This window comes from Streptomyces sp. enrichment culture (assembly GCF_964273145.1).
Classification (GTDB): domain Bacteria; phylum Actinomycetota; class Actinomycetes; order Streptomycetales; family Streptomycetaceae; genus Streptomyces.
The window spans coordinates 2891450-2946797 of record NZ_OZ186873.1; the positions used below are offsets into that span (position 1 = coordinate 2891450).

Below are 55348 nucleotides of genomic sequence, written 5' to 3' on the forward strand. Positions count from 1 at the left end.
CCCGCCGGGGGCGGTGCCGCCGGCACCGCCCCCGGCGTCACGGGAGCCGCCCCGCCGCGGCGGCGTCAGTCGAACCAGCGGTCCCGGGCCAGCTCCCGCGTCCTGGACGGGTCCTCCAGCAGGGCCGCCACCTCGAAGCGGCGCGGCCACTGGCCGGCCGCCCAGGCCAGTCCGGCGGCGACGCCCTCCAGGGTGGCGGCGTGCAGGACGCCGTCGTCGGTGAGCCGCCAGTCGATCTCCACGCCGTCGACGACGAGTTCCTCGTGTTCGACGTAGGAGGCCGGGGTGCGCGGCCCGAGCAGGACGCGCACCGCGTCCGGTACGTCGTGCTCGGTGCCCTCGGAGTCGACCCGGCCGGTGACGGACTCGCTCAGCCGTCGCACCTGGAACAGCTCCGCCAGGTCGGCGGCCCGGGACGGCCGCACCGGCAGCAGGGGCACGCCCCCGGTGAACGGCAGCAGGTCCGGTGAGTCGCACACCACGGCATCGGCCGCGTCCACGACCTCGACCCGCCCGTCGACCACGGCCCGCAGTTCGTCCGGCAGGGTCACCCGCTCGGGGTCCAGCTCGGCCAGCGCCCCGTACAGGGCGTGCAATTGGGCCGGGGTGACCTCGCGGTCGGGATCGGCGAGGCGGTCCAGCAGCTCGGCGGCGCCGCCCGGTTCGTCGAGCAGGGCGGCCACCGAGGTGCGCACGCCCAGCGCGCGCAGCACCTGCTCGTCGTCGAAGCCGGTCGCGTCGGCCTCGTCGTACAGGCCGCGCAGCAGCGGGTCGCCGCCGGCCGCGCGCAGGCCGGCGGGGCGGCGCCCGCCGAGCACCGGGTGCCCGCGCAGCCACCACGCCGTGTACGGCCGCACGGTCTCGTGGGTGCCGTCCGGCAGCAGGATCCGCACCGGCTGGACCAGCGCGTCCCGCAAGGGGGGCCGCGAGAGGAGCGCGAGGGCCTGCGGCCACTTGTCGTCGTCGACGAGGTCCAGGTCCCGTACGGCGACGATCTCGGTGGCGACCGGCGGGACGGGGCTGTCCGGGAAGCGGTCGAGGATGTCCTCGCACCACACGTCGACGGCGTCCAGCAGCCCGGCGTCGTCCGGCTCGGGGTAGTCCCCCTCGCGCGGCTCCAGTTCGTCGGGGTCGAGGACGACGTCGGTGGCGCGCACGAGCGCGAAGTCCACCAGCACGCCGCAGGCGGCCAGCGGCTCCGGCCCCCACTTCTCGGCCACTTCGGCGTCCACGGCGGCCAGCTCGTCCTCGCGCATGACCTGGGCGAAGGGACCGCCGGGGAAGACGAGTTCCCCGGCCGGGGACAGCTCGCCGTCCTCGTCGGGCAGCGCGAGCGCGCCGAGCCACGGCTCCTCGCCGGGGTCGAGCCCGGCGTCGCGGACGAGTCCGAGGACGGTGTCGGCGAGTTCCTCCGCGTCGAGGGCGTCCTCCTCCCAGGACGCGCCGCCCCCGTCGTCCAGGGAGGCGGCGACGGCCGCCCGCACCTGCGGGGTGGTGAGCACGGCGCGCGGGGTGGCCGGGAGGGCGCCGAGCTTCTCCAGCAGGGGGTGGGCGGCGTCCGGGTGGGCGACCTTCAGGCCGAGGCGGGCGAGGGTCCGCGGGTCGGTGCCGGCCGCGTCCGCGGTGGGCAGCAGGACCTGCCGGGGCCCGATCGTCGTCCGTCCGTCGGCCAGGGGCACCGGCAGCCCGGACAGCCGGTCCGGGTCGACGCCCGCGAGGCTGTCGTACAGCCGCCGCCACCAGCCGGGCTCCTTCTCCAGCCCCGCCAGCCGGTCGATCGCGTCGGTCAGCGGCACCCGGGCCACGCCCAGCGTGCGCAGCTCCGCGCGCCGCTCAAGCCCGGCGGGCAGCAGCGTCGGCAGGACGTCGGCCAGGACCCACACGGTGTCCGCGCCCGCGCCCTCCACCACCTCCGCGTCGCGGGGCCGCAGGGAGACGGGCAGCTCGGAATCCTCCTCCCGCGGCGGAAGGGCGGGCGGCAGGAAGGAGGTGCGGGGCAGCCGCTCCAGGACCGCCTGCCGCAGCGCCCCGTCCAGTTCGCCCTTGCCGAGCGGGCCGGGGACGAGGTCGATGATCCCGGCGGTGACCGGGTGCCAGTCGGCGAGGAGTCCGGCGTAGGCGTCCGCCGCCCGCTGCACCAGGAAGTCGGTCAGCGGGCCGGGCGCGGTGTGCCGGCGGGTGGAGTCCAGCGGGAACGAGGCGATGAGCAGGGCGGGGACGCCGAGCGGCTCGTCGCTGGGGGTGGGGGCGTGCAGGACGGGGGCGGTGCGGGGCCGGGCGGGGGCGCCGTCGGCGTCCACCGGAACCGCCCAGGTGACGGACCAGTGGGGGCGCAGCCGCTCCTCCACCGGCCGGTCGGCGAGCAGGTCGGGGGTGAGGGGGCCGTGCGCGGACGCCGTGCGCCAGCGGGTGGTGCCGGTGTCCGAGTCCTCCACGAGGACCAGGGGGCCCTCGCCGCGGCGGCGCAGGGTGCGGACGTGGTCCGTCTCGACGACGACCTCCTCCAGGCCGGGAAGGGCCAGGAGGAGGGCGTCGTCGACGGCGTTCAGGAGCCGTTCGGCGAGGCCGGCGGCGGCGGTGTCGCGCAGCGGCAGGATGACGACCGTGTCGTACGGGTCGGGGGCGCTGCCCTCGGCGGCGAACGGCAGCCGCAGCAGCGGCACGTGACCGTCGCGGCGCCGGATCTCGTCCCCGAGGCCGGGGCTGTGCCGGGCGGTGTCGGCGGCCAGGTCGCGGGCCTCGGCCAGGGACCAGCGCACCCCGCCGTGCCGCCCGAGGATCGCGGGCTCGTCGGTGACCGCGAGGACGGCGGCGAAACCGACGCCGAACCGGCCGACCGCGCCCTCGTGGGTGTCCCGCTTGGCGGAGGCCCGCAGCGTCGACAGCGACTCGACGCCGGCCGCGTCGAGGCGGGCGCCGGTGTTCGCGGCGAACAGCACGCCGTCGCGCAGGGTGAGGCGCAGCCGCCCCGGCACGCCCGCGCGGGCGGCGGCGTCGGCGGCGTTCTGGGCGAGCTCGACGACGAGTCTGTCCCGGTAACCGCCGAGGACCAGGTCCTCCTCGGCGTTGGCGTCCTCCCGGAACCGGGCGGGGCTGGTGGCCCAGGCGTCCAGCACTCCGCGGCGCAGACGTGCCGTGCCGAACGGGTCGGCACCCTCGGCGGCGGGCCGCACGAACTTGCTCACGTTCACTCTCCTCCTCGGCGAGACCACTGAAGGTACCGCTCCGCGGGGGGCGGCCACGCCGAGGAGGAGGGGCGGGGGGTCAGCCGCGGACGGGCCGACACCGAGATCCGCAACGTCACGGCCCGGCGTCGGCGACGGCCGAGGCCGTGCGGGGGCCAAGGCCCTCCCCGGTGGTGAGCCGTTCCGCTGCGGCCACGGCACCGGTGGATCGTCCGAGTCCGGTGCGGCGCGGGAACCCGGCGTTCACGAAGCGGCTCCAGGAGATCGTCCGAAACGGCCGCGCGGGAATACGGAGATGCCGGCCGACGCGAGGGCGGAACCCGCCAGCAGGCACACGCCCACGTTGACCGACATCGGGACGTACTCCACGGTGGATCCGTCGGAGTACACGCAGGCACTGCGAAGAGGCCAGTACTGCTGCCTGATGGCCGCCGGTTCGGCCCCGGCGCCGTCCCCGCTGCCGCACAGTTCGGGAAAGGGGCCTCCCAAGACCACCGAGAACCAGCCGTGGCAGTAGAGCGCCACCGCCAGGGAAAACAGGATCAGGGCGACGAGCGCGCAGGCTTTCGGCAGGGGCAGCGGCGGATGACTCAGCAGTATGAGGACCACTACGACGCCCACGGCCGCGGTGACCGCACTCACCACGAGCAACGCACCCATCAAGATCATGTGAAACCGCCCCTTCTTCCGCCTTCTGCGCGGCAGGGAGCCCGCCCGGCGGGCCGCCCGCTGATCCACGGGGTTCCGTCAGGCGGCCTTCCTGCCGAAGGTCGAGGAGGAGGAGCGCGCCGAAGGCGAGAACCGGCGAGCCGTCAAGGACGTCCTCGGTGTCCTCGCCGAACGGGGCACCGACGCGCCGGGAGAGGCACGCGAGCGGCGTCTGCGACCGCGCCGCCCCGAGGTCCTGCACGCCCGGCTGCCGCAAGGCGCGATCGCGACGGCCATCGACGAGGTCCTCGGCGCCGAGGAGTGGTCCCGGCCGCCTCCGGCCGTCACGTCACGAGTGCCCCAGCTCCGCCGTCGCCTCGTCCTCCGTCACCGGGACCGAGCCGGAGTCGGGGGCGGGGCGCAGCGGGAACGGGTCGACGCGGGTCTCGTCGATCACCGGCGGGGCCGGCTGCGGCGGCTTCGGCATGACCGCGGCCTCGGAGTGGCCGCCGCAGCCGTAGGCCAGGGACACCACGCGGCCGTCGGCCGGGGAGAACTCGTTGGCGCACACGCCGAAGGCCTGGCCGAGGGAGCCGCCGATGCGGAGCAGGAAGCCGCAGCTCACGCAGGGGGCGGGGGCCGCCTGCGCCATGGGGGTCTTGGGGCCGAACGCCTCCTCCCAGCGGTCGGCGGCGGTGTGCAGGCCGTAGCGGGACAGCACGCGGGCGCGGTGCACGCCCACTTCCTCGGCGACCGCGGCGATGGAGCCGCGCCGCGGGACGGCCGGGGGCCGGGCGGTGACCTCCGCGTCCTCGGCCTCCACCAGGTCGGCCATCTCGTCGGAGACGGCGGAGTTCGGCGGCGGCTCGTCCTCGCCGGTCCAGCCCGGCTCCAGCCGCAGGTCCTCGGCGTCGGTGGGCAGCAGGTCGCCGGGGCCCAGGTCGCCGGGGCGCAGCCGCTCGCTCCACGGCACCCACTCGGGGGCGAGGAGGGCGTCCGGGCCGGGCAGCAGCACCGCCTCGTCGACGGTGACGATCCTGGCGCGGGAGGCGCGGGCGACGGTGACGGCCCAGCGCCAGCCGCGGTACCCGAGCTCCTTGCACTCGAAGAAGTGCGTGACAACGCGGTCACCCTCCGACACGAGCCCCACGTGCTCGCCCACGACACCGGGCGCGGCGGCCTCCTCGGCCGCGGTCCGGGCGAGGTCGAGGGCCTCGGCGCACAGGCGGTCAGGGGTGCGGCTTCGCGTTGTCGCTGCGCTCACAGGTATCGCTTCTCTCCATACGCCGTCTCACAAGTGCGCCACTGCCGACGGGAGGGGGGCGGACGGAGCGGACCCGGGGACCGCGTCGACGTCCGCACCCGATCGCGCTCGGGCACGCCTACGTCATCCATTCTGCGGGATGCGCGTACGGCGCGCGGCCGAGAACGTTCGCCACGGCGCGCTACGCACGCTACCTTCTCGCGTCCGCTGGGCCTACACCGACGGCGGATTCCCCTCCGTCCCGGCCGTGTCCCGGCCGTGTCCCGGCCGTGTCCCGCCCGGCCCGGTGCGGCCCCGAGGGGCCCGCTACAGCTCCGATCAGCTCCATCCGCGCCGCAACGGAGCTATATCGCCGCCCCTCGGGGCACTATGACGAGGTGGCAGCCGCACGGACGGGGTTCAAGGACGGGGACCGGGGACGCGGTCCCGGGCGCCTGCGTGCCGTCGGCCGTGCCCTGCGCCTGCCGGTGACCGGCACGGTCCGCGGTATCCGCCGGGCCACGCACGCGCACGGCGCCGGCGAGTCCGGGCTCGGCAAGCTGATCGAACTGCACGGGGTGAACGGCGCCGGCGACGTCATGATCACCGTGGCGCTCGCCTCCACCGTCTTCTTCTCCGTGCCGACGGATGAGGCCAGGGGCCGCGTCGCCCTCTACCTCGCCGTCACCATGGCGCCCTTCACCCTGCTCGCGCCGGTGATCGGCCCGCTGCTGGACCGCGTCCCGCACGGCCGCCGCGCCGCGATGGCGGGCGCCATGCTCACCCGGGCGCTGCTCGCCCTGGTGCTGTCCGGGGCGGTCGCGACCGGCAGCATCGAGCTGTACCCGGCCGCGCTCGGGGTGCTGGTGGCGTCCAAGGCGTACGGGGTGGTCAGGAGCGCGGTCGTGCCGCGGCTGCTGCCACCGGGCTTCTCGCTGGTGAAGGCGAACTCCCGGGTCACGCTGTGCGGGCTGCTCGCCACCGGTGTGGCCGCACCCGTCGGAGCGGGGCTCCAGCAGCTCGGGCCGCGCTGGCCGCTGTACGGCGCCTTCGTGATCTTCGTCGCGGGAATGTTCCTGTCCTTCTCCCTGCCGTCGAAGGTGGACTCCGCGCGCGGCGAGGACACCGCGCTGCTCGCCGCCGACGAGCGGCACCTGCACGGACCGCACCTGAAACCGGTCAAGCGGCCGGGGCTGCGCACGGTCGGCCCCGCGGTGACGCACGCGCTCGGCGCCAACGCCGCCGTCCGGGGCCTGTCCGGATTCCTGATCTTCTTCCTCGCCTTCCTGCTGCGCGAGCACCCCATGACCGGGCAGAGCGCGGCCGTCTCGCTGGGCATCGTGGGCGTGGCGGCCGGGACGGGCAACGCGCTCGGCACGGCGGCCGGGGCATGGCTCAGGTCGCGGGCGCCGGAGATCATCATCGTCACCGTCGTCGCCTGCGTGCTCGGGGCGGCGGTCACGACCGCGGTGTTCTTCGGCGCGGTGCTGGTGGCGTGCCTGGCGGCGGTCGCCGGGTGCGCGCAGGCGCTGGCCAAGCTGTCCCTGGACGCGCTGATCCAGCGGGACGTGCCCGAGCTGGTGCGCACCTCGGCGTTCGCCCGGTCGGAGACGCTGCTGCAGATGGCCTGGGTGGTCGGCGGCGGCATCGGCATCGCGCTGCCGCTCAACGGCACCCTGGGGCTGTCGGTGGGCGCCGCGATCGTGGCCACCGGATGGCTGGCCACCGTGCGGGGGCTGATCGGTTCGGCGCGGCACGGCGGGACCCGGCCGAGGGTGGTCTGAGGCACGGCGGGCCCCGGTCGCGGGCGGCCTGCGGCACGGCACGCCGCACCCAGGTGGGAAGGGGGCTGGACACGCCCGATAGCCTTCGCCCATGACCAGGTTGCAATCCGCTGTGCGACGCCGCCGCGCCGTCGCCGCCGCCGGCGCCGTTTCCGCCGGACTGCTCGTCCTCTCGGCGTGCGACAAGCCGACGCCCATGTCGACGATCACGGTCGGCGACTCCTCGGTCAGCGCCGAGGCCACCTGCGGCGGTGAGGACAAGGTCCTCGAGACGAAGGACCTCACGAACTGCCTGAAGGACACGGACATCGAGTCCATCTCGGTCGACCCCGACAAGTCCGTGGGCTTCGGTGTGGACCCGAAGGTCGCCGACAAGCGCTGGACGATCCTGCTGAACGGCCGGCCGCTGGTCGAGGACACCAAGAAGACCTACCAGGCCATCCCGGGCAGCGTCTTCTTCAACACCCAGTACGGCGCGCAGGGCGACTCGACCCTGGTCTCCGTCAAGGCCGGTGACGGCAAGGAGGACAGCGACGCGGCCACCGGGCTGTGGAACTTCCGGCTGAAGAAGGACGACTGACCACGTCCCCGCCGAACGTCCTCGTGGCCACCGCGGTCCCCGTCGAACGGGACGCGGTGGCCCGCGCGCTGTCCGGCCCGGCCCGGGAGGTGTCCCGGCCCGGCGCGACCCTGCGCCGGACCCCCGGCGGCTGGGACCTGCTGGCCGCCGGGGTGGGCCCCGCCCTCGCCGCCGCCTCCACCGCCGCCGCGCTGACCGCGGCCGCCCTCGACGGCGCCCCCTACGGGCTGGTCGTCTCCGCCGGCATCGGCGGCGGTTTCCCGCCGCACGCCCCCGTCGGCTCCCTCGTCGTCGCCGACGAGATCACCGCCGCCGACCTGGGCGCCGAGACCGCCGACGGCTTCCTGCCGGTCACCGAGCTCGGCTTCGGCACCGTCACCCACCGCCCGCCCGGGGCCCTCGTCCGCGCGGCCGCCGCCGCGACCGGCGCGCGCCCCGGCACCGTCCTGACCGTGTCCACCGTGACCGGCACCGCCGAGCGGGCCGCCGCCCTGCGCGCCCGCCACCCCCGCGCCCTGGCCGAGGCCATGGAGGGCTTCGGCGTCGCCGAGGCCGCCGCCGCGCACGGCGTGCCCGTCCTGGAGCTGCGCGCGGTGTCCAACCCGGTCGGCCCCCGCGACCGGGCCGCCTGGCGCATCCCGGACGCGCTCGCCGCCCTCACGGATGCCCTCGGGAAGCTGGCGCCCGTCCTGGAGAGTTGGAATCCCCATGAGCAGTGAGTCCCTGAAGCCCTCGCGGTCCCCGGAACCCCCGCGTTCCCTGCGGATCGCGTACTCCCCCTGCCCGAACGACACCTTCGTCTTCGACGCACTCGCCCACGGCCGCGTCCCCGGCGCCCCCGCGCTGGACGTGACCTTCGCCGACATCGACGTCACCAACGGCATGGCCGAGCGCGGCGAGTTCGACGTGCTGAAGGTGTCGTACGCGGTGCTGCCCTATGTCCTCGGCGAGTACGCCCTGCTGCCCTGCGGGGGCGCGCTGGGCCGGGGCTGCGGCCCGCTGGTGCTCACCCGGGAGGCGGGGGCGGACCTGAGCGGCCGCACGGTGGCCGTGCCGAGCGAGAAGTCGACGGCGTACCTGCTGTTCCGGCTGTGGGCGGCGGACACCGTGCCCGGCGGGGTCGGCGAGGTCGTCGTGATGCCGTTCCACGAGATCATGCCGGCCGTGCGGGACGGGAAGGTCGACGCGGGCCTCGTCATCCACGAGGCGCGCTTCACGTACCGGAACTACGGGCTGCACAAGCTCGCCGACATGGGCGAGCACTGGGAGGCCACCACCGGGCTGCCGATCCCGCTGGGCGCGATCATCGCCAAGCGGTCGCTGGGCGAGGAGACGCTGACGCTGCTCGCCGACTCGATCCGCGCCTCCGTGCGCGCGGCCTGGGACGACCCGGAGGCCTCCCGCCCGTACGTGATGGAGCACGCCCAGGAGATGGACCCGGCCGTCGCCGACCAGCACATCGGGCTGTACGTCAACGAGTTCACCGCCGGTCTCGGCGAGGACGGCTACGCGGCCGTCCGGGGGCTGCTGACGCGCGCGGCGGCCGAGGGCCTGGTACCGGCCCTCGGCCCGAACGCGCTCGACTTCCCCTGAGGGCCCTACACGTCCAGTTGGTCGGCGACCGCGCGGAGCAGGCCGGCGATCTTCTTGCCGGAGGCCTTGTCGGGGTAGCGGCCCTTCTCCAGCATCGGCGTGATGTTCTCCAGGAGGGTCGTCAGGTCCTGGACGATGGAGGCCAGCTCGTCCGGCTTCCTGCGCTGGGCGGCGGCGACCGACGGGGCCGGCTCCAGCACGGTGAGGGACAGGGCCTGGTCGCCGCGCTGCCCGGCGACCACGCCGAACTCCACGCGCTGGCCCGGCTTCAGGGTCTCGACTCCGGCGGGGAGGACCGAGGAATGGACGAAGACGTCACCGCCGTCGTCCCGGGAGAGAAAGCCGAAGCCCTTCTCGCTGTTGAACCACTTGACCTTGCCGGTGGGCACGTCTGTCCTCGTCCTCGTACTCGTCGGAAAACTACTGGCTGCTGGCTGCTGAAGGCCGCCGGAAACGGCCCTTGATAGCACTCGGGCGGGCCGTCGGGACCCGCCGGTTCCAAGGCTAATGCTCTTCAGGCCGGTGACAAGACGTCACCGGGTTGTTCCCTCGCGCTGGGAACTACCCTGGTGGAGTGCGTGACAAAACCCAACCCCATTCCGCCGCGCCCGGTGACGGGCTGATCCGCGCCGGTGCCGTCGTCTTCTTCGTCGGGGCGGTGGCCACCCTGGTCACCGTGGCCCCGCTGTTCCTCGGGACGACGCCGTTTCCCACCTACATGTTCGGACTGAGCATGCTCATGGGGGTCGGGTTCCTGATCGCCGGGGCGGGCGTGCTCCGGTCGATCGCGGCGGGCCGCCGTCAGGCGCGCGCCGCGTCCGCCGTGCCCGCCGGTCCCCCGGGCGCCTGACGGTAGGCCGCGAACCACGCCGGGAACTCCGTCAGGTCCGCGAGGACCGTGTCGGCGCCCGCCGCGCGCAGCTCCCGCACGCCGTAGGGGCCGGTGGCCACGGCGACGGAGTGGGCGCCCGCCGCGCGCGCCCCGCGTATGTCGCCCAGGTGGTCGCCGACGTACACGCTCGCGCCGTGCTCGCGCAGCGCCACCGCCTTCTGCTCGGCCCACAGGTCGCCGACGACCGCGTCCGGCTCGATGCCGAGGTGCTCCAGGTGCAGCTTGGCGTTGGGTTCGTACTTGGCGGTGACGACGAGCGCCCGCCCGCCGGCCGCCCGGACCGCCGCGACCGCCTCGCGGGCGCCGGGCAGCGCGAGGGTGGGGGCGATGGCGGTCGCCGGGTACAGCGACCGGTACAGGTCGGCCGTGGCCGCGACCCGCTCCGGCGGGAACCAGTGGGCGAGCTCCTGCTCCAGCGGCGGCCCGAGCCGCGTGACCGCCAGGTCGGCGTCGACGTGCGTACCGGTCCGCGCCGACAGCTCCGTGTAGCAGGCGTGGATGCCCGGGCGCGAGTCGATCAGCGTCATGTCGAGATCGAAGCCGACGGTCGGGGCGGTGCGGGTCGTGGAGGCCATGCCGACCATTGTGCCGGTGCCCGCCGGGATCCGGGGCCGGTGAGGGCCGCGCGGAGCCGGGAATCCGCGGGCGCCGCGCGGAGCCCGCGGGTGCGCGCCGTCGTTCAGCCCCGCGGGCGGCGGGCCCGCCACACCAGGTACAGCGCCGAGGCGACGGCCGCGCCGCGCAGCACCCACGGCCACGTCCCGGCGACGGCGTCGCCCAGGTGCCCCTGGGCGATGGGCTCCCCCCAGCGGCCGTCCGTACGGCCCCACAGCCACACGGCCCCGGCCGCGGCGACCACCCCGGGCAGCCCCAGCACCGCCCACTTGGCCTCGGCCGGGGTCAGGCGCCGGGACAGGTAGGCGAGCAGCCAGCCGAGGGCCAGCGGGACGAGGTGGCCCAGCGCGGCGCCGGCGACCAGCAGCGCCGCGGCCAGCAGCAGCAAGGGGCTGCCGACGCCGCCCTCGGGCCACGGGCGGGGCAGGCGAAGGCGCCGGGCGGCCGGGGGGGCCTCCGCCGCGGGCGCGGCCTTCTCCGTGCCCGGCGCGGCCGTCTCCGCCCCGGCCCGCGCCGCCTGCTCCTCCCCCTTCGGCGACGGGGGCTTGAGCAGCTCCGGGACCTCGACCCCGCCGACGAACCCCGGCACGCCGTCCCCCGCCCCGAACGGGCCGCCGTCGCCCCGGTCCGCCACCCGCCACCAGTCCCGGCCGCGCCCGCCCGGGGGCGCCCCCGTCCGGTCCGGCCGCTCGGCGGCGTCCCCGAGTTCGTGGGCGCCCGCCAGGTGCGGCGGGGACGGCGCGTCGGGAGGCGTGTCGGGCGGCGCGGCCGGGCGGGGGCGCGGTACGACCCGGCGCAGGCCCTTGCGCTGCCGCTCGCCGCCGGCCGGGCCGCCGTCCGGGGCGCTCCCCCCCTCCTCTCCCTCCCGTCCCTCCCGCTGCGCCGGCACCGCGGCGACCGGCTCCTGCGGCGCACCGCCGGTGCCGGCGGTGCCGCCCGCGGCCTCGACGATCTCGTCCGGGCTGCCCAGCCGGTCCAGGATGCGGCGCACGGCGGCGGGACTGTCGACGACGGTCTTCGACCGGTGCCGGTCGATCTCGTTGCGCAGCTCGGCGACCAGGCGCATGCGGGTGGCCGACGGGAGCTGCCGCTGCTGCGCCACGTCACCGACGCGGCTCAGGTACTCGTAGACGACCTGGTCGCTCTCGATTCCCACGGATCCCTCCGGGGCGTACGGTTCTTGATGCCTCGTCGGACGACGGTACCGCGTGTCCCCCGGTGTGCCCCCCGCTTGCGGCAGGCTCACCCGCCCGTGGCCGGTCCACCCGGCGAGGGGGACCCGCTACCGTTGGCCGGATGAGCACCGAGGAGAAGCCGGCAGCCCCGCGTTCCCTGGCGGAGTCCCTGCGTGCGCGCGACGACGCCTCCCTGGCCGCCCTCCTGCGCAGCCGCCCCGATCTCATCACGCCCGTCCCCACGGACCTCACCCAGCTCGCCACCCGGGCCGGCACCCGCGCCTCGGTCGTGCGCGCCCTGGAGCGGCTGGACCGGTTCGCGCTCCAGACGGCCCAGGCCCTGGCCGTGGCGGCGGACCCGGCCGGCTACGAGGAGCTGCTCGGGCTCATGGCCGGCGACGAGCGGGACCCGGTGGTCGCCGGCGCCCTGCCCCGCGCCGTCGCCACCCTGCGCGAGCAGGCCCTGGTGTGGGGCGGCGACGACCGGCTGCGGCTGGTGCGCACCGCCCGCGAGCTGCTCGCCCCCTCCCCGCAGCACCCGTCCCCGACGGGGCTCGGGCTCACCGTGCGGGAGGCCGCCGCCGGGATGTCGCCCGGCCGGATCCAGGAGATCCTCACCGCCGCCGGTCTGGCCTCCACACCCGACTCGGTCACCGCCGTCGCCGCGCTCACCGCCCTGTTCACCGACCGGGCCCGGATGGCGGAGCTGCTCGCCGGGGCCCCGGCCGACTCCCTCGACGTACTGGACCGCCTGGCCTGGGGGCCGCCGTACGGGCAGGTCACCGCCGATCCGGCGGCTCACCTGCGCTGGCTGCTGGACCGCGGGCTGCTGCTGCCGACCGCGCCCGGCACCGTCGTGCTGCCCCGCGAGGTCGCCCTGCACCTGCGCGGCGGGCGGGCGCACCGCGCGCCCGAGCCGGTGGCGCCGCCCGTGACGGCCGCCGCCACCCACCGTCCGCAGGTGGTGGACGCCACGGCGGCCGGGCAGGCGCTGGCGGCGCTGGCGACCGTCGAGGAGCTGCTGAAGGACTGGGACGAGGGCGGCCCGGCGGTGCTGCGGGCGGGCGGGCTCAGCGTCCGCGACCTGAAGCGGACCGCCGTCGCCCTGGACGTGTCCGAGCCGGTCGCCGCGTTCTGGGTCGAGCTCGCCTACGCCGCCGGTCTGCTGGCCTCCGACGGGGAGGCCGACGAGCGGTACGCGGCGACCCCCGCGTACGACGAGTGGCGCGAGCTGCCCGCCGCCGAGCGCTGGGCGCGGCTCGCCGAGGCGTGGCTGACGGCGACGCGGACGGCCGGACTGGTCGGCGGGCGGGACGCCAAGGACCGCGCGCTGTCCGCGCTGGGCCCGGGGCTGGACCGCTCGGCGGCGCCGGAGGTGCGGCTGCGGGTGCTGACGCTGCTGGCGCGGCTGCCCGAGGGCGCCGCGCCGGACACGGAGTCGGTGCTGGCCCGGCTGCACTGGGAGCGCCCCCAGCGCCGGGAGGAGGACCTGCGCACCCGGCTCGCGCGCTGGACCCTGTCGGAGGCGGAGCTGCTGGGCGTCACCGGGCGCGGCGCGCTGTCGGCACCCGGACGGGCCCTGATCGGGGCGCCGCCGGGTACCACCGGGGCGGGGCACGGGGCGGCCGGGGGACCGTCCGGGGAGACGGCCGGGGAGCCGTCCGGTCCCGGGGACAAGCTGCCCGTGCACCACCGCGCGCAGCCCGCCCCCGCCCCCGAGCCCCTGCCCCAGCCCGTGTCGCCCGCCGAGCAGGCCGCGCGCACGGCCGCCGCCGCCCGGGTCCTCGCGCCCCTGCTGCCCGAGCCGCTGGACCACGTACTGCTCCAGGCCGACCTGACGGCGGTGGCGCCGGGGCCGCTGGAGCGGCCGCTGGCGGACATGCTGGACCTGTGCGCGGACGTCGAGTCCAAGGGCGGCGCCACCGTGTACCGGTTCACGCCGGGCTCGGTGCGCCGCGCGCTGGACTCCGGGCGGACCGCCGCCGACCTGCACGCCTTCCTCGCCGAGCACTCCCGCACGCCGGTGCCGCAGCCACTGGCGTACCTGATCGACGACGTGGCCCGCCGGCACGGGCACCTCCGGGTGGGCGCGGCCTCGGCGTACGTGCGCTGTGACGACGACGCGATGCTCAGCGAGATCCTCGCCGACCGGCGGGCCGCCGGGCTGGGCCTGCGGCGCCTCGCGCCGACCGTGCTGGCCGCGCAGGCCGGCCCGGCGGCGCTGCTGGAGGGACTGCGCGCGATGGGCTTCGCGCCGTCCGCCGAGTCCGCCGAGGGCGATGTGCTGATCACCCGCGCCGACGCCCACCGCACCCTGCCCCGCACGCCCCCGCAGCCGGTCCCGGACGGCCCGCCCGTCCCCGACGACACACTGCTGAGCGCCGCGGTCCGCGCCATCCGGGCCGGTGACCTGGCCTCCACCGCGCCGCGCAAGCCGAGCCCGGGCACGGAGGCGGGCGGTGGCGCCCCGGCCGCCGGCGAGCTGCCCCGCACCAGTCCCGCCGAGACCCTGGCCACCGTGCAGGCCGCGGTGCTCACCGGCCAGGCGCTGTGGATCGGCTACGTGAACGCCGAGGGCGCCGCCAGCCAGCACGTCATCGCCCCGGTCCGGGTGGAGGGCGGCTTCGTCACGGCGTACGACCACACCGCGGACGAGGTCCGCACGTATCCGCTGCACCGGATCACGGGGGTCGCGGAGCTGGCGGACGACGCGGGCTGACGCAAGCTGCTTCCGCTCCTTGCGCACTTTCGGGCGTACGCGCGGATCCATGCGCGCCACGCCGGGGTTTCCCACGCTTGAGGGAGCTTGCCGTGGCTTCCGCATCGCGGCGCGGGACGCCGGGCAGCCACCCGGTGTCCTGACCGGGCCCGGCGAGAGGAGGGCCCGGCCGAGCGCAACGAAAGGAAACCCATGCGTGCCGTACGCCGTGTCGCCGCCGTCCTGACCTCCACCGTCGTCATGATCGGGGCTTTCGCCGGCCAGGCCTCCGCCATCGCCATCGACGTCGCCGGGCTCGTCCTGGAGACACCGCAGATCTGACGTCGCGGATCCGACGTGCTCCGCCCGGCCGGCGGGCCGGTCCCGGCGTCCCCGGGATGGTCCGCCGGCCGGTGGACCACACCGCACCGCGCCGCCGTCACCTCGTCCGCGAAAGGCCCGCAACGACCATGCGCCCCAAGCCGCCCGCCCGTACCCGCGCCGCCCTCGCCGCCTCCGGCACCGCCCTGGCCTGCGGCGTCCTGCTCGCCGTCCTCGCCCCCGCGGCCGCGGCGGCCCCCCTGCCGTTACCGCTGCCGCTTCCGGCCACCGGCGCGGAGTCCCTGGTCACCGAGGGGATCAGCATCGAGGGACCGCTGCTCAACAACGTCAGTCTGCCCACTCTGAGGTAGCGCGGCGCAGCCGGTAGCTGTCCCCCTCGATCCGCACGATCTCGGCGTGGTGGACCAGCCGGTCCACCATCGCCGGGACGGCCGGACCGGCGAAGACCTCCTCGAAGCGGACGGGCGGCCGGTCGCCGGTCACGATCAGCGAGCCGCGCTCGTAGCGGTGGGCGACCAACTGGAACAGGAGCCGGGAGGCGTCCGCGTCGAAGGGGACGTACCCGACCTCGTCGACGATCAGCAGCGGGTACGCGTCGAGGGCGGCCAGTTCCTCGGCGAGCCGCCCCGCCGCCCGCGCCTCGCCCAGCCGCAGGGCCCACCGGGCGGCGGTCGCGAACAGCACCCGGTGCCCGGCCTGGCAGGCGCGCACGCCGAGGGCGACGGCCAGGTGGGTCTTGCCCGTGCCGGGCGGGCCGACCAGGACGGCGTTGCGGCGGTCGGTGACGAAGTCCAGCTTGCCGAGGCGGGCCACGGTCTCCCGGTCGAACACCCGGGGGTGGTCGGCGTCGAAGTCCTCCAGCAGCTTGCGGGAGGGGAACCCGGCGGCCCGGATGCGGTCCTCGGCGCCGGACTCGTACGTCTCCCGGGGGAAGGAGCCGGCCTGCCGGGGGATGGGCACCGGCCCGGCATCGGCGGGGAGGGCCGGCCCGCCGCCGACGGAGGGGACCGGCCGGACCTCGGCTGAGGGGACCGGCCGGACCTCGGCTGAGGGGACCGGCCGGACTTCGGCGGAAGGGACCGGCCGGGCATCGGTGAAAAGGACCGGCCGGGCATCGGTGGGGAGGGCCGGCCCGCCGCCGACGGAGGGGACCGGCCGGACCTCGGCTGAGGGGACCGGCCGGACTTCGGCGGAGGGCACCGGCCCGGCATCGGTGGGGAGGGCCGGCCCGCCGCCGGTGGAAGCGGAAGGGGCCGGCCGGGGGGACTCGGGGGGCGCGGCGTGCTCCGCGTGTTCCCGGGGTGCCTGGTGCCCGGCGCCCCGGGAGTGCCCGGCGTGCTCGGCCATCGGCCCGGACATGTACGCCAGGATCGCCGCCGAGACGATGAACGCCATGTGGATCACCGTCCCCCACAGCAGTGCGTGGCGGGAGGTGTGGTGCACGTCCACGAACATCTGGAGCAGGTGCACGGAGGAGATGCCCACGATGGCCGTGGCCAGCTTCACCTTCAGCACGTTGGAATTGACGTGCGACAGCCATTCCGGCTGGTCGCGGTGGCCCTGGAGGCCGATGCGCGAGACGAAGGTCTCGTAGCCGCCGACGATCACCATGATCAGCAGGTTCGCGATCATGACGACGTCGACCAGTTTGAGGACGGCGAGCATGACGTACGTCTCGGTCGCCTGTCCGGTCACACAGCGGAGGATTAATGCCCACAGTTCGTTGAAGAACTTGTAGACGTACACGCCCTGCGCGGCTACCAGCCCGAAGTACAGCGGGGCCTGGAGCCAGCGGGTGGCGAACAGCGCGTATCCGAGCGTCGTGGTCGGCGTATTCTGCACAGTCCGCCATTCTTCGGGGGTTCCTCCGGAAAGCCGAATTCACGCCACACGTTGGGATGAAAAGGCATTCAGTAGGACAGGACGCGCGGAACGCGGCACCCCTCCGTGTCGATCAGGCACACTGGACGTTTGGCCGAGCCGTCCGGCCGCGCTAGCGAAAGGGTGCCGCGCGTGAATGGTCCGCTGATCGTCCAGTCCGACAAGACCCTGCTCCTGGAGGTCGACCACGAGCGGGCCGACGACTGCCGCCGCGCCATCGCGCCCTTCGCCGAGCTGGAGCGGGCGCCGGAGCACATCCACACCTACCGGGTCACCCCGCTCGGCCTGTGGAACGCGCGCGCCGCCGGGCACGACGCCGAGCAGGTCGTGGACGCGCTGGTGGAGTACAGCCGCTACCCGGTGCCGCACGCGCTGCTGGTCGACATCGCCGAGACGATGGACCGCTACGGCCGGCTCACCCTCTCCAAGCACCCGGCGCACGGGCTGGTGCTGACCACCACCGACCGGCCGGTGCTGGAGGAGGTCCTGAAGTCCAAGCGGATCGCTCCGCTGGTCGGCGCCCGCATCGACGCCGACACGGTGGCCGTGCACCCCTCCGAGCGCGGCCAGATCAAGCAGGTGCTGCTGAAGCTGGGCTGGCCCGCCGAGGACCTCGCCGGGTACGTCGACGGCGAGGCGCACCCGATCGAGCTGCGCGAGGACGGCTGGACGCTGCGGCCCTACCAGAAGCAGGCGGTGGAGAACTTCTGGCACGGCGGCTCCGGCGTCGTCGTCCTGCCCTGCGGCGCGGGGAAGACGCTGGTCGGCGCCGGGTCGATGGCCCAGGCGAAGTCGACCACGCTGATCCTGGTCACCAACACGGTCTCGGCCCGGCAGTGGAAGCACGAGCTGGTGAAGCGGACCTCGCTGACCGAGGACGAGATCGGCGAGTACAGCGGGACGAAGAAGGAGATCCGGCCCGTCACCATCGCCACGTACCAGGTGCTGACGACGAAGCGGAAGGGCGTCTACCCGCACCTGGAGCTGTTCGACTCCCGCGACTGGGGCCTGATCGTCTACGACGAGGTGCACCTGCTGCCCGCGCCGGTGTTCAAGTTCACCGCCGACCTCCAGGCGCGGCGGCGGCTGGGCCTGACGGCGACCCTGGTGCGCGAGGACGGCCGGGAGTCGGACGTGTTCTCGCTCATCGGGCCGAAGCGGTTCGACGCGCCGTGGAAGGAGATCGAGGCGCAGGGCTACATCGCGCCCGCCGACTGCGTGGAGGTCCGGGTCAACCTCACCGACTCCGAGCGGCTGGCGTACGCCACCGCCGAGGCCGAGGAGAAGTACCGCTTCTGCGCGACCACCGCGACCAAGCGGAAGGTGACGGAGGCGATCGTCCGGCGGTTCGCCGGGCAGCAGATCCTCGTCATCGGCCAGTACATCGACCAGCTCGACGAACTGGGCGAGCACCTGGGCGCGCCGGTGATCAAGGGCGAGACGTCCAACGCGCAGCGCGAGAAGCTCTTCGAGGCCTTCCGCCAGGGCGAGATCAACGTCCTCGTCGTCTCCAAGGTCGCCAACTTCTCCATCGACCTGCCGGAGGCGACGGTCGCCGTCCAGGTGTCGGGCACCTTCGGCTCCCGCCAGGAGGAGGCGCAGCGCCTGGGGCGGGTGCTGCGGCCGAAGGCCGACGGCCACCAGGCGCACTTCTACTCGGTGGTCGCCCGCGACACCATCGACCAGGACTTCGCCGCCCACCGCCAGCGCTTCCTGGCGGAGCAGGGGTACGCCTACCGGATCATGGACGCGGACGAGCTGCTGGCGGAGAGCTGAGGGACCGGGAGCCCGGGAAGCCGGGAGCCCGAAGGACCGGGACGGGGAAGCGGGCCCGAGGGAGATGGCCCGAGGGAGATGGGAGGGGCACGCCGCGCGATGAGCCCGGCGGGTCACGTGGTGACCCGTTCGCTCACCTGCGGCGCACGCCCGCTTCCCCGCCGTGCTCGCCGTACTCGCCGCACTCGCCGAGGACGACGACGTCGAAGGCGGCGCCCGCGAACACGCGCACGGCGCGCAGCGCGTCGCCGAGGCGGTGCCGGCGGCCGCCGGCCGTGGTCGTGGCACCGGACGCGCGGCCCGGTGCCGGGGCGAGGGAGATGGTTACGGCGCTCATGTCTCCATAGTGGCGTTTCGGGCACAATGCGGGCATCGGTCTGCGGGGCGAACCCGGACCCCCGCCGCGTACGCCTCTGGGGGGACCGGCGGTCCCGCGGTGCCCCTCAGGGTGGAGACGCCGCCCCCTAAGGGACGCGCGGGGCGGGCCGGAAAACCATTGGCTCCCGCCTCCCCCGCTCCCCTACAATCTCCGCTCTTGCCCCGCCTCCCTCCCGGAGTGCCGCCGCCCGGACGGAAACCGGCCGGCATCGACGCGTCCCGAGCCGACGCGGCCCACCACGCAGCAGCAGGTCTTCCGGAGGCACCCCCTTGTCCAGGCCGTCCACGCCGTCCGCATCAGCCACGCCCTCCCCACCGCCGGCCGCTCCCGTCGACGACGACCCCCTGTCCCGCGAGCGCGCCCACCTCGCCGCGTCCCGCGCCGCCCTGCGCGCGATGCGGGCGGACGTCGAGTCCCTCGACATCCGCGACGTCACCGCGAACTGGGTCAACGCCCAGGTCCTGGAGGGGCAGATCGCGGAACGCGTCAAGGCGCTGGCCGACCTCAGCGACACCCCGCTGTTCTTCGGCCGGCTCGACTATCTGCACGCCCCCGGCGTCGACCGGGCCGAAGGGGCGGAAGGGGAACGCTTCTACATCGGGCGCCGCCATGTGCACGACGCCGACGGCGACCCCATGGTGATCGACTGGCGCGCGCCGGTGGCGCAGCCGTTCTACCGGGCGTCCAGGAAGGACCCGATGGACGTCGCGCTGCGCCGCCGCTTCGGCTACACCGGCGGCGACCTCACGGCGTACGAGGACGAGCACCTGTCCGACCCGGCCGAGGCGGCGGTCACCAGCAGGCTGCTCCAGCGGGAGATCGAGCGGCCCCGCGTCGGCCCGATGCGGGACATCGTGGCGACCATCCAGCCCGAGCAGGACGAGATCGTCCGCTCGGGGCTGTCCGGCACGGTGTGCGTGCAGGGAGGCCCCGGCACCGGGAAGACGGCCGTCGGCCTGCACCGGGTCGCCTACCTCCTCTACGCCCACCGCGAGCGGCTCGCCCGCACCGGCACCCTCGTCGTCGGGCCGAACCGCTCCTTCCTCCACTACATCGAGCAGGTCCTGCCCGCACTGGGTGAGCTGACGGTCCGTCAGGCCACGGTCGACGACCTCGTCGCGCACGTCGAGGTGCGGGGCGCGGACGACGCGGACGCCGCCGCCGTCAAGGGGGACGCCCGGATGGCGGAGGTGCTGCGCCGGGCCCTGTACGCGCACGTGACGATGCCCACCGAGGCGGTCGTGGTCGTGCGCGGCTCGCGCCGCTGGCGGGTTCCGGCGTACGAGGTCGAGGGAATCGTCCGGGAGCTGCTGGAGCGCGGCATCCGCTACGGCGCCGCCCGCGAGGCCCTCCCGCAGCGGATCGCGCACGCCGTGCTGGTGCAGATGGAGCGGGCGGGCGAGGCCCCGGACGACCGGGTGCAGAACGCCGTGGCCCGCACCGGCGCGGTCAAGGCGGCGGTGAAGGAGATCTGGCCGGCCGTCGACCCGGCGAAACTCGTGCTGCGGCTGCTGGCGGACGCGGACTTCCTCGCCGCACACGCCGACGGGATCCTCACCGCGCAGGAGCAGAAGGCGATCCTGTGGACGAAGCCCGCCCGGTCGGTGGGGTCGGCCAAGTGGTCGCCCGCGGACGCCGTGCTGATCGACGAGGCCACCGACCTGATCGAGCGCACCCCCTCCCTCGGCCACGTCGTCCTGGACGAGGCGCAGGACCTGTCCCCCATGCAGTACCGGGCGGTGGGCCGCCGCTGCACCACCGGCTCGGCGACCGTCCTCGGCGACCTGGCGCAGGGCACCACGCCGTGGGCGACGCGCAGCTGGCGGGAGGCGCTGGCGCACCTGGGCAAGGACGACGCGGTGGTCGAGGAGCTGACGGCCGGTTTCCGCGTGCCGACGGACGTCATCGCCTACGCGTCCCGGCTGCTGCCGCACATCGCGCCGGGCCTGGCGCCGGTGCGGTCGATCCGCGAGAACCCGGGCTTCTTCGAGGTGCGCGAGGCCACCGGCGCCGAGGACGTCGTCGACGCCTGCCGGGAGCTGCTGCGCCGCGAGGGCTCCGTCGGCCTGATCGCCGCCGACGCCCGGGTCCCCGGCCTGGCCGAGGCCCTCACGGCGGCGGGGATCGGTCACCTCGGCCCCGGCGAGGAGACGACGCGGGAGACCCGGCTGACGCTGGTCCCGGCGTCGCTGGCCAAGGGCCTGGAGTACGACTACGTCGTGCTGGACGAGCCGCGGGCCGTGGTGGACGGCGAGCCGGACGAGCGCACGGGCCTGCGCCGCCTGTACGTGGCGCTGACCCGGGCGGTGTCCGGCCTGATCGTCACCCACGCGGCCCCACTGCCGCCGCAGCTGGCGTAGCCGCCGCCTCCCGGGGCCCCGGCGGCGGCGCCCGATCGGCGATCGTCGGGCCGTCGCCCCTCCGGCACGGACCGCCGAGCGCCCTGCGCCGGCGGGCGGAGCCGGGCGCCCGGCCGTCGCCCCTCCGGCACCGGCCGTCGGCCACCGGCGCGGGACGGTCAGCCGGCACCTGCCGCCGGCGCCGGCCGTTCAGCCGTCGACGGCCCGCCGCCAGTGGGCGACCGCCCGTGCCGACACGGGTCCCGTCCAGCCGTCCGGGCGGGCAGCCCCGCCGATGTGGAAGGCGTCGACGCCGGCCTCCCGCAGCACCGGGACGTGCTCCAGCCGCAGCCCGCCGCCCGCCATGAGCCGCGGTTCGTACCCGGGCTCGCCGCGCCGCCGGGCCTCCGCGCACAGCGTCGCGAGCCCCTCGTCCACCCCGCCGGCCGCCCCGGCCGTCAGGTAGGCGTCCAGTCCCGGCAGGTCGGCGAGCTGCTTGCGCAGGGCTTCGCGGTCGGCGGCCCGGTCGATCGCGCGGTGGAACGTCCACCGGCAGCCGTCCAGCACGGCGACGACCCGCTCCACCGCCGCGAGGTCCACCCCGCCGTGCGGGTCGAGGAACCCGAGCACGAACTGGTCCGCGCCGGCCTCCCGCATCTCCCCGGCCGCCCGCACCAGCCGCTCCACGTCCCCGGCGGCGAACCCGGCCGCGAGCCGCAGCATCACCCGGACGTCGATGTCGACGGCCGCCCGGACCGCGGTCACGGTCCGGGCGGACGGGGTGAGCCCGTCGGCGGCCATGTCGGTGACCAGTTCGAGGCGGTCCGCGCCTCCGGCCCGGGCGGCGACGGCGTCCTCGACGTCGAGGGCGATCACCTCCAGGACTGCACGCTTGCTCATGGGACCCCATTCGTCGGATACGTCGGCGGCTACAGGTCTAGTCCAATCTGGTCCCAGACTACGCTCCCGGCCCTCTCGTGTTCCGGGTCACGCCGCAAGCGGCCTCATCCGAAGAGGTTCAGCTCCCGCTCCCCCACCCCCGCCAGCTCGTACGCGGCCCCGTCCACCGGCCGGCCCGCGTACAGCCGTACGAGCGTGGCGGCGTCGCCGATGAAACGCCCCGGGGGCCGCTCGCCGCTCGCCCCGCCCAGCCTCAGCGGCTCGTCCACGTCGTCGAGGTCGGCGTGGAGCGGGACGCGGCCGCGGTCGCGGGTGACGACGGCGAGCAGCGCGAGCGCGTCCGGCAGTCCGGGGCCCGCGTACGCCCCCGGCTCCCCGAGGGCCTCGCGCACGTCACCGGCGTGCACCCACCCGCCCAGCGCGACCAGGTCCAGGGCGCCGCCCGCGCGGCCGATCACCGGACCCGCCTCGGTCATGGCGCGCTCCAGCTCGTCGACGACCCGCTGATGCGCCCAGCCGGCGCGCTCGGCGATGCCGCGGTCGTTCGACTCGGGCGAGAAGGCGCCCTCCCCAGAACGCCCCTCCACCACCCGGACCAGCGCGGACGAGCAGTGCGCGAGCACGTCCCGCACCGTCCAGCCGGGGCAGGCCGCCACCGGCAGCGTGAAATCCTCGTCCTTCCGGGAGCGCAGCAGCGGCACGAGCGCGTCCCGCTCGGTGGCCAGGAGCCGCCCGGGCAGCTCGGGGTCGCGGACGTCGGGCAGATCGGCAGGTGTCGTCATGGCCCCACGCTAGTGCGGTCACCGGCACGCGACCCGGACCCGGCGGCGCCGCCCCGCCGGACGCCCCGCGCGGTGCTCGGCAGGCCCCCGCCGTTCGCCCGTTACGCGGGGCGATGACGCCCCTGGAGGGCGCCGGCCCGCCGGTGCGTTTCCGAGGCCGGCCCGGATGTCCCCGGTCCCTCCCGGAAAGCGCTCGGGCCGCCCCCGAAGGAGCGGCCCCAGGGCCTGGTGCGGCCGTACGCGCCTTGTTTTGTTCGCTGCGGACGACGCTGCCGGGACACACCGGTGAGGGCCAAGGCGGCCGTCACCGGTGTGCCGACGTCGGCCTTCGGTCAGTGACGACGGCCGGTGTGGGCGAGGAAGGCGGACCAGGAGGCGGGGGACACGGTGAGGGAGCCCCGGCCGGTGTCCTTGGAGTCGCGGATGTGGACGGAGTGGGGGAGGGCGGCGACCTCGACGCACTCGCCGCCTGCGCCACCGCTGTGGCTGGACTTGAACCAATGGAGCGCCTGTGCCGGGGACTGCTCGGTGTTCATAGCTCTCCTTGCAGCAACTTCTCGATGTGACGCACGGATTCGGCAGGGGACAGCGCCTGTGCCCGCAGGATTCCATACCGCACGGCGAAGCCGCGCACGCTTTCCCGGTCGGTGATCACGCGCCCGTTGGCCTGGCTCTCCACGTACGCCACCTGTTCCCCGCCTTCCGGGGTCATCAGCGTGAACGGGCCGTCCGCGCCCGCGTGGTCGACGACCCGGGTCGGCATGACCTGGATCTCGACGTGGGGGTTCTCGGCGACGAGCCGGATGTGCTCCAGCTGGCCGCGCAGCACGTCGGCTCCGCCGAACGGCCGCTCCAGCACGGACTCCTCGATGACGAAGCTCAGCGTCGGCGCGGGCTTCCTCCCGTAGATCCCGTGGCGGGCCAGCCGCGCCGCCACCATCTCCTCGATCTCGTCCTCGCGCCGCCGGGGCCGCCACACGGTGAACATGGTCCGCGCATATTCCTCGGTCTGAAGCAGTCCGGGCACGGCCAGCACCGCGTACGCGTGGAACTCGACGGCCTCCTCCTCGATCCGCGCCGCGTCGCGGAAGAAGGCCGGGTACCGGGTGAGCGCCACGGCCCGCTTCATGGCGGTCAACAGCCCACCGCCGTCCAGCAGGGTGTCGAGCCTGTCGATGGTCTCCGGCCGTGGGATGCGCCGCCCCTGTTCGATCGCGGCGATCTGCGCCTCGCTGTACCCGAGCCGCTGGGCGAGCGCGGCCTGGGTGAGCCCGGCCCGCTCGCGCAGGATCTTCTCCTGCCTGCCGAAGCACCGCAGGAGTTCGTCGGCGGGGTCCGCCTCCCGCGCCGCCGACTGCCTCGGAACCTGTGCCATCGACCGTCCCCTTCCCTGCCCCGACAGACACGTACGGCACCCCCCACAGCGACGCTGTGTAAGGGACTCGTCGCTGGTCACCGTAGGTGCGGGGGCACGAAGCTCACCGGCATGACGACCGAAATTCCCCCGTTCGGGAGGACGGGGCAACGCACCGGCTCCCAGCAGGAGTTCGCCATGGCCTTCACCGCCACGCCGCGCGGGGCCCGCCTGGCCCGGCGGCTCACCTCCCACCGCCTGGACGCCTGGGGCTTCCCGTACGAATCGGAAGTGAACGAGACGCTCACCCTGGTCGTGGCGGAACTCGCCGCGAACGCGGTGACGCACGGCCGCGTCCCCGGCCGCGACTTCCACCTGAGCCTGACGCTGACCGCCGCCCGCGACCGCGTACGCGTCGAGGTCACCGACACCAGGGGGGACCGCTTGCCGCCGGCCCGGCCGTGCGCGCCCGGAAATCCCGAGGCGGAAGCAGGCCGCGGCCTGTGGCTGGTGGCCTGCCTGGCGAGCCGGCTGTCCGTCGGGCCGCGGGAAGGGGGCGGTCCCGGAAAGACGGTACGAGCCGAGGTGGATCTCCGCGGCGACGCGCACGGGGCCGAGGGGGTCCCGGCCCGGCCGGGTGGCCGTGCGGTGGCGACGCGAGCGGTGCCCGGCCGGTGTGCGCCGGGCGGCCCCGACCGCCTCGGGGACAATGGCCCCATGGCCGATCTCGACGCCCTGCGCTCCCGCTTCGCCCGCGCCCTGGAAGGAGCCCGGGGCCCCGGTCCCGGCCCCGACCCGGCGCCGTACGCCGAGAACCTGCTCGCCCGCTGGCGGGAGCCGCAGCGCCGGTACCACACGCTCACGCACCTCACCGCGGTCCTGGACCACGTCGACGTGCTGGCGGAGTACGCGGCCGACCCGGACACGGTCCGGCTGGCCGCGTGGTTCCACGACGCCGTCTACCTGCCCGACCGCTCCGAGAACGAGGAGCGCTCGGCCCGCCTGGCCGAGCGCGCCCTGCCCGAGGCCGGGGTGCCGCGGGAGAAGACGGCCGAGGTGGCCCGCCTGGTCCGGCTCACCGCGGGCCACGACCCGGCCGACGGCGACCGCGACGGCGAGGTGCTGTGCGACGCGGACCTGGCGATCCTCGCCGCGCCGCCGTCGGCGTACGCCGCCTACACCGCGGCCGTCCGCGAGGAGTACCACTTCGTGCCGAGCGACGCCTTCCGCGCGGGCCGCGCCGCCGTCCTGCGCCACCTGCTGGACCTGCCGCGGCTGTTCAGGACGCCGTACGGCCGGGAGAAGTGGGAGGCGACCGCCCGCTACAACCTCACCGCCGAACTGGACCTGCTGGCCCTGCCCTGACCCCTCGCCGGGAGGCGGGAACGGCCCGGCCGGCCCTGCCCCCGATCAGTCCTGCCCCCGCCCGTTCCGGTCGCCCGGGTCCCTGACCGGTCTGGTCACCTGTTTCGCCACGCACGGCGGCATCCCCGCCGTCGTGCGGGCCGCCTCGCGCTTGTAGACGCTGGGCGGCACGCCGACCAGTTCGCTGAAGCGCGTGCTGAAGGTGCCCAGCGAGGAGCAGCCGACCGCGAAGCAGACCTCGGTGACGCTGAGGTCGCCGCGGCGCAGCAGCGTCATCGCCCGCTCGATGCGCCGCGTCATCAGATAGCTGTACGGCGACTCGCCGAAGGCGGCCTTGAACGCGCGGCTGAGGTGCCCGGCCGACATGTGCACGCCGCGGGCGAGCGCCTCCACGTCCAGCGGCTGGGCGTACTCCCGGTCGATCCGGTCGCGGACGCGGCGCAGCAGCGCCAGGTCGCGCAGACGCCGGTCACCGTCACCGGCCGCACGGCCGCCACCACCGCCACTGCTGTTGTTGTTGCTGCTGCTGCTGCTGCTGCTCACAGCGTGATCGTGGCACGACGGGCCGCGCCGTGAACACCCGTTCCCCGAACCGGACATCACCCGGAAAACCGTCGCCCGGCGATCGTCCGCCCCGTAGCCTGACGCACATGCGGAACACCGGCGGGGAACGACTGGACGAGGCCGTGGCGAGCGCCGCGGCGCTGCTGCGGACGGCGACGGACCGGGACTGGGAGCGGGTGCGGGCCGGGGGACTGGAGTGGAGCTGCCGCACGACGGCGGTGCACATCGCGGAGTGCTTCGTCGGCTACGCGAGCCGACTGGCCGGCCGGGTGGCCGACGGCCGCCTCTCCTTCGGGATCAGCCTGGAGGAGGGCACCGGCAACGAGGGCGTGCTGCGGGTGGTCGAGGCGACGGGCGGCCTGCTCGCCGCCGCCGTCCGCGCCACCCCGCGCGCCGTCCGCGCCTTCCACCCGGCCCCCTTCCGCAGCGCGAACCGCGAGGGCTTCGCCGCCATGGGCATCACCGAGGTGCTGCTGCACACCCACGACATCGCCCGCGGCCTCGGGCTGGTCTACGAGCCGCCCGCCGAGGCGGTCTCCTACGCCCTGACCCGGATCTTCCCCGACGTCCGGCCCGGCCCCGCCCCCTGGCCCACCCTGCTGTGGGCGACCGGCCGCGGCGAGCTGCCCGGCCGCGCCCCGGTCACCGAGTGGCTCTGGCACAACAACCTGGTGCTCGGCAGCGACCGGCTCACCCTCGAAGGCGTCACCCCCGCCTCCGCCGCCGACCTGGCCGTGGGCGGGGACGGCGGGTTCACGTGGGCGGGGGACGGACCGTTCGAGGGGACCCGCGAGGGCGCCGGGATCATGGTGAAGCAGTACGAGGAGGGCCTGCTGCGGCCGGAGTGGGGGATGTTCGCGCTGGTCCGGCGGGAGGACGATCTGGCGGTCGGCTCGATGGGCTTCCACGGCCCGCCGGCCGAGGACGGCCGCGTGGAGATCGGCTACGACCTCGTCGAGGCCGCCCGCGGCCACGGCTTCGCCACCGAGGCGCTGCGCACGCTGTCGGCGTGGGCGCTGGCCCGCGAGGACGTGACGAGCCTGTTCGCGAGGACCGAGCCCGGCAACACCGCCTCCCAGCGCGTCCTCGCCCGCGCCGGTTTCACCCGGGTCGCCGCGGACGAGGAGGAACACGCCTACGAACTGCGCGGCTGATCGCGCCGCTTGGGCCGGCGCAGCCCGGCGGCGCGCAGCATCCACACCACCTCGCGGCTGCCGGCCTCGACGGCGCCGGCGCGCACCGCGTCGGCGTAGCGGTGGGCCGGGATGTCGTAGTGGTCGCGGTCGAAGGCACGCCGGGGGACGCCGAGTCGCGCGGCGAACGCGTGCAGCTCGTCGAAGGAGACGTCGCTGACGAGGTGCGACCACATCCGGCCGTGGCCCGGCCAGGCTGGCGGGTCGATGTAGACGGTCACGGCGCGCTCGCCGGGGCGAAGTCCGTCACGGGCGGCGTCACCGGGGGCCTCACGAGGACTGCGCCGTTCCGGTGACGGTGCCCAGCGATCCGACCGCGGCGACCCTCACGCCCGCCTTGGCGCACACCCAGTGCGGGTCGGGACCGAGCTCGGGCTCGACGTCCAGGGCGTGCGGGTCGCCGGAGCCGCACACCGGGCACACCGGCCAGCGGCCGTACCGCTCCAGCAGGGCGTCCTGCACGTCCTGGGCGACCAGCCCGGCGACGTACTCGGCGCCGTCCGGCCACTGTTCGACCCACCAGCGCCGCTGGGCGACCGAGTCCTCGACGAGGGACACCACGTCCGCCTCGGCGACCTCGCCCGCGACCAGGTCGGCGAGGACGAGGGAGCGCGCCGCGTGCAACGCCTGCTCCAGGGGGCTGATGGGGTTCATGCACCCATTGTGCGCACTCTTGACCCGGCCGCCGAACCGAAAATATCTTTCACATGTGACCGAGAATGTGAAGGAAACTTTCGACCCGGCCTCTCCGGCCACCGGAAGTGCGGGCAACGGCCGTACGGGAGCGCCGAGTTCGCCTTCCGCGCCCCCCGCGCCTCCCGCGCCCGCCGCGCTCGTGGCCAAGGTGCGCACGCTGGCCCCCTCGATGACCCGATCGATGCAACGCGTCGCCGAGGCCGTGGCGGGCGACCCGGCCGGCTGCGCGGCCCTCACCGTCACCGGCCTCGCCGAACGCACCGGCACCAGCGAGGCCACCGTCGTCCGCACCGCCCGCCTGCTCGGCTACCCCGGCTACCGGGACCTGCGCCTGGCGCTGGCCGGGCTCGCCGCCCAGCAGCAGTCCGGCCGCTCGCCCGCGATCACCACCGACATCGCGGTGGACGACCCGATCGCCGACGTCGTCGCCAAGCTCGCCTACGACGAGCAGCAGACCCTCGCCGACACCGCCGCCGGCCTGGACACCGTGCAGCTCGGCGCGGCCGTCACCGCGCTGGCCGGCGCCCGCCGCACCGACGTGTACGGCATCGGCGCCTCCGGTCTGGTCGCCCAGGACCTCACCCAGAAGCTCCTGCGCATAGGGCTGATAGCCCACGCCCCCGGTGATCCGCACCTGGCCGTCACCAACGCCGTCCAGCTGCGCACCGGGGACGTGGCCGTCGCCATCACCCACTCCGGCTCGACCGGCGACGTCATCGAGCCGCTGCGGGTCGCCTTCGAGCACGGGGCGACCACCATCGCGATCACCGGCCGCCCCGACGGCCCCGTCACGCAGTACGCCGACCACGTGCTGACCACCGCCACCTCCCGGGAGACCGAACTGCGCCCGGCGGCGATGTCCTCCCGCACCAGCCAGCTCCTCGTCGTGGACTGCCTGTTCGTGGGGGTGGCGCAGCGGACGTACGACGCGGCGGGTCCCGCGTTGGCGGCGTCGTACGAGGCGCTCGCGCACCGGCACGGGACACCCCGGCACGGAGCGCACCGCGGGAAGCCGTAGGGCCGCCCGGCACCGCCCGTACCGTCCGGCACCGCACCCGACCCTTCCCGGAAGAGACCGAAGAGAGCCGCCCCCGCCATGACCTCCCCCGCCTCCTCCCCCTCTCCCTCTCCCTCCCCTCCGGACGCCCTGCGGGCCCAGTTGGAGCACCTGGCCACCGAGGCGTTCCGGCCCGAGCTGTCCGGCATCGACCGCCTGCCCACCCTGGAGATCGCCCGGCTGATGAACGGCGAGGACGCCACCGTGCCCGCCGCGGTCGCCGCGCGGCTCCCCGAGATCGCCGCCGCCGTCGACGCCGTCGCCGCCCGGATGGCGCGCGGCGGCCGGCTGGTCTACGCGGGCGCCGGCACGGCCGGCCGGCTCGGCGTGCTGGACGCCTCCGAGTGCCCGCCCACCTTCAACACCGCCCCCGGCCAGGTCACCGGCCTGATCGCGGGCGGCCCCGAGGCGATGGTCACGCCGGTCGAGGGCGCCGAGGACTCCCGGGAGCTGGCCCGCGCCGACCTCGACGCCCTCGCGCTCACCCCCGACGACACGGTGGTCGGCGTCTCGGCCTCCGGCCGCACCCCGTACGCGATCGGCGCCGTCGAGCACGCCCGCGCCCTCGGCGCCCTCACCGTCGGCCTGGCCTGCAACGCGGGCAGCGCCCTCGCGGCGGCGGCCGAGCACGGCATCGAGGTCGTCACCGGCCCGGAGCTGATCGCCGGGTCCACCCGGCTGAAGGCGGGCACCGCCCAGAAGCTGGTCCTCAACATGATCTCGACGATCACGATGATCCGGCTGGGCAAGACCTACGGGAACCTGATGGTCGACGTCCGCGCCTCCAACGACAAGCTGCGCGCCCGCTCCCGCCGGATCGTCGCCCTGGCCACCGGCGCCGGCGACGAGGAGATCGAACGCGCCCTGGCCGCCGCCGGCGGCGAGGTCAAGCACGCCATCCTGATCCTGCTCGCGGACGTCGACGGCCCGTCGGCGGCCCGCCTCCTGGAGGACTCCGGCGGCCGGCTGCGCGCCGCGCTCGCCGCGGCGGGCGGCTGAGCCCCGCCCCGCCCCGCCGCGCGGAACCACCCCGGGTCCCACGCCGGACCGCCGCCTTCCGGAGGACTCCGGCGGCCGTCCGCGCGCCGCGCCCGCCGCCGCGCGGGACCACCCCGCACGCTCGTCTCGTGCACACCGACCCCCGCGCCACCGCCACCGCCCTCCTCCCCCTGGTCGGTGGCCCCGCCAACGTCCTCTCCGTCGCCCACTGCGTGACCCGCCTGCGCCTGGTCCTGGCCGACCGCGCCCGGGTCGACGAGGCGGCCCTGCGGGCGCTGCCCGCCGTCCTCGGCGTGGTCGAGGACGGGGAGTCGTACCAGGTCGTGCTGGGGCCGGGGGTCGTGGCACGGGTGACGCAGGAGTTCCAGGGGCTGCTCGCGCGGACCACCACCGCGGCGGAACTGGCCGCGCGCGGCGCGGAGTTGAGGGAGCGCCGGAAGCGGCGCAACGCGACCCCCGCCAAGGCGGCCCTGCGCCGCGTCGCGAACGTCTTCGTGCCCCTCATCCCCGCCCTGATCGGCTGCGGCATCCTCGCGGGCGCGGCCGGCCTCCTGGCGAACCTGCGCTGGCTGCCCGCCCTCACTCCCGCCCTGACCGCCCTCGCCTCCGCCTTCATGGCGCTGATCGCGGTGTTCGTCGGACACAACACGGCCAGGGAGTTCGGCGGCACCCCGGTGCTGGGCGGCGCGGTCGCGGCCGTCGTGGTCTACCCGGGCGTGGCGAAGGTGACGGTGTTCGGCTCCGCGCTCACCCCCGGCCAGGGCGGCGTGCTGGGCGCGCTGGCGGCGGCGCTGCTGGGCACGTACGTGGAGAAGTGGTGCCGCGCCCGCCTCCCCGGCACCCTGGACGTCCTCCTCACCCCCACCCTCGCCGTCCTGGTCTCCGGCCTGGTCACGCTGTACGTCCTCATGTACGCGGCCGGCCAGGTCGCCTCGGCGATCGGCACGGCGTCGACCTGGCTGCTCACCCACACCGGCGCCCTGGCCGGCCTGCTCCTCGGCGGCCTCTTCCTCCCCCTGGTCATGCTGGGCCTGCACCAGGCCCTCATCCCCCTGCACGCCACCCTCATCGAGCAGCAGGGCCACACCGTGCTGCTGCCCCTGCTCGCGATGGCGGGCGCGGGCCAGGTCGGCGCCGCGGCGGCGGTCTACGTCCGCCTGCGCCACGACACCTCCCTGCGCACGACGATCAGATCGGCGCTCCCCGCCGGGCTCCTCGGCGTCGGCGAGCCGCTGATCTACGGCGTCTCCCTCCCCCTCGGCCGCCCCTTCCTCACGGCCTGCGTGGGCGGGGCGGCGGGCGGCGCCTTCGTCGGCGCGTTCGCGATGCGCGGCGCGGAGGTGGGCGCGACCGCGATCGGCCCCTCCGGCTGGGCCCTGTTCCCGCTGCTGACGGGCGACGCGGGCCCGGCCGTGGCGGCGGCGGTGTACGGCGGCGGGCTGCTGACCGGGTACGCGGTCGGGTTCCTGGCCACGTACTGCTTCGGCCTGAGCGGCACGGCGGGGGTGCCTGTCGGTGCCGTGTGCGACCCTGAGGGACATGAACCACGCCCAGCTGACCGCCCTGGGCCGCGCCCTGCGTCTCCTCGGTGAGCACGGCGAGGCCCTCACCGCCGACACCCCGGACGCCAAGCTGCACGAGGTCAAGGCGGACCTGAAACGCGCGCTGGACCTGCTGGAGGAGAGCGTCACGACGGCCGCGCCGACGACCCGCTGCCCGGAGCATCCGAACGGCCCGGTCGACACCGCCGCCCCCGACCTGTGCCTGCTGTGCGAGACCCGCCGCCGCGCCGCCCGCCGCGCCGAGTACGGCGGCGGCCCCGCCCGGCCCCGCCCCGCCGAGCCGGTCCCCTCCCGCTACGGCCTGCGCGGCGACCGCCCCCAGCCCCAGCAGCGCTGGCTGCCGGAGGCGTGGAACGGCCAGGCGTGGCAGCTGTGCGGCACCCCGCGCCGCGACCGGCGCGAGGCCGAGCTGTACATCGCCGCCCAGGTGCGCGGACCGCGCCCCGCCCCGGCCTACCGCCTCGTGCACGAGTTCACGGACTACGAGGTGGTGCGGACGTGGGGGACGCCGGTCCGCGCGAACCGCGTGGACGCGGAGCCGATGGGCTAGGACGCCCATGAGATGTCGTTTCCCGAGCCGGTGGTTGTTGTCCGGGTATGGGGGCGGTGGCTGGGGCCGGGCGGCGGCAGGCGGAGTCGGAGTCGGTGTTCGCCAGGGTGGCCCCGCGGTGGCGGACGCGTGACTACGTGCGTGGTCCGCGGGCGCCGGTCGAGCGGAAGACCGTGATAGCCGGCCGGACGGACCGGCCACCGCGATCCGGCGGGCCTACAAGCACCTGATCGACGAGCGGGAACGCCCACGTCGGACGACGATCGGCCTCATGAATTGCCGCATAACCGGCGGAATCAACCCTGACCCGCAGGGAATCCGGCCATCCGGGGCCGGACACGGAGCATCGGGCCGCATACCGGTCAGGGCCCGTAGTGAACGTAATTCGCCCAGTAAGTCGGCGTCTTCGGATAATCGGCGCGTACTCTCCGCACCGCCGCGTGCAAGGCCCGTGCCGCGTTCGACGCGTCTCCGGCGGGCTTCTCGCCTTGTCCCGCGGTGAGCCGGGCATAGAAGTCGCGTGTGACGGCGGGGCAGGTCTCGTCGTCGGCCGGCCAGAGGGTGCCGATGACGTGGCTGAAGCCCGCCGTCTGCATCGCTCCCGTCATGTGCAGTGCCTCGTCGGACAGGCTGTCCTTCCCCCGGGTGGCCACGCATGCGGACAGGTAGGCGAGGCCGGCGTGGTTCAGGCGCAGCGCGGCGATGTCCGCGGTCGTCAGGGCTGCATTGTGCAGTTCGAGCGAGCCATAGGGTTTGTCCTGGGTGGGGCCCTCCGCGTGGCAGGCGAAGTGCGCCCAGGTGTGCCGGGGCAGGGCGGCGAGCACCGTGTCGGGGCGGGCCTCGGCGTCAGTGAGCAGTGTGCCGGCCGGTACGTCTGCCAGTTCGTCCGCGACCGCGGCGAGATTCCTCCCCTCGGCCGAATTCGGCTGGGCGACGGTCAGTACGGTGCGCTCGCGCGGTGCCGGCCGGGATCGGGCGCGCGCCAGTTCCCGCAGGCTGACCGCGTACGAGGACACGACACGGTCGAGGGCGTTGGCCCCCGGGACACCGCAGTGGCCCGCCGCGTGCAGAGGCAGCACGGTGAACGGCCCCGTGGGCACCCACCACAGCCGCGGCAGCGCACCTTCCGCGGGTTGCTCACCCGTGAAGCCGAGAGCGTCGAGCACGGGGCCCGTCACCTTGTCCCAGAGCCAGGTGAGAGCCCCCCCGACCCTCTGCTGGGCCTGTGCCTGCCGCAGGAACGGCGCCCCGTGCCTCGTGGCGTCACGCACGTCGTCGGAGAAGGTACGGGCAATGACGCACAGTTCCTCGAAACTGCAGGGCAGCGCGACCGTATGCACCTGTCCTTCCCGCAGGATCAAAGCGTCGCACCCGAGGACAGCGGCATTCATGAAGACGACGGGACCGTGCGGTGCGGCCTCGGCGATGAGCCGGCCGGGATCGGGAAACGCCAGGAAGTCCTCGAAGCCCGGCTGGTTCCGTACGGTCGCGATGAGTCGCTCCCAGTCGGCAGCCAGCCGGTGCCGGGCTTCCCACGACGACGGATCGGTCGCGTCACCGCCGGGCGGCGCCGGAGCCCCGGGAACGTCCGGACGGTCGAGGGCGCTCGACAGTGCCTCGTATCGGTCGGCGAGCTCCGGATGACGTGCCCTGAGGTCCGCGATGTCGGCGCGGCCCTCGAGCATCTGCCCGAGCAATACGTTCCGGCCTTGCTCCAATTGAGCCAACGCGTGTTCGGGTTCGGCGACGAAGCCCCGCAGCGACCATGCGGCGGCGGCGCTCGCCAGTCCGGTGAAGGCCGTCAGTTCCTGCTCACGATCGATCCGCCGAAGGTTTCGGGCCACGACCTGGGGCAGCAGTTGCAGTGCCATGTCGAAAGCGATCGTCACCTCGGCGCCGAGCGCGAGCGCGTGTCTCCCCGGGTTCGTCAGGGCCCGGTTCAACCTGAGGTAGGCCCACCTCCGTGCCGCATCCACCCGCGTCGACGGTCGCTGCTCCACGTCGGTGGTGATCTCGAAGAGGAGCGCGCAGACCGCCTCCTCCTCGGACTCCGCAGGGGGGCGGGCCGACAGGGTCAGCCCGACGTAGCGGGCCCAGGCAAGCAGAGCGCGACCGGCCGAGTACCGGTGATGACCGCGAGGCGTCACATCACATACTTGCTCGGCCGCTTCGATCAACTCCCGTATCAGTTCGTCGGCACCCGGGAAGGGTTCACCTCGCCGAACCAGAATCCCGGGGACGCGCGGGTTCGCCGGGGGCCGCCCGGCCCGCCGCGCCTCCACTGCGAACCGGCTCTGGAGTACGCCGGCGTAGGACGCGAGTCGTTCCACGCGGTTCGGGTGGTCCATGGGGGTCGCCTGGACCGCGCGGCGTGACGCATCGACCGCTTCCGCCAAGTCCGAGGCATCGCCCCGGGCTTCGTAAAGATCCTGCAGGATGTAGCTCAAGTTGGACTGGAAGCGTGCCCAGAGGGGATCGCTCGCGTCCGTGCCCGCCAGCACTCCGCGTGCCAATTCGGCAGCCCTGACGAGGTCGTTCACCTTGTCGGCACCGGTTCGCGCGGGGCGTGACCGCAGTGCTGCGGCGAGGTTCGACGCAGCGGTACGCAAGTTCTCGGCATGGCCGATGTCCCGGGCGTGCTCGTACGCTGCCTCCGACGCGCGAACCGAGTCCCGCAGTACCGCCGGGTCGCCGGACGCCTCGGCCTTGGACCTGAGGAGAGTACCGAGCTGGTTGAGACGCGAGGCACGCACCGGATCGCTCGGTTCCGTATCGCGCAGCGCCAGGCGGATGTGCGTGAGGGCCTCGTCGAGGGCAGCGGGCCTGTTCGTGGCCCGCCACATCGTGTTCAACGCACCCGCCAGGTTGGCCCGGCACGCGGGCACCATCGGATGGTCCTCGGGCAGGACGTCCAGTGCCAGCCGGAACAGGTCGGCCGCTTGCTCGATGCCCTTGCCATAACGTTCGTATTGCGACCAGTAGCACTTGGCCAGAACTATCAGGGCACCGCCCCGCACGACCGGGGAAGACGGGTTGGCGACCAGCACGGCCTTGCTGGCCTCGAACGCCGCGGCGAGCACATCGGGATCGTGCGTACGGTCGAACTGCGCCTGAAGATCCTCGGCGAGACCCACGGCCGCCGCTTCCTGACCGGACGCGAGCAACAGCGCCAGTGTCGGGGGAAGCACCGGCCCACCGTGATCGGCTCCCGGCCCCTTGCGCCGCCTCCGTGATCGCCTGCCGAACACCACGTACACCCCCATGCACACGGCCGAGCCGCAGCGAGACACTCCCGTGGTTGCGCAACTACCATTACAGCACTGTTCTTTGACACCCGGGGGGAAACGGATGTCCGGTATGGCCCCGTCCAGGGACGAGGACGACACATCGCTTCCGGGCGTACTTGCCCGCGTGTGCGGCGAACTCGACGTGATTCGGGCCGTTCTGGCAGCCGCCCCGGACGACGCCCGGCGCGAGGGAGAAGCCGCCCTCGACGCGCTCAGGGAGGGGCGAGACACCCGGACCGCCCGCCGAGCGCTGCACAACTCGCTGCGCCGCGCCGGCATCGCAGGCGGCTTGGACGGCATCACCCGCGGTGTCGGCGGTTTGCCGGACACCCCCGGCCGGCCGACGGGACCGGTCACCTTGGTATGTCCCGTCGGCCGGTGCACGCGCGGCGTACTGCCTGACGATCCGCCGGACGTGCCGCGGGAATGCAGGCTGCACAGCCGGCAGATGCGCAGCATGGATCCGACGTGACCGGCGTCCTGGCCGAACTGGGCAAGAATCTGGCCACCCGGTGGCTCGCCGGCGTGCTGCCCACCGGGCTGATCTTCCTCGCGGCCGTCTTCGCGGGCACCTCGCTCGGTCACGTCCACTGGTACGACTTACTGGCCGCGGTACACCGGGCGGACGGCTGGGCGGCCACCACCACGGACCACCCGGTCGCCGAAGGCCTCGCGGTCGCCGCCGCGGTGGCGTTGGCGGCGGTCGCCGCTGCGCTGCTCGTCCAGGCACTGGGCACGCTGGTCGACCACCTCTGGTGTGGCCCATGGCGCAAGCCTCTTCACCGACTCGGTGCCGTCCTCCTGGCCCGGCGGCGGGCACGTTGGGAGGCTCTGGACCGAGAGGTGCGCGAGGCGTGGCGCCGGGAGGCCGTCAGGCGCGCCGCGCGACAGAACGACCCAGCAGCGCCATCCGTCCCGGAAGCCGCGCGGCTGATCGCCGAGCGGAACCGTGTCTGTCTCGTGAAGCCGGACCGCCCCACCTGGATATCCGACCGTGTCCGGGCCGCCGACGAACGGGTTTACACGACGTACGGCTTGGACCTGGGCGCGGTCTGGCCGAGGCTCTGGCTGCTCATGACCGTCGACGAGCGGAACGAGGTGCGGTCCGAACGCCAGGCGTACGACGCGGCCACCCGGCTCGTCGCCTGGGCCGTCCTCTACCTGCTGCTCGGATTGTGGTGGTGGCCGTCGCTCACCGTGGCGGCGGTGCTTCTGATCCTCGGTGTCCGCAGAGGACGGGCAGCCATGGACACCTTCTGCCTGCTGGTCGAGTCCGCCGTCGACCTGCACTGCCGCAGTCTGGCCGAACGACTCGGCCTCGCATGCGAAGAACAGCTGCCCGTCCCGCTCGGCCGTCGGATCACGGCAATGCTGCGCAAGGACGTGGGGACGCGCTTCACGAACTCACGTCCTGGCTACCGGATATAGCGCACGACCCGGCCCTCATGTCGGACGGAGCCGACGGCGGCACGGTCCCTGCCACAGACTCCGGGAACCCTGCAAACACTCGCGCTCAGACCATTGCTCGGCATCCACGCCGAGCGACTCGCCGGAGCACCCGACGAGGACACGCCACCCCGTCAGGGCGGGCAGAGGAAGGGGACGTCGCGAGCGTACAGCCGGGCCACGGGCAGGAGGGGAATCGGGCCGTCGAACCACGGGCGGCCCGCCCTGATCCGCTTTTCGATCCCCAGGCCCCGGGGGTCCCTTCGGATGCCCGGGGGTCACGGCGCAGCCGCTCGGCCGCTTCCTCGCGGTTGCGGCGGAGGAGCCGGATGTCGTCCGGTGAGCGGATCACCGGTGCCCCCCGGCTGTCATGCGGCTCGTCGCAGTACGGCCACGGCTCGTCGGTGGTCCCCCGCCCTCCCGCTCCGGCCCCGTCCGGTCAGGCGAAGGTGGCGTACTGGCCGGGCCGGTAGTCGCCGGCGGGCTGCCGGGTGATGACGTTCAGCCGGTTGAAGGTGTTGATCAGGGCGATCTGGGCCACCAGGGCGGCGAGTTGCCCCTCGTCGTAGTGCTTGGCGGCGTTCGCCCAGACCTCGTCCGGGACCCCGGTGCCGTCCGCGAGGCGGGCCCCGTGCTCCGCCAGTTCCAGCGCGGCGCGCTCGGCCTCGGTGAAGACCGTGGCCTCCCGCCACGCCGCGACCAGGTTGAGGCGCACCGGGGTCTCACCGGCCGCGGCGGCGTCCTTGGTGTGCATGTCCAGGCAGACGGCGCATCCGTTGATCTGGCTCACGCGGATGTTGACCAGCTCCAGCGTCGCGCTCGGCACACCGGCGTCCTTGAGCGCGTGGCCCGCCGTGACGATGTGCTTCAGGAAGGTGCGCGCGGTCGGGTTGGCGAAGACGTTCAAGCGGGCTTCCATTCCGGACTCCTCTGCCGTTTCCTCGGGCGTCTGTGTCGTTCTCGGTGGCGCTACGCCTCTAGGACGGAATGGCCCGGCGGAATGTGACACGGGCCGGTGTGACACCCGTCACGCGCTCGCCCGGCGCGGCTTGCCGGGCAACGCCACCGGGTGACGCCGACCGGGTCAGCGGTCGAGGTCGAGGAAGGCCACGCCCCGCCCGTCGTACGCCCCCGGTTCGACCGTGGCGACGAGCGCGTCCGCGCCCCACTCGGGCAGATGCCCCGCGGCGTGGATCGCGGCGGCGATCCCCGGCGGCACCCCGTCACGCCCCATCCGGGCGACGGCCAGCGCGGCCGGGTAGTCCAGGTCCACGGTATGGATCACCTCCAGCTGCCCGACGTGTTCCGCGACCCCCGAACGCTCCCGGTCCGCTTCCAGGACCGACAGCACCGGCGCCCACAGCCGGGTGTCCGGCTCGAAGTGGGCCCGGTGGACCAGCGCCGACACCTGCCGGTTCCCCGTCAGCGCCAGCAGGGCCGGAGCGTCGAGGACGAGGTGGTGCAGGATCACGCGGCCGTGCCCTGCTGCCGGGCGAACGCCTCCCGCAGCCTGCGGCCCATCGCCGCGCTCTCCTCGTCCGTCACCTCGACGCCGAAGTGCTCGGCGAGATAGGCACGGGTGCGCTCGGCCCGCTCCCGGCGCTCCTCCTCGGTCAGCGTGGACTCCGCGAACTCCCGGACCAGGGACCGGATCGACATTCCGCGCGACTCGGCGATGACCGCCAGCCGGTCACGCACCTCGGCGGGCACTCGGATCATGGCATCGGACACCCCCGCAGTATACGTCCGCGTATACACGCCGATCGGCGGTACGGCCGCGTCACGCCCCCGCGCTCTGCCGGTTCGCCCACCGCAGCCGCGCCCGCAGCACCTCCTCCGGCGCCGCGTCCCCCACCGACTCCACCGGGCACTCCCACGCCCCGCCCCCGGCCACGGGCCGCAACCGCACCGCCTCCCCGAGGTGCTCCACCACCTCCCCCAGCCGCCCGTCCCGCACGTCCACCACCGGCGTGCCGACCGCCGGCCGCTCCCCGCGCAGCACCGACGCCAGCCGCTCGGCCGTACGCACGTTGCAGCGCCCCAGGTCCACCAGGGCGAACGGCTCGTCGCCCGCACCGGTCACCGGATCCACCCCCAGCGACGGCAGTACCACGCCGACGCCCGCGAGGGCCTTGCGCAGCAACTCCACGACATCTTCGGTCGACCGCACCTTTCCTCCACCTCCACGCTGGGTTCACACATCACCACACAGCGTGTCTGCCCCGCCTCCGACCTGGCCATACGGAGCGCCCCGACAACCCGTGCCGTGCGATCGGGAGCCGCCTGCCATGCCCGGACCCAAGGGCCCCGGCCCCTCGTCGTCCCCCGCGCCCCGCTCGGCGCCGAACTGCGCCACGCGCGGGAGAAGACGGGGCTGAGCCAGGAGGAACCGGGCCGTCGTCCGGGTACTGCCGCTCGTTGCGGGAGCGCGTCCGGCGATGCAGGGCGCCCTGAAGCCGATGGGGTTCCAGGACGCGCCTCCCCCGGTCCACTGCGAGGGGGTCGGCACCGGACGCCTGGAAGACGACCCGGCCACGGTCGCCCGACAGAGGTTCGGGTGCGAGCTCCTCGTCGCCTCCGCACTCCCGCGGGAGAAGTCCCCGGCCCTGATCGAAACGCCGGCCCGGGATCACGCGCATGAGGAACAGCCCTGAGTACGACCCGGCCACGGCCACCTGGCCCAAGTCGAGCTACAGCCAAGGCGGCAGCGACTGTCCGGAAGCCACCCGGGACTTCGCCACCGCCATCCCCGTCCGTGACTCCAAGAACCCCCACGGTCCGAAGCTCGTGTTCCGGGCCGCCGCCCGGGCCGCGTTCGTCACGAACCTCAAGGACGGGGCGGCCTGAGCTTCGGGAACCGGGACCCGATACCTCTCTTCGAGGAACGGGCGGCGGGCCCCGACCCGCCCTCCGGACCGGTTCCCCGAGAGCGCCGACGTCTCCGTGAAGACGCCGGCCAAGCGGTTTCCGTACGGGCAGTGCGCCCTCGGCGCGGCCCTCGACCGCCTCCGGCGGGCGGGGGCCACCCGCGCCGGGGCCGCGAGCGCGTGGCGGCGGCCGGTGCGGCGCGTGCCGGGGTGAGTCCGCCCCCACTCACCCCGGTACGCCCCGCCCGCTCCCACGGTCCGCGCCCGCGCGGCCGGGATCCGCGCCGCGCCGTCCCGGCGGCGCGGGGAGAAGGCGCCCGCACGACGGGCGGGCGTCAGACGGTGGCGCGGTGACGCGTCAGCTCAGCGTCCGCAGCGACGCCGGGTCGTACGGCGCCAGCTCGTCGAAGCGGCCCGCGAGGACCTTCTGGGCCCAGAGCGGGTCCTGGAGCAGGGCGCGGCCGATCGCGACCAGGTCGAACTCGTCGCGCTCCAGGCGGTCCAGCAGGCCGTCGAGGCTGCCCACCGCGGCGCTCTCGCCCTGGAACGCCTTGAGGAAGTCGCCGCCGTCCAGGCCGACCGAGCCGACGGAGATGGCGGGCTTGCCGGTGAGCTTCTTCGTCCAGCCCGCGAGGTTCAGGTCCGAGTCGTCGAACTCGGGGACCCAGTAGCGGCGGGTGGAGGCGTGGAAGGCGTCCACACCGGCCGCCGCGAGCGGGGTGAGGATGGCCTCCAGCTCCTCGGGGGTCTCGGCGAGGCGGGCGTCGTAGGCGTCCATCTTCCACTGGGAGTAGCGGAAGATCACCGGGAAGTCCGGGGACACCGCCTCGCGCACCGCGGCCACGATCTCCGCCGCGAACTTGGTGCGGGCGACCGGGTCGCCGCCGTAGGCGTCGGTGCGGCGGTTGGTGGCCGCCCACAGGAACTGGTCGACAAGGTAACCGTGGGCGCCGTGGATCTCCACGCCGTCGAAGCCGATCCGCTCGGCGGCGACGGCGGCCTCGACGAACGCGCCGATGACGTCGTCCACGTCCTGCTGGGTCATCGCCTTTCCGGTCGGCTCGCTCTCACCGATGCGCAGGCCGGAGGGGCCGATGGCCGGGGCCTCGGGGAAGGGCGGCTCGCCCTGGCGGCGGACCATGCCGATGTGCCACAGCTGCGGCACGATCGTGCCGCCCGCCGCGTGCACCGCCTCGGCGACCTTCGCCCAGCCCGCGAGCTGCTCCTCGCCGTGGAAGCGCGGCACGCGGTCGCTCTGCCCGGCGGAGGGGTGGCCGACGTAGGTGCCCTCGGTGACGATCAGGCCGACACCGGCGGCGGCGCGGCGGCCGTAGTACGAGACGACGTCCTCGCCGGGGACGCCGCCCGGGGAAAATTCGCGGGTCATCGGCGCCATCGCGATGCGGTTCGGGACGGTCAGCCCGTTGATGACGGCCGGACGGGAGAGGATGTCGGCCGCGCGGGAGGCGGCTTCGGAGGCGTTGACGGTCACGTGGGACTCCTCGAAGCGGTACCGGTGGTACCGGGTGGTGCTGGTAGATATGTGCGCACGCATAGAACGCACTCCCACGTCAACCGGCGCTCCCCCCGGCCGGATTCCGCCCGCACCTCCCCGCCCCCTGTGATCCCCGGCACGCCCGGGGCCGCACAGGCCCCGGGCCTCCTCGTCGCCGATCGGGCCGGGCCCCGGACGCGCCCGAGGGCGGCACCCCCTGTCTCCAGGGGGTGCCGCCCTCGGTACGAAAGGACGGAACCGATCCTCGGAAGGATCAGAAGTCCATGTCACCGCCCGGCATGCCGCCGCCGGCCGGGGCAGCGGCCTTCTCCGGCTTGTCGGCGATGACGGCCTCGGTGGTGAGGAACAGCGCGGCGATGGAGGCGGCGTTCTGCAGCGCGGAACGGGTCACCTTCGCCGGGTCGATGATGCCTTCCTTGACCAGGTCGACGTACTCGCCGGTCGCGGCGTTCAGGCCGTGACCCGGGGTCAGGTTGCGCACCTTCTCCACCACGACGCCGCCCTCGAGGCCGGCGTTGACGGCGATCTGCTTCAGCGGGGCCTCGAGCGCCAGCTTGACGGCGGCGGCACCGGTGGCCTCGTCGCCCTCCAGCTCCAGCTTCTCGAACACCTGGGAGGCCTGGAGCAGGGCCACGCCACCACCGGCGACGATGCCCTCCTCGACGGCCGCCTTCGCGTTGCGGACGGCGTCCTCGATGCGGTGCTTGCGCTCCTTGAGCTCGACCTCGGTGGCGGCACCGGCCTTGATGACGGCCACGCCGCCCGCGAGCTTGGCCAGGCGCTCCTGGAGCTTCTCGCGGTCGTAGTCGGAGTCGCTGTTCTCGATCTCGGCGCGGATCTGGTTCACGCGGCCCTGGACCTGCTCCGCGGAGCCGGCACCGTCGACGATGGTGGTCTCGTCCTTGGTGATGACCACCTTGCGGGCCTTGCCCAGCAGGTCGAGGGTGGCGTTCTCCAGCTTGAGGCCGACCTCCTCGGAGATGACCTCGCCGCCCGTGAGGATGGCGATGTCGCCGAGCATGGCCTTGCGGCGGTCGCCGAAGCCCGGGGCCTTGACGGCGACGGACTTGAAGGTGCCGCGGATCTTGTTGACGACCAGGGTCGACAGGGCCTCGCCCTCGACGTCCTCGGCGATGATCAGCAGCGGCTTGCCCGACTGCATGACCTTCTCCAGGAGCGGGAGCAGGTCCTTGACCGCGGAGATCTTGGAGTTGGCGATCAGGATGTACGGGTCGTCGAGGACGGCCTCCATACGCTCCATGTCGGTGGCGAAGTACGCCGAGATGTAGCCCTTGTCGAAGCGCATACCCTCGGTGAGCTCCAGCTCCAGACCGAAGGTCTGGGACTCCTCGACGGTGATGACGCCTTCCTTGCCGACCTTGTCCATGGCCTCGGCGATGAGCTCGCCGATCTGGGTGTCGGCGGCGGAGATGGAGGCCGTGGAGGCGATCTGCTCCTTGGTCTCGACGTCCTTCGCCTGCTCCAGCAGGGCGGCGGAGACGGCCTCGACGGCCTTCTCGATACCGCGCTTCAGAGCCATCGGGTTGGCGCCGGCGGCGACGTTGCGCAGGCCCTCGCGGACCAGCGCCTGGGCGAGAACGGTCGCGGTGGTCGTACCGTCACCGGCGACGTCGTCCGTCTTCTTGGCGACTTCCTTGACCAGCTCGGCGCCGATCTTCTCGTACGGGTCCTCGAGCTCGATCTCCTTGGCGATGGAGACACCGTCGTTGGTGATCGTGGGCGCGCCCCACTTCTTCTCGAGGACGACGTTGCGGCCCTTGGGGCCGAGCGTCACCTTGACGGCGTCCGCGAGCTGGTTCATGCCGCGCTCGAGGCCGCGCCGCGCCTCCTCGTCGAACGCGATGATCTTGGCCATGTGAAGTGGTCCCTCCAGGACTGGGGGTGATTCCTTCGGACCGCGCCCGCGCCCGCGACGGACGGCTCGCCGGCCTCGTGGTTCCTTGCCCCACCCGGCCTGCGGGCCTCACCGACCCGGTCCTTCGCTGTCACTCTCACCTTCAGAGTGCTAACGCCAATGATTAGCACTCGGGCATGGCGAGTGCAAGCGCCTTCGGGGGAGCGGCGGGGCACTCAGCCGCGCGCGAACAGGCGCACACCGGTCCGGGCGCGGTGGCGGGCATGGTGCCGGGACACGGCGGGCGGGGTGCCGAGCGCGATGGCGGGCGCGGTGGCGGGACACGGCGGACGGACATGACGCAGGGCCCGCACCCGTGACGGGTGCGGGCCCTGCGGAGAAGACCGTTCGCTTGCGGTCGGCCGCGCGTTCAGGCAGAGACGCGGACCATGTCGGCCTGCGGGCCCTTCTGGCCCTGCGAGATCTCGAACTCGACCCGCTGGCCCTCTTCCAGGGTGCGGTAGCCGTCCATCTGGATCGCGCTGTAGTGGACGAAAACATCCGCACCACCGTCGACCGCGATGAAGCCGTACCCCTTCTCCGCGTTGAACCACTTGACGGTGCCCTGAGCCATGCCTAACTCCCCTATTACTGGCCCTTGCACAGATCCACACTTCGCGGATCCGGGTCAGACCTCACCCCCCAACGACTGGGGGCGTGCGCCGGAACGCGTCGACCGCGGCCGAATGTATCTGTCCCACTGCCGTCTGCAACAGGTCAATCGGACGAGAATTCCGGACGCGCGCGGTCCGGAATGTGGCGTGAATTCGGCAGAATGCGGGGCAAGTCGGGCTGCACATAAGGCACGAAAGCCGCAAAAGGCGCCCACATTTTGGCTACATCTTGTCGGGCGAGCGGCAGGAATCCGGGGTTCCGCACCGGAAGATCGGCATCGCGTTCCCCAACTGTACCGCGCTCAATCACATGGAATTGCCCCCTCCGCTTCTCTCGCGGAGGGGGCTGCGGGAGGGGCGCCGGGCGACCGCCGTCACCGGGGGCCGGCGGGCCCCGGTCAGCCGCCGGCGACCGCCGGGATGATGGACACGCCCGCCCCGTCGGGGGTGGCCGTCTCCAGGCCCTGCTCGAAGCGGACGTCGTCGTCGTTGACGTAGACGTTGACGAAGCGGCGCAGCTTGCCCTGGTCGTCCAGGACGCGGGCGGCGATGCCGGTGTGGTTCTTCTCCAGGTCGGCGATGACCTCGGCGAGGGTCGCGCCCTCGGCGCTCACCTCGGCCCGGCCGCCGGTGTAGGTGCGCAGGATGGTGGGGATGCGGACGGTGACGCTCACGGGGAAATCCTCCGGTGGGGGTGACGTACGTGGGGGGCGCGGACCGGGGCGGACGGGGGTCCGGCGACAGGGCCTAGGCGAGACCGGCCTCGCGGAACGAGTCCAGGGTGGGCCGGATCGTCGCGGTCACACCGGTGCCGGCCACCGCGTCGAGGGTCTTCAGGCCGTCGCCGGTGTTGAGGACGACGGTCGTCTTCGCCGGGTCCAGGACGCCGTTCTCGATCAGCTTGCGCGTCACGCCCACGGTCACACCGCCGGCGGTCTCGGCGAAGACGCCCTCGGTCCGGGCGAGCAGCCTGATCGCGTCCACGACCTGCTCGTCGGTGACGTCCTCCACCGCGCCGCCCGTGCGGCGCGCGATGTCGAGGACGTACGGGCCGTCGGCCGGGTTGCCGATGGCGAGGGACTTGGCGATCGTGTCCGGCTTCTGCGGGCGCACCACGTCGTGGCCGGCCTTGAAGGCGGTGGACACCGGGGAGCAGCCCTCGGCCTGCGCGCCGAAGATCTTGTACGGCCGGTCCTCGACCAGCCCGAGCTCGATCAGCTCCCGCAGTCCCTTGTCGATCTTCGTGAGCTGGGAGCCGGAGGCGATCGGGACGACGATCTGGTCGGGCAGCCGCCAGCCGAGCTGCTCGCAGATCTCGTACGCGAGGGTCTTGGAACCCTCCGCGTAGTAGGGGCGGAGGTTGACGTTGACGAAGCCCCAGCCCTCGCCGGCCGGGTCGCCGATCAGCTCCGAGCAGAAGCGGTTCACGTCGTCGTAGTTGCCCTCGATGCCGACGAGCTCGCCGCCGTAGACGGCGGCCATGACGACCTTGCCCTGCTCCAGGTCGTGCGGGATGAACACGCAGGAGCGGAAGCCGGCGCGGGCGGCGGCGGCGCCGACGGCGCCGGCCAGGTTGCCGGTGGAGGAGCAGGACAGCGTCGTGAAGCCGAAGGCGCGGGCGGCCTCCAGGGCCTGGGCGACGACGCGGTCCTTGAAGGAGTGGGTCGGGTTGCCGGAGTCGTCCTTGACGTACAGGCCGCCGGTGACGCCGAGTTCGCGGGCGAGGCGGTCGGCCTTGACGAGCCTGGTCCAGCCGGGGTTGAGGTTCGGCTTGTCGGCCACGTCGGCGGGTACCGGCAGGAGGGGGGCGTAACGCCAGATGTTCGCGGGACCCGCTTCGATGCGCTTGCGGAGCTCTTCGGCGTCGTGGCCCGAGAAGTCGTAGGCGACCTCCAGCGGGCCGAAACACTCCTCGCAGGCGAAGACCGGGCCGAGCGGGACGCGGTGGCCGCACTCCCGGCAGGAGAGCGCCGCGGCGGGCCCGAGGTCGACGGAGGCGGAAGTGGTTGCGACGGTCTGCACAGCCATGTGAGGCGAGGCCCTTTCTCCTCATCTTCCTCGCGGCGCACCTCGCCGCGAGACGGATTTGGCACCTTCCCTAGCCGGGAGCCTCGCTCCTGAACGAGAACCGACTGGAGGGTTGCCGGGGCTTCATCGGGCCGTGTCCCTCTGCCCCTCTGGATGAGCTGTATGCGGTTGTGTGAATGTGCGCGAACACGGGCGGACAAGGAGGATCGTGACCCCCGACATGCGATGGTCACCCGTGTTGCTCAAGACTGTAACCGAAGGCCAGGACGGTTGAGGGAGCCGTCCGAACCGCGAGATGGATCACACCGGACCGCCGAGAGAACCGGACCGCCGAGAGAACCGGACCGCCGGGGAGAGAGCGAAGGAGCCGTCGACCATGCTGGAAGAAGTCGAGCGCTGGCTGAGCGCACGCTCCTGGTCCCTGTCCGACCGACCGCTCCAGCAGATCCTGGCCGCCAAGCGCGCCACGGGGCAGTCGGTCAGCGTCGTCCTCCCCGCCCTCGACGAGGAGGAGACCGTCGGCGACATCGTCGCCGCCATCCGCCGCGACCTGGTGCTGCGGGCACCGCTCGTCGACGAGCTGGTCGTGATCAACTCCGGCTCCACCGACCGCACCGCCGAAGTGGCCGCCGCGGCGGGCGCGCGCGTGGTCCACCGCGACGAGATCCTCCCGCGCATCCCGGCCGTGCCCGGCAAGGGCGAGGTGCTGTGGCGCTCGCTGATGGTCACCAGCGGCGACCTCGTCTGCTTCGTCGACGCCGACCTGCGGGAGTTCTCCTCCGACTTCGTCACCGGCATCGTCGGCCCGCTGCTCACCGACCCGGACGTGCACCTCGTCAAGGCCATGTACGACCGTCCGCTGGGCGGCGCGGCCGGGCAGGGCGGCCGGGTCACCGAGCTGATGGCGCGCCCGCTGCTGAACATGCACTGGCCGCAGCTGGCCGGATTCGTGCAGCCGCTGGGCGGCGAGTACGCGGCCCGCCGCTCCCTGCTGGAACGGCTTCCCTTCCCCGTCGGCTACGGCGTGGAGCTCGGCATGCTCGTCGACGCCCTGCACCTGGTGGGCCTGGGCGCCCTCGCCCAGGTCGACGTGGGCGTGCGCAAGCACCGCCACCAGGACGGCCAGGCGCTGGGCCGGATGGCCGCCGCCATCTACCGCACCGCCCAGCTCCGCCTGGCCCGCGGCCACCTGGTGCGGCCCTCCCTCACCCAGTTCGAGCGCGGCGAGAACGGCTTCGAGCCGCGGACGTACCCCGTGGACACCGAGGAGAGGCCGCCGATGGCGGGGATCGCGGAGTACGCGGCGCGGAAGGTGGCGTGAACGCCCCGGAACCCGTGGTTCGCGTCAGCCGACGGCGCCGTCCGACCAGCGCCAGCGACCGGAGCCGTCCTGGCTGCAGGTCAGGTACTCGCCGCCCCGGCCGTAGGTGCTCAGACCGTGGTGACGGTTGGCGCAGAACTGACCGTCGGCGTAGCAGTTGCCCGCGGGGCTGGTGATCGCGCAGGCCGTGCCTCCGCCACCCCCGGTCGAACCGCCGCTGGCCGACGATCCGCTCCCACTCCCGGTGCCGGCCTCGCGCGTCGGCTCCGGCGTGTGCAGCAGCCGTCCCGCGCAGTCGCGGCCGTTGCGGGGGACGGTGAACGCCACGTCGTAGGAGGCGCCGTCGGAACCGTCGATCTGGTCGCAGACCTCCTCGTCCGCCGCCCAGGAGGAGGCCCGCTGCCCGCCGCCGTCCCGCGACAGTCCGGTGCCCTGGAGGTAGACGGCGTAGCGCAACCCACCGGACTCGGCCGCGGCGATCGCCTTTCCGATGCTCGCGCCGGTGAGGTCCCTCAACGGGACGACGGCCGGCGTCGGCGTGCCGCCGGGGGACGTCTCCGGGCCGGTGCCGCTCGGCGAAGCGGTGGCGGTGGCAGAGGCAGTGGCGGTGGTGGTGGAGGCGGACGTGGAAGGCTTGTCCGCCGTCGTGTCGGCGCTCCCGCCTCCGCATCCGGCCAGGGTGAGCGCGCCGGCCCCCACCAGCGCTGCCGCGCCGAGGAGTCGGCGGACGCGTATGAAGTGCATGGATCCTCCCCCAGAGGTCCCGTACATGTCACGGGACACCTAATGAAACGTGTATCTCACATCTTTTAACTGCGCACAGGGTTCCCACAAGGTTTCCGGTGAATTCACAGTCGCGATGGCGCTCGCGAACGTTTGAGCGTTTCCGGGCCGGGCTAGGTTGAGGCGTATGGCTTCAACGTTCGGTACTGCTCAGGTGCTGGTGGCCTCCAACCGGGGACCGGTGTCGTACCAGGTGGAGGAGGACGGCTCGCTCACCGCGAAACGCGGGGGCGGCGGGCTGGTCTCCGGACTGTCGGCCATCGGGCCGGACGCGGGCGCGCTGTGGGTGTGCTCGGCGCTGTCCGACGGCGACCGGGAGGCGGTGCGGCGCGGGGCCGGCGAGGACGGCGTGCGGATGCTGGACATCCCCGCCGACGTGCACGCCGGCGCCTACAACGGCATCGCCAACTCCGTGCTGTGGTTCGTCCACCACATGCTCTACCAGACGCCGCTGGAGCCGGTCTTCGACGCGGAGTTCCGGCGGCAGTGGGCCTCGTACGAGGCGTACAACCGGGCCTTCGCGAAGGCGCTGGCCGAGGAGGCCGCCGAGGGCGCGGTCGCGATCGTGCAGGACTACCACCTGACGCTGGTGCCGGGGATGCTCCGGGAGCTGCGGCCCGACCTGCGCATCGGGCACTTCTCGCACACGCCGTGGGCGCCGCCGGAGTACTTCCGGATGCTGCCCGACGACGTGGCCGCACAGGTCCTGAAGGGGATGCTGGGCGCGGACCGGCTCGGGTTCCTCACCCACCGCTGGGCGCAGGCGTTCACCGCCTGCTGCGAGGCGTTCGCCGGGGGGCTCGGCACCACCCGGGTCGGTGTGCACGGGCTCGGCGCGGACGCGGAGTTCCTGCGGCGCCGCTCGCACGAGGCGGACGTCGGCGAGCGGATGGCGGCGCTGCGCCAGGAGATCGGCACGGGCCCGGACGGGAGCCCCCGCAAGACGATCGTGCGCGTGGACCGCACCGAGCTGTCAAAGAACATCGTGCGCGGGCTGCTGGCCTACCGGCAGTTGCTGGAGGACCGCCCCGAGTGGCGGGAGCGGGTCGTGCACGTCGCGTTCGCCTACCCCTCCCGGCAGGACCTCGCGGTGTACCGGGACTACACGGCCGAGGTGCAGCGGCTGGCGGCCGAGATCAACGAGCAGTACGGGACGCCGGGCTGGACGCCGGTGGTGCTGCACGTCAAGGACGACTTCGCGCGGTCGCTGGCGGCCTACCGGCTGGCCGACGTGGCGCTGGTCAACCCCATCCGGGACGGCATGAACCTGGTCGCGAAGGAGGTGCCGGTCGTCTCCGACGAGGGCTGCGCGCTGGTGCTGTCCCGGGAGGCGGGGGCGTACGAGGAGCTGGGCGAGGACGCGTTCGTGGTGAACCCCTACGACGTGGTGGGCACGGCGCGGGCCCTGCACGAGGCGCTGAGCGTGCCGGCGGGCGAGCGGGCCGAGCGGAGCAAGCGACTGGCGGCCGCGGCCACGGCGCTGCCGCCGGGGCGGTGGTTCCTGGACCAGCTGGAGGCGCTGCGGGGCTGAGCCGCCCGGGCCCGGAGGACCGGCGGGACGAGCGGGACGAGCGGGACGAGCGGGACGAGCGGAAGGGGCGGGCACCGCACGGGGTGCCCGCCCCGGTGGTTTCCGGGACGGCCTCAGGCGAGGCGGGCCGCCAGGCTCCGCAGCAGGTCCACCACCCCCGCCGGGCCGTCCACCACCAGGTCGGCCCGCTCCCGCAGCTCCGTCACCTCGTCGCTGCCGCTGCACACCAGCAGGCCGGGCGTGCCGGCGGCGCGGAGGCCGTCGACGGCCGCGTAGGCGGGGAGGTCGCCGAGGTCGTCACCGGCGTAGAGGACGGACCCGGCGCCGATCGCGCGGACGTACTCGGTCAGGGCGACGCCCTTGTCCATGCCCGGCGGGCGCAGTTCCAGGACCATCCGCCCCGGCTCGACGACCAGGCCGTGGCGGGCGGCCAGGCCGGCCAGGGGCTCGCGCAGGGCCTCGAAGGCGGCCTGCGGATCGGTGGCGCGGCGGGTGTGGACGGCGAACGCGCGGCCCTTCTCCTCGATCCACGTGCCCTGCCCCGCCCCGGCCCTCTCCAGCAGGTCCGGCAGTTCGGCGCGGGCGGCGGCGACCCCGGGGTGGGGGTCGGGGGCGGTGATCCCGCCGGTGGCGGCGTCCCAACGTTCGGCGCCGTAGTGGCCGAGGACGACGAGGTGTTCCAGGCCGGGCACGCCCGAGAAGCCGCCGTACCGGACGGCGACCTCGGCCGGACGGCCGGTGACCACCGCGACGGCGGCGACCTGCGGGGCGAGGGCCGCGAGCGCCGGTACGGCGCCGGGGTGGGCGCGGGCCCGGTCGGGGTCCGGCACGATCGGGGCGAGCGTGCCGTCGAAGTCCAGCGCGACCACCGCGCGGCCGGGGCGCGCGAGGAGGGCGTCCAGCCCCTCCCGCCCGGCCTCGGTCGCGGGTGCCGGCAGGTCGTTCACGGGATGGCCCGCGGAGGGGACCGCGGCGTACGGGGAGTCGTCGGTGGAGTCCTTGTGGCTGCCCATAGGGCGAACCTATCCCCGGCGGGCCGCCCCTACGCCCCCGGGACCCGCCGACCATAAGCGCTCCGCCCGGCGGGCCTCGCGGACCCGGCGGAGCCGGTTCACCGTCACCGGGTCGAGGGCGAGGGCCCGCGGGTCGTCGAGCAGGGCGTTGAGCAGCTGGTAGTAGCGGACGGGGGCCAGTCCCAGCTCCTCCCGTATGGCGCGCTCCTTCGCGCCGGGGCCGGGGAAGCCGCGGCGTTCGAGCGCGAGGACGCGCCGCTCCCGCCGGCCGAGCTCCCGGGACTCCCCGGGCTTCCCGGACCCCCCGGGCTCCCCGGGCTCCCCGGACTCCGCGAGCTCCCCGGACTCCCCGGGCTCCCCGGGCTCCCCGGGCTCCGCGAGCTTCTCGGGCTCCCCGGACTCCGCGAGCTCCTCCGGCACCGCGGGCTCCCCGGACTCCCCGGGCTCCGCGGGCTTCTCGGGCTCCGCGGGCTCCGCGGGCTTCTCCTGCTCCATGCCCGCCACCGTAACGCGCGGCACCGACAGCGGGCGGCGGCGGACGGGGCGTCCCGTCCGCTCCGCGCTCCCGGTGCCGCCCGGCGCTACTCCGCGCTCTCGGCCCGGTTCGCCGTGGCCTGGATGCCGCCGAGCACGGTCGCCGGGGAGGCGCCGGGGGCGACCGCCTGGCCGATCCGCTTCTTGATCTCCGCGCTGACCTCGGCCCAGGAGACCTTGCCGACCGGGTACAGCTCGGAGACCAGCAGCTCGTTCAGGAACGGCCGCAGCGCCTTGTCCCGGGCGGACGTGCTCATGGTCTCGGAGGCGGAGGTGGTGACCGGCAACAGGTCGTACTTGCGCGAGAAGCCGAGGACGCTGTCGTCGCTGTAGACGAAGTCCAGGAAGTCGCCTATCTCCTCCTGGTGGCCGTTCCGCTTGAAGGCCGTCATCCAGTCGGTGACGCCGAGGGTCGCCTTGCTCTCGCCCTCCACGCCCGGGGTGGGCACCATGCCGAACTCCACGCCCTTGGCGGTGGCGGCCTTCATGAGCGAGGGGTGCCCGTTGAGCATGCCGACGTCGCCGTCGGCGAACGCCGCGAAGGCGGCGGCCCGGTTGAGCTTGCCGGGGGCGACCGGACCGGTGAGGCCCTTGCCGACCAGCTCGTCCTTGAGCCAGGTGAAGGCGGCGACGTTCTCGCTGGAGTCGATGCGGTAGGTGCCGGCCGTCGTGGTGTAGCCGCCGTTGCCGCTGAGCATCCACTGCATGGTCTCGGCCTGTGCCTCCTCGGGGCCCAGCGGCAGCGCGTAGGGGTACTTCACGCCCTGCTCCTTCAGCACCCCGGCGGCCCGGGCGAGGTCGTCCCAGGTCTTGGGCGGGGTGAGTCCGGCCTCGGCGAAGAGGGTCTTGTTGTAGAAGAGCACGCGGGTGGAGGCCGCGAACGGCATGCCGTACTGCACGCCCCTGACCTGGCCCGCGCTCGCCAGCTGGGAGACGAAGTTGGCCTGGACGGGGATGGAGAGCAGGTCGTCGGCCCGGTAGAGCAGGTCCTTGTCCGCGTAGTCGGCGTAGGCGCCGATCTGCGCCATGTCGGGTGCCTGGCCCGCGTCGACCATCTCCCGGACCTTGCGGTCGACGTCGTTCCAGGAGTAGACGGTGACGTCGATCTCCACGCCGGGGTGCTCGGCCTCGTACGCCTTCACCAGGTCGTCCCAGTACTTCCGGGAGCTGTTGGCCTTGCTGTCGCCGTAGTCGGCGGCGACGAGCTTCAAGGTCACGTCGGAGCCTCCCACGAGGCCGCAGCCACCGAGGACCGCCGTCAGGCCCAGTGCGGCCACCGCCGCGATCGTTCCCGTCCTAAGCCGCTGCACCGATTACGCCCCAACCTTGCCTTGCGTCGCGCGAGGGCCGACAGAGAACCGACAGGGAACCCACAGGGACCCGGCAGGGGACCGGAGGGAACCGAGGGAAACGGACTCTGAAGCTCCACGACGCGAAATCTTCGAGATTGCAGCCCTAAGGTCTACACCACCGAAGTGGACTAGACCTCTTGCGGGTGGACGGGCCACACTGTCCCCGTGAGACATGTCATCGCCCTCGATGTGGGCGGCACCGGGATCAAGGCCGCCCTGGTCGGCGCCGGGGGCGAACTGCTCCACCGGGCCCGCCGGGCCACCGGCCGCGAGCGCGGCCCCGGAGCGGTCGTCACGGGCGTCCTGGACTTCGCCGCCGAGCTGCGCGCCCTGGGCGCCGACCGGTTCGGCGAGCCCGCCCGCGCCGTCGGCCTCGCCGTCCCCGGCATCGTCGACGAACGGCACGGCACCGCCGTCTACGCGGCCAACCTCGGCTGGCGCGACGTCCCCCTGCGCGCCCTGCTCGCCGAGCGGCTGGACGGCCTGCCCGTCGCCCTCGGCCACGACGTGCGCACCGGCGGCCTCGCCGAGGGCCGCGTCGGCGCCGGACGCGGAGCCGACCGGTTCCTGTTCGTGCCGCTGGGCACCGGCATCGCGGGCGCCATCGGCATCGACGGCCGGGTGGAGGCGGGCGCCCACGGCTTCGCCGGGGAGATCGGCCACATCGTCGTACGGCCCCGGGGCGAGCCCTGCCCGTGCGGGCAGCGCGGCTGCCTGGAGCGGTACGCCTCCGCCGGCGCCGTCGGCCGGGCCTGGGCGGCGGCCTGCGGCGACGCGGACGCGGACGCGGCCGACTGCGCCAGGGCCGCGCAGTCCGGGGACGCGCGGGCCCGGCGCGTGTGGCGGGACGCCGTGGAGGCGCTCGCCGACGGGCTGGTCACCGCGCTCACCCTGCTGGACCCGCGCACCCTGATCATCGGTGGCGGCCTCGCCGAGGCGGGGGAAACCTTGTTCACACCGCTGCGGGACGCCGTCCGGCGGCGCGTCACCTTCCAGAAGCTGCCCGAGATCGTCCCCGCGGCCCTGGGGGACGCCGCCGGATGCCTCGGTGCCGGGCTCATGGCCTGGGACCTGCTGCACTCCCCCACCACTCCCCCGGAGGTAACCGCCTGATGGCCCCCAGCAAGCTCCTCGCCGGCGCCCGGGTGGTCCTGCCCACCGGCACCGTGGACGACGGCCGCCTGGCCGTCGAGGGCACCCGCATCGCCGCCGAGGCCCCGCCCGGCGCCGAGGTCGTCGACCTCACCGGCCACTGGGTGGTCCCCGGCTTCGTCGACCTGCACAACCACGGCGGCGGCGGCGCCTCCTTCGCCGGCGGCACCCCCGAGGAGATCCTCCAGGGCATCCGCACCCACCGCCTGCACGGCACCACCACCCTGGTCGCCTCCGCCGTCACCGGCGACCTGGACTTCCTCGCCCGGCACGCCCGCGTCCTCGCCGAACTGGCCGAGCAGGGCGAGATCGCCGGCATCCACTTCGAGGGGCCGTTCATCTCCCCCTGCCGCAAGGGAGCCCACGACGAGGCGCTGCTGCGCGACCCCGATCCGGCGGAGGTCCGCAAGCTGATCGACGCCGCGCACGGCCACGCGAAGATGATGACCCTCGCCACCGAGCTGCCCGGCGGCCTGGACTCGGTACGGCTGCTCACCGAGCACGGCGTGATCGCGGCGGTCGGGCACACCGACGCCACCTACGAGCAGACGCTCCGGGCCATCGACGCCGGCGCCACGGTCGCCACACACCTGTTCAACGCGATGCCGCCGCTCGGCCACCGCGCCCCCGGCCCGATCGCCGCGCTGCTGGAGGACGAGCGGGTCACCGTCGAGCTGATCAACGACGGCACGCACCTGCACCCGGCCGCCCTGCGCCTGGCCTTCCACCACGCGGGCGCCGCCCGGGTCGCCTTCGTCACCGACGCGATGGACGCGGCCGGCTTCGGCGACGGCCGCTACATGCTCGGCCCCATGGAGGTCGAGGTCGCCGACGGCGTGGCCCGGCTGGTCGAGGGCGGCTCGATCGCCGGCTCCACGCTCACCCTGGACCGCGCCTTCCAGCGGGCGGTGACGGTGGACGGGCTGCCGGTGGAGGACGTGGTCGCGGCGATCTCCGCCAACCCGGCCCGGCTGCTGGGCCTGGACGACCGGATCGGCTCCCTGGAGCCCGGCAAGGACGCCGACCTGGTGGTCCTCGACGCCGGCTTCGCCCTCAAGGGCGTCATGCGCCGGGGCGCGTGGGTGGTCGATCCCCAACTGGGCTGATCCGTCCCGTTCGCGGGTACGGCGGCCGGTCGCGGGACTGGGCCGGCCGCCGTCTCTTTGGCATGATCGACCCCCCGGAGACCCTCCGGGAACCACATGTCGGGTGAGTCAATCGGGGGAGGTCGGCCCAGGTGATCCTCACGGTCACGCTGAACACCGCTCTCGACGTCACCTACCGCGTACGGGGTTTGCGGCCGCACGCCTCCCACCGGGTCCGGGAGGTGACCGAACGCCCCGGCGGCAAGGGGCTGAACGTCGCCCGCGTCCTGGCCGCCCTCGGGCACGAGGTGACGGTCACCGGCTTCGCGGGCGGCGCCACCGGGCGGGAGGTGCGGGAGCGGCTGGCCGCCGTGCCGGGGATCGCGGACGCGCTGGTCCCGGTCTCCGGTGCCACCCGGCGCACCATCGCCGTCGTCGACGAGCACACCGGCGACACCACCCAGCTCAACGAGCCCGGCCCGATGATCACGCCCGCCGAGTGGAACGCCTTCCAGGAGGCCTACGAGGGCCTGCTCGCCGGCGCCCGCGCCGTCGCCCTGTGCGGCAGCCTGCCGCCGGGCGTGCCGGTGGGCGCCTACGCCGGGCTGATACGCACGGCCCGCGCCGCCGGGGTCCCGGTCCTGCTGGACACCGGCGGCGAACCGCTGCGCCGGGGGGTCGCCGCCCGCCCCGACCTCATCAAGCCCAACGCCGGGGAACTGGCCGAGCTGACCGGCTCCCACGAGCCGCTG

53 protein-coding genes, 3 pseudogenes and 1 riboswitch (1 of these 57 only partly in view) are annotated in these 55348 nt (G+C 74.3%); of the genes and pseudogenes, 27 read left to right on the forward strand and 29 right to left on the reverse strand.

Annotated elements, in window-relative coordinates; all coding sequences use genetic code 11:
- Nucleotides 1-65: 65 nt before the first annotated feature.
- The 3 genes from ACSU6Z_RS12955 to ACSU6Z_RS12965 all read right to left on the reverse strand — a co-directional run bounded on the left by ACSU6Z_RS12955 (nt 66) and on the right by ACSU6Z_RS12965 (nt 5097).
- A complete protein-coding gene (locus ACSU6Z_RS12955) occupies nt 66-3185 on the reverse strand; it encodes a sacsin N-terminal ATP-binding-like domain-containing protein (protein ID WP_437045436.1) in 3120 nt (1039 codons plus the stop codon).
- A gap of 243 nt (nt 3186-3428) precedes the next feature.
- Nucleotides 3429-3854 (reverse strand): hypothetical protein, encoded by a 426-nt coding sequence (locus tag ACSU6Z_RS12960; RefSeq protein ID WP_437045438.1) that lies wholly within the window; start codon nt 3852-3854, stop codon nt 3429-3431.
- Nucleotides 3855-4182: 328 nt separating this feature from the next.
- Complete coding sequence (locus ACSU6Z_RS12965; RefSeq protein WP_437045440.1) at nt 4183-5097, reverse strand: DUF3027 domain-containing protein; 915 nt, start codon at nt 5095-5097, stop codon at nt 4183-4185.
- Nucleotides 5098-5474: 377 nt separating this feature from the next.
- On the opposite strand from ACSU6Z_RS12965, the gene ACSU6Z_RS12970 reads away from it, so the two are divergent.
- The 4 genes from ACSU6Z_RS12970 to ACSU6Z_RS12985 all read left to right on the forward strand — a co-directional run bounded on the left by ACSU6Z_RS12970 (nt 5475) and on the right by ACSU6Z_RS12985 (nt 9033).
- Nucleotides 5475-6860: an MFS transporter gene (locus tag ACSU6Z_RS12970; protein WP_437045442.1), complete on the forward strand. Its 1386-nt coding sequence runs from the start codon at nt 5475-5477 to the stop codon at nt 6858-6860.
- A 91-nt stretch (nt 6861-6951) separates the two neighbouring features.
- Nucleotides 6952-7440 (forward strand): DUF2771 domain-containing protein, encoded by a 489-nt coding sequence (locus ACSU6Z_RS12975; RefSeq protein ID WP_437045444.1) that lies wholly within the window; start codon nt 6952-6954, stop codon nt 7438-7440.
- A gap of 23 nt (nt 7441-7463) precedes the next feature.
- Nucleotides 7464-8159, forward strand: coding sequence for a futalosine hydrolase (locus tag ACSU6Z_RS12980; protein WP_437045446.1), 696 nt, complete (start codon nt 7464-7466; stop codon nt 8157-8159).
- Entirely contained in the window at nt 8149-9033 is an 885-nt protein-coding gene (locus ACSU6Z_RS12985) for a 1,4-dihydroxy-6-naphthoate synthase (RefSeq protein ID WP_437045448.1), read from the forward strand. Before ACSU6Z_RS12980 ends, ACSU6Z_RS12985 begins: the two co-directional genes overlap by 11 nt.
- 5 nt (nt 9034-9038) lie before the next feature.
- On the opposite strand, the gene ACSU6Z_RS12990 is transcribed toward ACSU6Z_RS12985, so the two are convergent.
- Complete coding sequence (locus ACSU6Z_RS12990) at nt 9039-9422, reverse strand: cold-shock protein (RefSeq protein WP_437045450.1); 384 nt, start codon at nt 9420-9422, stop codon at nt 9039-9041.
- A 185-nt stretch (nt 9423-9607) separates the two neighbouring features.
- Between ACSU6Z_RS12990 and ACSU6Z_RS12995 the strand changes: the two genes are divergently transcribed.
- Nucleotides 9608-9883 (forward strand): hypothetical protein, encoded by a 276-nt coding sequence (locus tag ACSU6Z_RS12995; RefSeq protein WP_437045452.1) that lies wholly within the window; start codon nt 9608-9610, stop codon nt 9881-9883.
- Here the strand turns inward: ACSU6Z_RS12995 and ACSU6Z_RS13000 are convergent.
- Together ACSU6Z_RS13000 and ACSU6Z_RS13005 are read right to left on the reverse strand one after the other, a co-directional pair.
- Nucleotides 9835-10500, reverse strand: coding sequence for an HAD family hydrolase (locus tag ACSU6Z_RS13000; RefSeq protein ID WP_437045454.1), 666 nt, complete (start codon nt 10498-10500; stop codon nt 9835-9837). The genes ACSU6Z_RS12995 and ACSU6Z_RS13000 overlap by 49 nt on opposite strands.
- Nucleotides 10501-10604: 104 nt before the next feature.
- Nucleotides 10605-11696, reverse strand: coding sequence for a hypothetical protein (locus tag ACSU6Z_RS13005; protein WP_437045456.1), 1092 nt, complete (start codon nt 11694-11696; stop codon nt 10605-10607).
- A gap of 140 nt (nt 11697-11836) precedes the next feature.
- On the opposite strand from ACSU6Z_RS13005, the gene ACSU6Z_RS13010 reads away from it, so the two are divergent.
- The 3 genes from ACSU6Z_RS13010 to ACSU6Z_RS13020 all read left to right on the forward strand — a co-directional run bounded on the left by ACSU6Z_RS13010 (nt 11837) and on the right by ACSU6Z_RS13020 (nt 15105).
- Nucleotides 11837-14434, forward strand: coding sequence for a helicase-associated domain-containing protein (locus ACSU6Z_RS13010; protein ID WP_437045458.1), 2598 nt, complete (start codon nt 11837-11839; stop codon nt 14432-14434).
- A 192-nt stretch (nt 14435-14626) separates the two neighbouring features.
- On the forward strand, nt 14627-14755 hold the full coding sequence (locus ACSU6Z_RS13015; RefSeq protein ID WP_437045460.1) for a hypothetical protein: 129 nt from the start codon (nt 14627-14629) through the stop codon (nt 14753-14755).
- 128 nt (nt 14756-14883) lie between these two features.
- Nucleotides 14884-15105: a hypothetical protein gene (locus tag ACSU6Z_RS13020; RefSeq protein WP_437045462.1), complete on the forward strand. Its 222-nt coding sequence runs from the start codon at nt 14884-14886 to the stop codon at nt 15103-15105.
- Here the strand turns inward: ACSU6Z_RS13020 and istB are convergent.
- The gene (gene istB, locus ACSU6Z_RS13025) at nt 15083-16597 is read right to left on the reverse strand and encodes an IS21-like element helper ATPase IstB (protein ID WP_437045464.1); all 1515 of its coding nucleotides are present in this window, start codon (nt 16595-16597) and stop codon (nt 15083-15085) included. The genes ACSU6Z_RS13020 and istB overlap by 23 nt on opposite strands.
- A gap of 171 nt (nt 16598-16768) precedes the next feature.
- On the opposite strand from istB, the gene ACSU6Z_RS13030 reads away from it, so the two are divergent.
- Nucleotides 16769-18412: a DNA repair helicase XPB gene (locus tag ACSU6Z_RS13030; RefSeq protein WP_437045466.1), complete on the forward strand. Its 1644-nt coding sequence runs from the start codon at nt 16769-16771 to the stop codon at nt 18410-18412.
- Nucleotides 18413-18545: 133 nt separating this feature from the next.
- Here the strand turns inward: ACSU6Z_RS13030 and ACSU6Z_RS13035 are convergent, their stop codons facing one another.
- A complete protein-coding gene (locus ACSU6Z_RS13035) occupies nt 18546-18749 on the reverse strand; it encodes a hypothetical protein (RefSeq protein WP_437045468.1) in 204 nt (67 codons plus the stop codon).
- 311 nt (nt 18750-19060) lie between these two features.
- On the opposite strand from ACSU6Z_RS13035, the gene ACSU6Z_RS13040 reads away from it, so the two are divergent.
- Nucleotides 19061-21151, forward strand: coding sequence for a HelD family protein (locus ACSU6Z_RS13040; protein ID WP_437045470.1), 2091 nt, complete (start codon nt 19061-19063; stop codon nt 21149-21151).
- A 189-nt stretch (nt 21152-21340) separates the two neighbouring features.
- On the opposite strand, the gene ACSU6Z_RS13045 is transcribed toward ACSU6Z_RS13040, so the two are convergent.
- The 4 genes from ACSU6Z_RS13045 to ACSU6Z_RS13060 form a co-directional block, all read right to left on the reverse strand.
- Entirely contained in the window at nt 21341-22030 is a 690-nt protein-coding gene (locus ACSU6Z_RS13045) for a copper homeostasis protein CutC (RefSeq protein WP_437045472.1), read from the reverse strand.
- A 104-nt stretch (nt 22031-22134) separates the two neighbouring features.
- Nucleotides 22135-22812 (reverse strand): maleylpyruvate isomerase family mycothiol-dependent enzyme, encoded by a 678-nt coding sequence (locus ACSU6Z_RS13050; protein ID WP_437045474.1) that lies wholly within the window; start codon nt 22810-22812, stop codon nt 22135-22137.
- A 332-nt stretch (nt 22813-23144) separates the two neighbouring features.
- Complete coding sequence (locus ACSU6Z_RS13055; RefSeq protein ID WP_437018511.1) at nt 23145-23348, reverse strand: DUF397 domain-containing protein; 204 nt, start codon at nt 23346-23348, stop codon at nt 23145-23147.
- Complete coding sequence (locus ACSU6Z_RS13060; RefSeq protein ID WP_437045476.1) at nt 23345-24187, reverse strand: helix-turn-helix domain-containing protein; 843 nt, start codon at nt 24185-24187, stop codon at nt 23345-23347. The genes ACSU6Z_RS13055 and ACSU6Z_RS13060 overlap by 4 nt, the downstream gene beginning before the upstream one ends.
- Before the next feature lie 177 nt (nt 24188-24364).
- Between ACSU6Z_RS13060 and ACSU6Z_RS13065 the strand changes: the two are divergent.
- Nucleotides 24365-24733: pseudogene (locus ACSU6Z_RS13065) on the forward strand (ATP-binding protein); the annotation flags it as partial.
- An 18-nt stretch (nt 24734-24751) separates the two neighbouring features.
- Nucleotides 24752-25531 carry an HD domain-containing protein gene (locus ACSU6Z_RS13070; RefSeq protein ID WP_437050291.1) on the forward strand — a complete coding sequence of 260 codons (780 nt, stop codon included), beginning with the start codon at nt 24752-24754 and terminating at the stop codon, nt 25529-25531.
- 45 nt (nt 25532-25576) lie between these two features.
- Here the strand turns inward: ACSU6Z_RS13070 and ACSU6Z_RS13075 are convergent, their stop codons facing one another.
- Nucleotides 25577-25993 (reverse strand): helix-turn-helix transcriptional regulator, encoded by a 417-nt coding sequence (locus ACSU6Z_RS13075; protein ID WP_437050292.1) that lies wholly within the window; start codon nt 25991-25993, stop codon nt 25577-25579.
- Between the two features lie 188 nt (nt 25994-26181).
- Between ACSU6Z_RS13075 and ACSU6Z_RS13080 the strand changes: the two genes are divergently transcribed.
- Entirely contained in the window at nt 26182-27249 is a 1068-nt protein-coding gene (locus tag ACSU6Z_RS13080; protein ID WP_437045478.1) for a GNAT family N-acetyltransferase, read from the forward strand.
- Here the strand turns inward: ACSU6Z_RS13080 and ACSU6Z_RS13085 are convergent.
- Together ACSU6Z_RS13085 and ACSU6Z_RS13090 are read right to left on the reverse strand one after the other, a co-directional pair.
- Nucleotides 27231-27509 carry a DUF4031 domain-containing protein gene (locus tag ACSU6Z_RS13085; protein ID WP_437045480.1) on the reverse strand — a complete coding sequence of 93 codons (279 nt, stop codon included), beginning with the start codon at nt 27507-27509 and terminating at the stop codon, nt 27231-27233. The two genes, ACSU6Z_RS13080 and ACSU6Z_RS13085, sit on opposite strands and share 19 nt — an antisense overlap.
- A gap of 49 nt (nt 27510-27558) precedes the next feature.
- Nucleotides 27559-27942 carry a hypothetical protein gene (locus tag ACSU6Z_RS13090; RefSeq protein WP_437045482.1) on the reverse strand — a complete coding sequence of 128 codons (384 nt, stop codon included), beginning with the start codon at nt 27940-27942 and terminating at the stop codon, nt 27559-27561.
- Between the two features lie 55 nt (nt 27943-27997).
- Between ACSU6Z_RS13090 and ACSU6Z_RS13095 the strand changes: the two genes are divergently transcribed.
- The 5 genes and pseudogenes from ACSU6Z_RS13095 to ACSU6Z_RS13115 form a co-directional block, all read left to right on the forward strand.
- Complete coding sequence (locus ACSU6Z_RS13095; protein WP_437045484.1) at nt 27998-29002, forward strand: MurR/RpiR family transcriptional regulator; 1005 nt, start codon at nt 27998-28000, stop codon at nt 29000-29002.
- A gap of 78 nt (nt 29003-29080) precedes the next feature.
- Nucleotides 29081-30040 carry an N-acetylmuramic acid 6-phosphate etherase gene (murQ, locus tag ACSU6Z_RS13100; protein ID WP_437045486.1) on the forward strand — a complete coding sequence of 320 codons (960 nt, stop codon included), beginning with the start codon at nt 29081-29083 and terminating at the stop codon, nt 30038-30040.
- Nucleotides 30041-30168: 128 nt separating this feature from the next.
- The gene (locus ACSU6Z_RS13105; protein WP_437045488.1) at nt 30169-31632 is read left to right on the forward strand and encodes a PTS transporter subunit EIIC; all 1464 of its coding nucleotides are present in this window, start codon (nt 30169-30171) and stop codon (nt 31630-31632) included.
- A complete protein-coding gene (locus ACSU6Z_RS13110) occupies nt 31580-32152 on the forward strand; it encodes a hypothetical protein (RefSeq protein WP_437045490.1) in 573 nt (190 codons plus the stop codon). Before ACSU6Z_RS13105 ends, ACSU6Z_RS13110 begins: the two co-directional genes overlap by 53 nt.
- Before the next feature lie 47 nt (nt 32153-32199).
- Nucleotides 32200-32374 (forward strand): annotated as a pseudogene (locus ACSU6Z_RS13115) (IS701 family transposase); the annotation flags it as partial.
- A 140-nt stretch (nt 32375-32514) separates the two neighbouring features.
- Here ACSU6Z_RS13115 and ACSU6Z_RS13120 read toward each other — a convergent pair.
- On the reverse strand, nt 32515-35340 hold the full coding sequence (locus ACSU6Z_RS13120) for a CHAT domain-containing protein (RefSeq protein WP_437045492.1): 2826 nt from the start codon (nt 35338-35340) through the stop codon (nt 32515-32517).
- A 169-nt stretch (nt 35341-35509) separates the two neighbouring features.
- Here ACSU6Z_RS13120 and ACSU6Z_RS13125 point away from each other — a divergent pair, with 169 nt between their 5' ends.
- Both ACSU6Z_RS13125 and ACSU6Z_RS13130 read left to right on the forward strand, forming a co-directional pair.
- Entirely contained in the window at nt 35510-35911 is a 402-nt protein-coding gene (locus ACSU6Z_RS13125) for a hypothetical protein (protein WP_437045493.1), read from the forward strand.
- Nucleotides 35908-36867 carry a hypothetical protein gene (locus ACSU6Z_RS13130; RefSeq protein WP_437045495.1) on the forward strand — a complete coding sequence of 320 codons (960 nt, stop codon included), beginning with the start codon at nt 35908-35910 and terminating at the stop codon, nt 36865-36867. The genes ACSU6Z_RS13125 and ACSU6Z_RS13130 overlap by 4 nt, the downstream gene beginning before the upstream one ends.
- A 457-nt stretch (nt 36868-37324) precedes the next feature.
- Here the strand turns inward: ACSU6Z_RS13130 and ACSU6Z_RS13135 are convergent, their stop codons facing one another.
- The 4 genes from ACSU6Z_RS13135 to ACSU6Z_RS13150 form a co-directional block, all read right to left on the reverse strand.
- Nucleotides 37325-37804 (reverse strand): carboxymuconolactone decarboxylase family protein, encoded by a 480-nt coding sequence (locus tag ACSU6Z_RS13135; RefSeq protein WP_437045497.1) that lies wholly within the window; start codon nt 37802-37804, stop codon nt 37325-37327.
- A 165-nt stretch (nt 37805-37969) separates the two neighbouring features.
- Nucleotides 37970-38356, reverse strand: a complete 387-nt coding sequence (locus tag ACSU6Z_RS13140; protein WP_437045499.1) for a hypothetical protein — start codon at nt 38354-38356, stop codon at nt 37970-37972.
- Nucleotides 38353-38616, reverse strand: a complete 264-nt coding sequence (locus ACSU6Z_RS13145) for a hypothetical protein (protein ID WP_437045501.1) — start codon at nt 38614-38616, stop codon at nt 38353-38355. Before ACSU6Z_RS13145 ends, ACSU6Z_RS13140 begins: the two co-directional genes overlap by 4 nt.
- 49 nt (nt 38617-38665) lie before the next feature.
- Complete coding sequence (locus ACSU6Z_RS13150; RefSeq protein ID WP_437045503.1) at nt 38666-39055, reverse strand: hypothetical protein; 390 nt, start codon at nt 39053-39055, stop codon at nt 38666-38668.
- 220 nt (nt 39056-39275) lie between these two features.
- On the opposite strand from ACSU6Z_RS13150, the pseudogene ACSU6Z_RS13155 reads away from it, so the two are divergent.
- Together ACSU6Z_RS13155 and ACSU6Z_RS13160 are read left to right on the forward strand one after the other, a co-directional pair.
- Nucleotides 39276-39539 (forward strand): annotated as a pseudogene (locus tag ACSU6Z_RS13155) (Scr1 family TA system antitoxin-like transcriptional regulator); the annotation flags it as partial.
- A complete protein-coding gene (locus tag ACSU6Z_RS13160) occupies nt 39523-39732 on the forward strand; it encodes a DUF397 domain-containing protein (RefSeq protein WP_437045505.1) in 210 nt (69 codons plus the stop codon). The pseudogene ACSU6Z_RS13155 and the gene ACSU6Z_RS13160, both read left to right, overlap by 17 nt.
- Nucleotides 39733-40110: 378 nt before the next feature.
- Here ACSU6Z_RS13160 and ACSU6Z_RS13165 read toward each other — a convergent pair whose 3' ends face one another.
- From ACSU6Z_RS13165 to thrC, 5 genes are all read right to left on the reverse strand, one after another.
- Entirely contained in the window at nt 40111-41244 is a 1134-nt protein-coding gene (locus tag ACSU6Z_RS13165; protein WP_437050293.1) for an NADH:flavin oxidoreductase, read from the reverse strand.
- A gap of 277 nt (nt 41245-41521) precedes the next feature.
- Nucleotides 41522-43144, reverse strand: coding sequence for a chaperonin GroEL (groL, locus tag ACSU6Z_RS13170; RefSeq protein WP_437018485.1), 1623 nt, complete (start codon nt 43142-43144; stop codon nt 41522-41524).
- 409 nt (nt 43145-43553) lie between these two features.
- Entirely contained in the window at nt 43554-43757 is a 204-nt protein-coding gene (locus ACSU6Z_RS13175; protein ID WP_010035953.1) for a cold-shock protein, read from the reverse strand.
- 438 nt (nt 43758-44195) lie between these two features.
- On the reverse strand, nt 44196-44471 hold the full coding sequence (locus ACSU6Z_RS13180) for a MoaD/ThiS family protein (protein ID WP_356862856.1): 276 nt from the start codon (nt 44469-44471) through the stop codon (nt 44196-44198).
- 73 nt (nt 44472-44544) lie between these two features.
- Nucleotides 44545-45825 carry a threonine synthase gene (thrC, locus tag ACSU6Z_RS13185; RefSeq protein ID WP_437045508.1) on the reverse strand — a complete coding sequence of 427 codons (1281 nt, stop codon included), beginning with the start codon at nt 45823-45825 and terminating at the stop codon, nt 44545-44547.
- An 18-nt stretch (nt 45826-45843) separates the two neighbouring features.
- Nucleotides 45844-45985: riboswitch (SAM riboswitch) on the reverse strand.
- Between the two features lie 216 nt (nt 45986-46201).
- On the opposite strand from thrC, the gene ACSU6Z_RS13190 reads away from it, so the two are divergent.
- The gene (locus tag ACSU6Z_RS13190) at nt 46202-47146 is read left to right on the forward strand and encodes a glucosyl-3-phosphoglycerate synthase (RefSeq protein ID WP_437045510.1); all 945 of its coding nucleotides are present in this window, start codon (nt 46202-46204) and stop codon (nt 47144-47146) included.
- Nucleotides 47147-47170: 24 nt separating this feature from the next.
- Here the strand turns inward: ACSU6Z_RS13190 and ACSU6Z_RS13195 are convergent, their stop codons facing one another.
- Nucleotides 47171-47890: a hypothetical protein gene (locus ACSU6Z_RS13195; RefSeq protein ID WP_437045512.1), complete on the reverse strand. Its 720-nt coding sequence runs from the start codon at nt 47888-47890 to the stop codon at nt 47171-47173.
- Between the two features lie 166 nt (nt 47891-48056).
- Here ACSU6Z_RS13195 and ACSU6Z_RS13200 point away from each other — a divergent pair, with 166 nt between their 5' ends.
- On the forward strand, nt 48057-49460 hold the full coding sequence (locus tag ACSU6Z_RS13200; RefSeq protein WP_437045514.1) for an alpha,alpha-trehalose-phosphate synthase (UDP-forming): 1404 nt from the start codon (nt 48057-48059) through the stop codon (nt 49458-49460).
- Nucleotides 49461-49573: 113 nt separating this feature from the next.
- Here ACSU6Z_RS13200 and otsB read toward each other — a convergent pair whose 3' ends face one another.
- From otsB to ACSU6Z_RS13215, 3 genes are all read right to left on the reverse strand, one after another.
- A complete protein-coding gene (gene otsB / locus ACSU6Z_RS13205) occupies nt 49574-50473 on the reverse strand; it encodes a trehalose-phosphatase (protein WP_437045516.1) in 900 nt (299 codons plus the stop codon).
- 9 nt (nt 50474-50482) lie between these two features.
- A complete protein-coding gene (locus ACSU6Z_RS13210; protein WP_437045518.1) occupies nt 50483-50968 on the reverse strand; it encodes a DUF3263 domain-containing protein in 486 nt (161 codons plus the stop codon).
- Between the two features lie 86 nt (nt 50969-51054).
- Complete coding sequence (locus ACSU6Z_RS13215; protein ID WP_437045520.1) at nt 51055-52317, reverse strand: ABC transporter substrate-binding protein; 1263 nt, start codon at nt 52315-52317, stop codon at nt 51055-51057.
- A 207-nt stretch (nt 52318-52524) separates the two neighbouring features.
- Here ACSU6Z_RS13215 and ACSU6Z_RS13220 point away from each other — a divergent pair, with 207 nt between their 5' ends.
- The 3 genes from ACSU6Z_RS13220 to ACSU6Z_RS13230 form a co-directional block, all read left to right on the forward strand.
- Nucleotides 52525-53472, forward strand: coding sequence for an ROK family protein (locus ACSU6Z_RS13220; RefSeq protein WP_437045522.1), 948 nt, complete (start codon nt 52525-52527; stop codon nt 53470-53472).
- Entirely contained in the window at nt 53472-54617 is a 1146-nt protein-coding gene (nagA, locus tag ACSU6Z_RS13225) for an N-acetylglucosamine-6-phosphate deacetylase (protein WP_437045524.1), read from the forward strand. Before ACSU6Z_RS13220 ends, nagA begins: the two co-directional genes overlap by 1 nt.
- 131 nt (nt 54618-54748) lie before the next feature.
- Nucleotides 54749-55348, forward strand: the 5' portion of a protein-coding gene (locus ACSU6Z_RS13230) for a 1-phosphofructokinase family hexose kinase (protein ID WP_437045526.1). The gene runs 339 nt beyond the window's last position; 600 of the gene's 939 nt are visible here — the first part of the coding sequence; its start codon is at nt 54749-54751; its stop codon lies off the right edge, out of view.

Bases quoted from the DNA above. Each gene is read 5' to 3' on its own strand.
- ACSU6Z_RS12960 (WP_437045438.1), bottom strand. From the start codon at position 3,854: ATGATCTTGATGGGTGCGTTGCTCGTGGTGAGTGCGGTCACCGCGGCC.
- ACSU6Z_RS12975 (WP_437045444.1), top strand. From the start codon at position 6,952: ATGACCAGGTTGCAATCCGCTGTGCGACGCCGCCGCGCCGTCGCCGCC.
- ACSU6Z_RS12985 (WP_437045448.1), top strand. From the start codon at position 8,149: ATGAGCAGTGAGTCCCTGAAGCCCTCGCGGTCCCCGGAACCCCCGCGT.
- ACSU6Z_RS13000 (WP_437045454.1), bottom strand. From the start codon at position 10,500: ATGGCCTCCACGACCCGCACCGCCCCGACCGTCGGCTTCGATCTCGAC.
- ACSU6Z_RS13010 (WP_437045458.1), top strand. From the start codon at position 11,837: ATGAGCACCGAGGAGAAGCCGGCAGCCCCGCGTTCCCTGGCGGAGTCC.
- ACSU6Z_RS13015 (WP_437045460.1), top strand. From the start codon at position 14,627: ATGCGTGCCGTACGCCGTGTCGCCGCCGTCCTGACCTCCACCGTCGTC.
- ACSU6Z_RS13020 (WP_437045462.1), top strand. From the start codon at position 14,884: ATGCGCCCCAAGCCGCCCGCCCGTACCCGCGCCGCCCTCGCCGCCTCC.
- ACSU6Z_RS13035 (WP_437045468.1), bottom strand. From the start codon at position 18,749: ATGAGCGCCGTAACCATCTCCCTCGCCCCGGCACCGGGCCGCGCGTCC.
- ACSU6Z_RS13045 (WP_437045472.1), bottom strand. From the start codon at position 22,030: ATGAGCAAGCGTGCAGTCCTGGAGGTGATCGCCCTCGACGTCGAGGAC.
- ACSU6Z_RS13050 (WP_437045474.1), bottom strand. From the start codon at position 22,812: ATGACGACACCTGCCGATCTGCCCGACGTCCGCGACCCCGAGCTGCCC.
- ACSU6Z_RS13055 (WP_437018511.1), bottom strand. From the start codon at position 23,348: ATGAACACCGAGCAGTCCCCGGCACAGGCGCTCCATTGGTTCAAGTCC.
- ACSU6Z_RS13060 (WP_437045476.1), bottom strand. From the start codon at position 24,187: ATGGCACAGGTTCCGAGGCAGTCGGCGGCGCGGGAGGCGGACCCCGCC.
- ACSU6Z_RS13080 (WP_437045478.1), top strand. From the start codon at position 26,182: ATGCGGAACACCGGCGGGGAACGACTGGACGAGGCCGTGGCGAGCGCC.
- ACSU6Z_RS13090 (WP_437045482.1), bottom strand. From the start codon at position 27,942: ATGAACCCCATCAGCCCCCTGGAGCAGGCGTTGCACGCGGCGCGCTCC.
- murQ (WP_437045486.1), top strand. From the start codon at position 29,081: ATGACCTCCCCCGCCTCCTCCCCCTCTCCCTCTCCCTCCCCTCCGGAC.
- ACSU6Z_RS13110 (WP_437045490.1), top strand. From the start codon at position 31,580: ATGAACCACGCCCAGCTGACCGCCCTGGGCCGCGCCCTGCGTCTCCTC.
- ACSU6Z_RS13125 (WP_437045493.1), top strand. From the start codon at position 35,510: ATGGCCCCGTCCAGGGACGAGGACGACACATCGCTTCCGGGCGTACTT.
- ACSU6Z_RS13135 (WP_437045497.1), bottom strand. From the start codon at position 37,804: ATGGAAGCCCGCTTGAACGTCTTCGCCAACCCGACCGCGCGCACCTTC.
- ACSU6Z_RS13160 (WP_437045505.1), top strand. From the start codon at position 39,523: ATGAGGAACAGCCCTGAGTACGACCCGGCCACGGCCACCTGGCCCAAG.
- groL (WP_437018485.1), bottom strand. From the start codon at position 43,144: ATGGCCAAGATCATCGCGTTCGACGAGGAGGCGCGGCGCGGCCTCGAG.
- ACSU6Z_RS13175 (WP_010035953.1), bottom strand. From the start codon at position 43,757: ATGGCTCAGGGCACCGTCAAGTGGTTCAACGCGGAGAAGGGGTACGGC.
- thrC (WP_437045508.1), bottom strand. From the start codon at position 45,825: ATGGCTGTGCAGACCGTCGCAACCACTTCCGCCTCCGTCGACCTCGGG.
- ACSU6Z_RS13190 (WP_437045510.1), top strand. From the start codon at position 46,202: ATGCTGGAAGAAGTCGAGCGCTGGCTGAGCGCACGCTCCTGGTCCCTG.
- ACSU6Z_RS13195 (WP_437045512.1), bottom strand. From the start codon at position 47,890: ATGCACTTCATACGCGTCCGCCGACTCCTCGGCGCGGCAGCGCTGGTG.
- ACSU6Z_RS13200 (WP_437045514.1), top strand. From the start codon at position 48,057: ATGGCTTCAACGTTCGGTACTGCTCAGGTGCTGGTGGCCTCCAACCGG.
- otsB (WP_437045516.1), bottom strand. From the start codon at position 50,473: ATGGGCAGCCACAAGGACTCCACCGACGACTCCCCGTACGCCGCGGTC.
- ACSU6Z_RS13210 (WP_437045518.1), bottom strand. From the start codon at position 50,968: ATGGAGCAGGAGAAGCCCGCGGAGCCCGCGGAGCCCGAGAAGCCCGCG.
- nagA (WP_437045524.1), top strand. From the start codon at position 53,472: ATGGCCCCCAGCAAGCTCCTCGCCGGCGCCCGGGTGGTCCTGCCCACC.